Here is a 55,679-nt window from a genome sequence, read left to right on the forward strand (position 1 = left end):
CCAGCCTGATGAAGCTGTAAGGGGTCGCTGTGGAGAACCTGATTGCGCTGCTCGTCGCGGCGCCCCTGCTCGGAGCGGCGGTGCTGCTCTGCGGCGGCCGGCGCCTCGACCGGACCGGCCACTGGCTGGGCACCCTGCTGGCGGGCGTGTCCTTCGTCGTCGGCGCGGTGCTGTTCGCGGACATGCTGGGCCGGGAGGCGGACGACCGCACCCTGACCCAGTTCCTGTACCGCTGGATCCCCGTCGAGGGCTTCCAGGCGGACGTCGCCTTCCAGCTCGACCAGCTGTCGATGACCTTCGTCCTGCTGATCAGCGGGGTCGGCACGCTCATCCACGTCTACTCCATCGGCTACATGGAGCACGACGAGCGCCGCCGCCGCTTCTTCGGCTACCTCAACCTCTTCCTGGCGGCGATGCTCCTGCTGGTGCTCGCCGACAACTACCTGCTGCTGTACGTCGGGTGGGAGGGCGTCGGCCTCGCCTCGTACCTGCTCATCGGCTTCTGGCAGCACAAGCCCAGCGCGGCGACCGCCGCCAAGAAGGCCTTCCTGGTCAACCGGGTCGGCGACATGGGCCTGTCCATCGCCATCATGGTCATGTTCACCACCTTCGGCACCTTCGCCTTCAAGCCGGTGCTCGGCTCGGTGGGCGAGACGAGCGAGGGCACGCTGACGGCCATCGGCCTGATGCTGCTGCTGGCGGCCTGCGGCAAGTCCGCCCAGGTCCCGCTGCAGTCCTGGCTCGGCGACGCGATGGAGGGCCCGACCCCGGTCTCCGCCCTCATCCACGCCGCGACCATGGTGACCGCGGGCGTCTACCTCATCGTCCGCTCGGGCGCGATCTTCAACGGCGCGCCCGACGCGCAGCTGGTCACCGCCGTGGTCGGCGCGGTCACGCTGCTCTTCGGTGCGGTCGTCGGTTGCGCGAAGGACGACATCAAGAAGGCCCTGGCCGGCTCGACCATGTCGCAGATCGGCTACATGGTGCTGGCCGCGGGCCTGGGTCCCGTCGGCTACGCCTTCGCGATCATGCACCTGGTGACGCACGGCTTCTTCAAGGCCGGTCTCTTCCTCGGCGCCGGTTCCGTGATGCACGGGATGAACGACGAGGTCGACATGCGCAAGTACGGCGCCCTGCGGAAGTACATGCCGGTCACCTTCGTCACCTTCGGCCTCGGCTACCTCGCGATCATCGGCTTCCCCGGCCTGTCCGGCTTCTTCTCCAAGGACGGGATCATCGAGGCCGCCTTCGCCAAGGGCGGCACCGAGGGCTGGATCCTCGGCGGGGTCGCCCTGCTGGGCGCCGGAATCACCGCGTTCTACATGACCCGCGTGATGCTGCTGACCTTCTTCGGCGAGAAGCGCTGGCAGCCGGCGCCCGACGCGGACGCCGTGCCGAGCGCGGAGCCGGCCGCCGAGCACCACGCCGGCGAGCTGCCCCACCCGCACGAGTCGCCCAGGTCCATGACGCTCCCGATGATCGTGCTGGCCTTCGGGTCGGTCTTCGCCGGCGCCTTCTTCGCGGTCGGCGACCGGTTCGTGAACTGGCTGGAGCCCGTCACCGGGCACGAGCACGGACACCCGCCGGTCAGCGCCCTGACGGTGAGCCTGGCCGCGACGGCGATGCTCGTCGTCGGCGTGGCGATCGCCTGGGCCATGTACGGCCGCAAGCCCGTCCCGGTGACCGCCCCGCGCGGCTCGCTGCTGACCCGCGCCGCCCGCCGCGACCTCTTCCAGGACGACTTCAACCACGTGGTCCTGGTCCGCGGCGGCGAGCACCTCACCCGCTCGCTGGTGTACGTCGACCACAGCCTGGTCGACGGGGTCGTCAACGGTACGGCCGCCTCGGTCGGCGGTCTCTCGGGCCGGCTGCGCAGGCTCCAGAACGGCTACGCCCGCTCCTACGCGGTCTCGATGTTCGGGGGGACGGCGGTACTCATCGCCGCGACCCTGCTGATGAGGGCGGTGTGAAATGAGTTTCCCGCTTCTGACGGCGACGGCCGCGCTCCCCGCGGCCGGCGCGATCCTCACGGCGGCCGTACCGGCCGCCCGCAGGACCGCCGCCAAGTGGCTCGCGCTGCTCTTCTCGCTGGCGACGCTCGTCCTGGCCGCGCTGGTCGCGGTCCGCTTCGAGCCGGGCGGCGCGCGCTACCAGCTCACGGAGTCCCACGAGTGGATCCCGGACTTCGGGGTGAGCTACCAACTGGGCGTCGACGGCATCGGGGTGGCGCTGATCGCACTCACCGCGCTGCTGGTCCCGTTCGTGATCGCGGCCGGCTGGCACGACGCCGACCCCCTGGAGACCACGTCGAGCCGGTGGCGGCCGACCCAGGGCTTCTTCGCCCTGATCCTCATGGTCGAGGCGATGGTGATCATCTCCTTCGAGGCCACCGACGTCTTCCTCTTCTACATCTTCTTCGAAGCCATGCTGATCCCGATGTACTTCCTCATCGGCGGCTTCGGGGACCGGGCCCACAGCGGTACCGACGAGAACGCGGCCGCCCAGCGCTCGTACGCGGCGGTCAAGTTCCTGCTCTACAACCTGGTCGGCGGCCTGATCATGCTGGCCGCGGTGATCGGCCTGTACGTGGTCACCGGCACCTTCTCCCTCACGGAGATCGCCGACCTGCGCGCCGCGGGCAAGATCGACATGGCGACCAACACCGAGCGGCTGCTGTTCCTCGGCTTCTTCTTCGCCTTCGCGGTGAAGGCCCCGCTGTGGCCGCTGCACACCTGGCTGCCCAACGCGATGGGCGAGGCCACCGCCCCGGTCGCCGTGCTGATCACCGCGGTGGTCGACAAGGTCGGCACCTTCGCGATGCTCCGCTTCTGCCTCGGCCTCTTCCCCGAGGCCAGCAAGTGGGCCACCCCGGTGATCCTGGTGCTCGCCCTGATCAGCATCGTCTACGGCGCGCTGCTCGCGGTGGGCCAGCGGGACATCAAGCGGCTGGTCGCCTACGCGTCGATCTCGCACTTCGGCTTCATCATCCTGGGCATCTTCGCGATGACCTCCCAGGGCCAGTCCGGCGCCACCCTCTACATGGTCAACCACGGCCTGTCGACGGCGGCGCTGATGCTGGTGGCCGGCTTCCTGATCTCGCGCCGCGGCTCCCGCCTCATCGCCGACTACGGCGGTGTGCAGAAGGTGGCGCCGGTGCTCGCCGGCACCTTCCTGATCGGCGGCCTGGCCACCCTCTCGCTGCCCGGCCTCGCGCCGTTCGTCAGCGAGTTCCTGGTACTGGTCGGCACCTTCGCCCGGTACCCCGTGGTCGGTGTGATCGCCACGGTCGGCATCGTGCTGGCCGCGCTCTACACGCTGGTCCTCTACCAGCGGACCATGACCGGACCGGTCAAGGAGGAGGTCCGGTCCATGCCGGACCTGCGCGTGCGCGAACTGCTCGTCGTGGCCCCGCTGATCGCCCTGCTGATCTTCCTGGGCGTCTACCCGAAGCCGCTCACCGAGATCGTGAACCCGGCCGTCCGTCACACCATGTCCGACGTGCACGAGAAGGACCCCCAGCCCGAGGTGGAGGCGGCCAAGTGAGCGCACCCGTAATGGCCCTGGCGGCGCTCGCCGCCGACCCCGTCGAGCGGATCCCGGCCCCGCACATCGAGTACGCACAGCTCTCGCCGACCCTGATCGTGGTCGGCGCCGCGATCGTCGGCGTCCTGGTGGAGGCCTTCGTACCGCGCAGGTTCCGCCACTACACCCAGGTGTTCCTCGCGGTCGCCGCCCTGGCCTCTGCCTTCGCGGCCGTGGTCGGTCTGGCCGCCGCCGGGTACGGGACCACCAAGGCCCACATCGCGGCCATGGGCGCCATCGCGGTGGACGGTCCCGCCCTGTTCCTCCAGGGCACGATCCTGCTCGCCTCGATCGTGGCCGTGTTCACCTTCGCCGAGCGGCGGCTCGACCCCCGCGCCCACGGCAACAAGGTGGACTCCTTCGCCGCCCAGGCGGCGTCCGTCCCGGGCAGCGAGAGCGAGAAGGCCGCGGTCAAGGCCGGGTTCACCACCTCCGAGGTGTTCCCGCTGGCCCTCTTCGCCATCGCGGGCATGCTGGTCTTCCCCTCGGCGAACGACCTGCTGACCCTGTTCGTCGCGCTGGAGGTCTTCTCCCTGCCGCTGTACCTGCTCTGCGCCGTCGCCCGCCGCCAGCGGCTGATGTCGCAGGAGGCCGCGGTGAAGTACTTCCTGCTGGGCGCCTTCTCCTCGGCGTTCCTGCTGTTCGGCATCGCCCTGATGTACGGCTACGCCGGCACGGTCACGTACGCCGGGATCGCCGACGTCGTCGACGGCACCGCCGTCACCATCGACCCGGCGCTCGCGGACACCATGGGCAACGACGCGCTGCTGCTGATCGGCGGCGCCCTGATCCTGACGGGCCTGCTCTTCAAGGTCGGCGCGGTGCCGTTCCACATGTGGACCCCCGACGTGTACCAGGGCGCCCCGACCCCGGTGACCGGCTTCATGGCCGCCGCCACCAAGGTCGCCGCCTTCGGTGCGCTGCTGCGCCTGCTGTACGTGGTGCTGCCGGGCCTGCGCTGGGACTGGCGCCCGGTGATGTGGGGCGTCGCGATCGTCACGATGCTGGCCGGTGCGGTGATCGCGGTCACCCAGACCGACGTGAAGCGCCTGCTGGCGTACTCCTCGATCGCGCACGCGGGCTTCATCCTGGCCGGTGTCATCGCCACCACCCCGGCGGGCATCTCCTCGGTCCTCTTCTACCTGGGCGCGTACTCCTTCGTGACGATCGGCGCCTTCGCCGTGGTCACGCTGGTGCGCGACGCGGGCGGGGAGGCCACCCACCTGTCCAAGTGGGCCGGCCTCGGCCGTCGTTCGCCGCTGGCCGCCGCGGTCTTCGCGGTGTTCCTGCTGGCCTTCGCGGGCATCCCGCTGACCTCCGGCTTCGCCGGCAAGTTCGCCGTCTTCAAGGCGGCGGCCGAGGGCGGGGCCGGGGCGCTGGTCGTGGTCGGCGTAATCTCGTCCGCGATCGCGGCGTTCTTCTACATCCGGGTGATCGTCCTGATGTTCTTCAGCGAGCCGAAGGCGGACGGCCCGACCGTCGCCGTGCCGTCGCCGCTGACGATGTCGGCGATCGCGGTGGGCGTGGCGGTCACCCTGGTCCTGGGCCTGGCGCCGCAGTACTTCCTGAACCTGGCGAGCCAGGCGAGCGTGTTCGTGCGCTGATCCGACCGTACGGCCGAAGGGCCCGCTCCCCGTTCGGGGAGCGGGCCCTCGTGCGTGCTCGCGGCTATTCCGGGCGGCGCGCGGTGACCGTGGTGAGGTCCAGGTCGAGGGGGAAGGGGACCGAGACCTTGAGCCGATCGCGGAAGATGCCCGTGCAGACGTAGACGCCGGTGGCGGGTTCGAGCTCGTTCACGTAGACGACGGCGCGGCCCCCGTCGTTCTCCACCCGCCAGTAGTGGGGGATACCGGCGCGGGCGTACTTGAGGGGCTTGACCTCGCGGTCGCGCTCCACGGACTCGGGCGAGACGACCTCGACCGCCAGCCGGACCGACGCGGCGGGCAGCCGCGCCTGATCGAGGTCTTCGTCGTCATCGTCGGGAACGACGATGACGTCGGGCTCGGGCCGGTTGCGCCGGTCGATGTCGATGGTGAACTCGCGCAGAACCTCGAAGCCCTCCGGCGCGAGCGAGAGGAGCTGGTATTCGAAGAAGCGCACCGCGCGCAGGTGGAACCGGGTTTGCGGACTCACGAAGACGAGACTCCCGTCGATCAGCTCCGTGTGCGGAGGCAGGTTCGGAAGCCGGTCCAGGTCGTCGGCGGTCCAGCCACCCTCGGGAGGGATCGGCCAGTGGATCTCGGGATCGACGCTCATCAGTGGTGCTCCCATGCGACGCAGTCTCGCGAGTCCGACCAGCCTATCGCCGGGGAACGGAGGAGAGCCGCCCGCATGTGTGAATGGCATATGCGCGTTGACCCGGCCGGGGGAGTCCCCTTCCGGCCCGCGGGGCGGCGGGCCGGAAGGGGAGGCGTCAGCGGCCGGCCGGGGTGATGGTGCCGGTGACCTCGCCGAGGCCGATGCGGGTGCCGTCGGGGCCCGGGGCCCAGGCGGTGAGGGTGACGGTGTCGCCGTCCTCCAGGAAGGTGCGCTTGCCCTCGGCCAGCTCGATCGCGTCGCGGCCGTTCCAGGTCAGCTCCAGCAGCGAGCCGCGCTGGTTCACCTCGGGGCCGCTGACGGTGCCGGAGCCGTAGACGTCGCCGGTGCGCAGGGAGGCGCCGTTGACCGTCATGTGGGCCAGCTGCTGGGCGGCGGTCCAGTACATGGTGGCGAACGGCGGGTGGGCCACCTCCTGGCCGTTGATCGACACCGTGATGCGCAGGTCGTACCCGCCGGGCTCGACGGCCGCGTCGTCCAGGTACGGCAGGAGCGGGAAGTCGCGCGCCGGGGGCGTCACGCGGGCCGCGTCGAGGGCCTCCAGCGGGGTCACCCAGGCCGAGACGGAGGTGGCGAAGGACTTGCCGAGGAACGGGCCGAGCGGCACGTACTCCCAGGCCTGGATGTCGCGCGCGGACCAGTCGTTGAGCAGGAAGAGGCCGAAGACGTGCTCGCGGAAGTCCGCCAGCGCGACCGGCTCGCCCATCGTGGAGGGGGTGCCGACGACGAAGCCGACCTCGGCCTCGATGTCGAGCTTGACGCTCGGGCCGAAGACGGGCGCCGGGTCGGCGGGGGCCTTGCGCTGGCCGGAGGGGCGCACGACGTCGGTGCCGGAGACCACGAGGGTGCCCGAGCGGCCGTGGTAACCGATGGGCAGGTGCTTCCAGTTGGGCGTCAGCGCGTCGCCGTCGGGGCGGAACATCCGGCCGACGTTGGTGGCGTGGTGCTCGCTCGCGTAGAAGTCGACGTAGTCGGCGACCTCGTACGGCAGGTGCAGCGTGACGGCGTCCAGCGGGAACAGCAGGGGCTCGACCGCGGCGCGGTGCGCCGGGTCGGTGACCCACTCGGTGAGCGCGGCGCGCACGGCGGTCCAGGTGGCGCGCCCGGCCGCGAGGAGCGGGTTCAGCGTGGGGGCGCCGAGCAGGGCGGCGTGCGGGGAGCCGAGCGCGGCGGCGACGGCGCCCGCGTCGAGGACGTGCGCGCCGATGCGCACTCCAATGCGCCGGGTGGATTCGTCACCGGTCGAGAACACGCCGTACGGCAGATTGTGCGGACCGAAAGGGTCACCCTCGGGGAGGTCCAGGGGGCTCTGCTCGGGCATGGGGTGCTGCCTCGCTTTCACGCGGTCCGGGGGTGTCCCGGCGTACACAGTGCGGAGCACACGTTACGTGGGGGGCGGGCGGTTCGGGAGGCCGGGTTCGGGGGCTATTTATATGACTTGTCCATAAGGATCCCGGTGTTGATCCGTATCCTTGACGCCGTGACTTCGGCTCTTCCGTACGCCCTGATCGCCACCGACCTCGACGGCACGCTGCTGCGCGCCGGGGACACCATCTCACCCCGCTCGTACGCGGCGCTCGCGCGGGCGCGCGCCGCCGGCGCCCAGCACATCGTGGTCACCGGGCGCCCCGTCCCCCAGGTGCGGCACGTCCTGGACGGACTGGGGTACGGGGGGCTCGCGGTGTGCGGGCAGGGAGCACAGCTGTACGACGCCGGGGTGGGCCGGATGCTCAGCTCCGTGACGCTGGACCGGGAGCTGGCGGAGGTGGCCCTCGGCAAGATCGAGGCGGAAATCGGCGAGGTGTACGCGGCCGTCGACCGGGACGGCGTGGACGCGGAGATGGTGATGGCCCCCGGCTACCGGATGGGGCACCGCCCGCACCTCCCGGTGGTCCGGGTCCCGCAGCGGGCGGCGCTGTGGGCCTCGCCGATCACGAAGGTGCTGCTCCAGCACCCGCGGCTGGACGACGACGAACTGACGCGGGTGGCGCGGGGCGTGGTCGGGCACATGGTGAACGTGACGATGGCGGGGGAGCACACGGTGGAACTCCAGCCGCCGGGGGTGACGAAGGCGAGCGGGCTGGCGCTGGCGGCCGGTGCGCTGGGGCTGCCGGCGTCGTCGACGATCGCCTTCGGCGACATGCCGAACGACATCCCGATGTTCGCCTGGGCCGGGCACGGCGTGGCGATGTCCAACGCGCACCCCGAACTCCGCGCGGTGGCCGACGAGATCACCCTCTCGAACGAGGAGGACGGCATCGCGGTCGTCCTGGAACGCCTCTTCGCGTAGCGCTAGGCGGGGGCGGGGCCCGTGCCGGGCCCGTGCCGGGTGCCGTTGGTTGCCGGGGGCGCGGTGTGTGTGCCGGGTGCGGTTGCTTGCCGGGGGCGCGGTGCGTGTGCCGGGTGCGGGCCCGCACCCGGCATGGGACCCGCACCCGGCACAGGCGCGGCGCCCGGCGCGGCGCCCGGCACGGGACCGGCGCGGCGCCCGGCACGGGACCGGCGCGGCGCCCGGGGGCGGCCCGGCGGGGGCGGGGTCAGCCGGCGGTGCGCGGGATCCGGCGTTCCCACGTGCGGTGGAAGGCGACTTCGTCGGACTCGCGGCAGACGACCTCGTTCCGGACGACGAACGCCTCCGCATCGCACTCCGTCGACGACACCGTCGACACCCGCACGTCCCACCCGGCATCCGCCCGGTGCAGCCGGATCCGCCACTCGGAGCGCGCCCGGGCCGACAGCGGGTCCGCGTCCTGGATCTCGTACACCTCCAGCGCGTCCTCCTCGAACTCCAGGCCGTCCGGGTACACCCGCTTCCCCCCGTACCGCGGGTCCACCTCCAGGCGCCACGCGCCCGCGGCCACGTCCCGCACCACCACCCGCTCCGGCCGCGGCTCGTCCAACGTCTCCGGGAAGGTCACACCGAGCGGCGGCGCCTGCTCCGGCTCCTCGAAGGCCACGCCCTCCGACGGCGTCCGCGCCCGTACCGGCAGGTCCAGCGAGCTGCCCGCCGGGTCCAGCGTCCACCCGGCCTCCGACCCGGCCCGGGGCCAGATCCACGGCCAGTACGCCGACGACAGCGCGAGCCGGATCCGGTGGCCGGGCGGGAAGCTGTGGCCGATGCCGTTCAGCTCGAAGGCCACCGACTGCACCGAGCCCTTGGGCCAGTCCACGGACCGGTCGCGGCCCTCCCGCGCGCCCAGGTTCAGCGCGCCCCGCGTCACCAGCGTGGAGGAGCCGTCCGGGGCCACGTCGCAGAGCCGGGCGACGACCTGCCCGTGCGGTACGTCCATCCGCAGCCGGAGCCGGACCACCGGCCGCCCCAGCACGTCCACCGGCCCCCCGTCCACCGCGAACTCGAAGCAGGCCGACTTCGCGTCCTCCTCCCGCTGGTCGGGCGGCAGGTCCGAGACGTTGCCGAAGGGGAAGAAGCGCCCCGCGTCCAGCCCCGTGTGCTGCGGCGAGGCCACCTGCACCGGCTCGCCCTGCAGCTCGTACCGCACGGGCGCGACGTTCGGAGAGGGCCAGGCAGGGTCGCCCACCCAGCGGCCGTCGAGCCGCTCGTACGTGGTCGCGGGCGGGTGCGAGTCGCTGATCCAGGAGCGCAGCAGCGGCTCGGCGAGCACCCCGGTGTCCTCGCCCTTGAGCCAGTGGTCCCACCACCGCAGGGTCTCCTGGAGGAAGCCGATCGCCGGGCCGGGCGGCAGCCCCCGGTCCGGGTACTGGTGCGACCAGGGGCCGATGATCCCGCGCACCCGGTCGGCCGGCAGGGCCGAGACGAGCCGCAGCACCGTGTCGCGGTACGGGTCGTGCCAGCCGCCCACCGCCAGCACGGCGGCGCGCACCGCCCCGTAGTCCTCGCAGACGCTGCCGTGCCGCCAGTACGCGTCCCGCGTCTGGTGGGCCAGCCACGTGTGGACGAGCGGCTCCAGGGACTCCAGCCGGTCCAGCCACCGCTCCCGCCAGCCCTCGCCCGCGTACAGCGGGTCCGGCGGCCGGGCGGCGAAGGCCAGCATGGTCGCCGCCCAGGCGTGCATGTCCACGCCCAGCACCGAGCCGCCCATGTAGTGGACGTCGTTGTCGTAGCGGTCGTCGGTGGAGCAGACCGTCACCACGGCCTTCAGCGCCTCGGGCGCCAGCGCCGCGATCTGCAGGCTGTTGAAGCCGCCCCAGGAGATGCCGAACATGCCGACCGCGCCCGTGCACCACGGCTGGGCGGCCAGCCACTCCACCACCGCGACCCCGTCGGCCAGCTCGCGGGCGTCGTACTCGTCGCCCGGCCGGCCGTCGCTGTTGCCGTGCCCGCGCAGGTCCACCCGGACGGACGCGTAGCCGTGGCCGGCGTACCAGGGGTGGCGCTGCCAGTCGCGGGGCGCGGTCCAGTCGGTGAGCCGGTACGGCAGGTACTCCAGCAGCACCGGCACGGCCTCGTCCGTCACCGGGCGCCAGATCCGCGCGTACAGCCGCGTCCCGTCCGGCAGCGGGATCCAGACGTCCTCGCGGGTGGTCTCGTAGGGGAACTCCGTACGGATGGTGGTCACACGGTCCCTCCGGCGTCAGTGGACGGGGTGCATCGTGCGCCGCAGCCACGGCGCGAGGGCGAGCACGGCCAGGCCGGCGACGATCGCGACGGCGCCGTTGAGGCCGAAGTACACGGGGTCGGAGACGGTGCCGTAGAGCTTGACCACCTGGGCCTGGATGCCGTTGGCGAGGGCCAGCGACAGGAACCACAGGGCCATGGTCTGGCCGGCGAAGGCCTTGGGCGCCAGCTTGGTGGTGGCGGACATGCCCGAGGTCTCCAGCAGTACGTCGCCCAGGGCGAGCAGCAGGTACGAGCCGACGATCCACCAGGCGGCGATCTTGTACGCGTCGCCTCCGTGCCCGGAGGTCGGCACGACCATCAGCAGGAAGGACAGGCCGCCCAGCAGCACCCCGATGGCGATCTTGTTCGAGGCGTGCGGCTGGCGGTGGCCCATCCGGGCCCACACGGCGGCCACCACCGGGGCCAGCGCCACCTCGAACGCGCCGAGCGCGGAGGCGTACCAGCTCGCGGGGAAGTCGAAACCGAGGATGGTGGTCCTGGCGTTCGCCGAGGCCAGCAGCATCATCGTCGAGTACGCCTGGAAGAGGATGAAGTTGAAGGCCACCGAGGCGAGGAAGAGCACCACGTACGGGCGGAGCCGGCCGCGCTCCGCGGCGCTCACCCGCGGGCTGCGGAACATCACCGCGAAGTAGACGGCCGGGGCGACCACCGAGACCAGGGTGAGCAGGTCCACGAACCGGTCCATGGTCAGCCACCCCGCGGCCGCCGAAAGCCCGCACAGCACCGCGGCGGCGGCCGTCCCGCCGATGATCAGCCGGACCGTGCGCCGCATGGCGTCGGGGGCCAGGGTGAACTCGGCGGCGTGCCGGCGCCCGGCCAGGTGGCGGCGGCCCGCGACGTACTGGACCAGGCCGGCCGTCATGCCGACGGCGGCGGCCGAGAAGCCCCAGTGCCAGCCCTGGTGCTCGCCCAGCCAGCCGGTGATCAGCGGACCGGCGAAGGCGCCGATGTTGATGCCCGTGTAGTAGAGGGCGAAGCCGGCGTCGCGCCGGTCGTCGTCCGTCCGGTAGAGCCTGCCGACCATGCTGGCGACGTTCGGCTTCAGCAGGCCGGTGCCGGCGCTGATCAGGCCCAGGCCGGCCCAGGTCATCGCGGTGGTGGGGACGGCCATGGCGTAGTGGCCGCAGGCGATCAGGACGCCGCCCCACAGCACGGCCCGGTACGAGCCGAGGATCCGGTCGGCGAGCCAGCCGCCGGCGACCGACACGAGGTACACCATGGTCCCGTAGGCCGCCGAGACGGAGGCGGCCGTGCCCGGGTCCATGCCGAGGCCGCCGTTCGCCACGGAGTCGGCGAAGTACAGGACGAGGATCGCCTGCATGCCCAGGAACGAGAAGCGCTCCCAGACCTCCAGTCCGGACAGCGTGGCGAGCCCCCGCGGGTGGCCGAGGAAGGCGTGGTCGTCGCCCGGCGGGGGCTGGTCGGCGGCGGGGTTCCCGCCGCCGGGTTCGTGGGGCTCGGTATCGGTGACAGTGTTAGACAAAACGGATTCTCCGGGTCGTATCAGCTGCTCTAGAACATACCGGCGCTGATCGGGCGCTGCGCGGGGGCTGGAGCACGGCCGCTCTCCGAGATCGAAAACGGACCGGATACGCTGACTTGAGTGATGGCAGCGACACATCGACAAACCGTGTGAGTCAGCAGACAGGAGTACCCCTCGTGACCGTCGTCGGGCCGTTCGGACTGAGCGTGCGGGACCAGGCTCTTGAGACCGATGTCCAGGCCGGACTGGCGGCCGTCGAGGAGGGTCTGCTCGAAGCCACCAAGAGTGACGTCCCCTTCATCACCGAGGCCGCGCAGCACCTGGTGCGCGCCGGTGGCAAGCGTTTCCGCCCGCTGCTCGTGATGCTCGCCGCGCAGTTCGGGGACCCGCACACGCCGCGGATCGTGCCGTCCGCCGTGGTGGTGGAGCTCACGCACCTGGCCACGCTGTACCACGACGACGTCATGGACGAGGCGGACGTGCGCCGGGGCGTGCCCAGCGCGAACGCCCGCTGGGGCAACTCGGTGGCCGTCCTGACGGGTGACTTCCTCTTCGCCCGCGCCTCGCACATCCTGGCCGACCTCGGCCCGGAGGCCGTCCGCATCCAGGCCGAGGCCTTCGAGCGGCTGGTCACCGGCCAGATCCTGGAGACCGCGGGCCCGCGCGACGGCCGGGACCCGGTCGAGCACTACCTGGAGGTCATGGCCGGCAAGACGGGTTCGCTCGTCGCCGTGTCCTGCCGCTTCGGCGCGATGATGTCCGGCGCCGACGAGAGCGTCGTCGACATCCTCACCCAGTACGGCGAGCGCCTCGGCCTCGCCTTCCAGCTGGCCGACGACGTGCTGGACGTTGCCTCCGACTCCCACGAGTCCGGCAAGACCCCGGGTACGGACCTGCGCGAGGGCATCCCGACGCTGCCCGTGCTCCGGCTGCGCGAGCTGGCGGCCCGCGACGGCCGGCCGGAGGACCTGGACCTCGTGGCACTGCTGGACAGCGACCTCACCGACGACGCCCGGCACGCCGAGGCGCTGGCCCGGCTGCGGGTGCACCCGGCGCTGGAGCAGGCCCGCCGCGACACCATCCGGTACGCGGAGGAGGCGCGGTCCACGCTGGCGCCGCTGCCCGAGTGCTTCGCCAAGGCCGCGCTCCAGGAGCTGTGCGACGCGGTCGTCCACCGCGCGGGCTGAGCCCGACGCGGGTGCGACCTCCGGCCCCCCGTCCCCTACGGGATGGGGGAGGCGGCGCCCTTTCGTGTCATCCCTGCGTAGTACGCGGAGTTGAATCCGTGGGCTGACGCTCCGGCGGCTCCCGTTTGGTCAGATGGATGCACCATCCCCACCACATCGGGTGACACGGAGGCAGGACGAAGATGGCACCGAACGTAAGCGGAAACCCCGAGGGCGCTCAGGCCGAAGAGGCCGCGGACCTCCGGGCGGGCCGCCGCAAGGCCGCCCGGTACGTCGTACCGGTAGCGGTGGCGGGCGTGGCCGCCGCGACGATCGGGCTGGTCCCGGCGCTCGCGGCCAACGGCAGCCCCGATCTGCCGAAGATCTCGGCACAGGAGCTCATCGAGAAGATCGCCGCGTCGGACACGCAGCAGCTGTCCGGCACGGCCAAGGTCAGCACCGACCTCGGACTGCCGTCCTTCGCGGACGGCCTGCTCGGCGGCGCGCTGGGCGGCGGAGGCGGCGCCGGCGGCGGCTCGGCGAACCCGGAGGACCGGCTCGCCGAGCTGGTCACCGGCACCCACACCTTCAAGGTCGCGGCCGACGGCCCGGACCGCCAGAAGCTCACCTTCGTGGACGGCCCGGACGAGTACAGCCTCATCCACAACGGCAAGGACGTGTGGGGCTACGACAGCAAGTCCGGCCAGGTCTTCCACGACACCGAGGAGGCGCACGAGGGCGGCCCGCGCCACAAGACGGCCGACCGCGTGCCCGCCACCCCGAAGGAGATCGCCCAGGAGGCGCTGAAGGCGGCCGGTCCGACGACCGACGTCAGCGTGGGCGACACCGCGCAGGTCGCCGGCCGGGACGCGTACCAGCTGGTCCTCACGCCCAAGCAGAGCGGCTCCACGATCGGCTCGGTCAAGATCGCGGTGGACGGGAAGAACGGCACCCCGCTGCGCGTCCAGGTGATCTCCAGCGAGGGCGGCAAGCCGATCCTCGACGCGGGCTTCACCAAGGTCGACTTCTCGAAGCCGGCCGCGGACACCTTCTCCTTCGCCCCGCCCAAGGGCGCCAAGGTGACCGAGGGCAAGGACGCCGAGAAGGAGTTCGGCAAGGGCGGCAAGCACGGCAAGGGCGGCCACGAGGAGGCGCTCAGGCAGCTGGAGTCGCTGCCGGGTCTGGGCGGCCTGACGGGGGGTCTGGCCGGCGGCGCCGGTGCCGAGGGCGGCGAGACGAAGGTCATCGGCGAGGGCTGGGCCACGATCGCCGAGATCAGCGTCCCGGGCGGCAAGGGCCTGAACGCGGTCAAGGGCGAGAAGGACGTCCCGAAGCAGGCCCAGACCTTCCTCGACTCCATCGGCGACAAGGTCTCCGGGAAGTTCGGCGAGGGCCGGATCCTGTCGACCCGCGTGGTCAACGCGCTCGTGACCGACAACGGCAAGGTGTACGTCGGCGCGGTCACCAAGGACGCGCTGCTGAAGGCGGCCAACGCCGCCAAGTAGCCCGGCGCCGCCAAGTAGCCCGGCGCCGCCAAGTAGTCGGGCGCCGCCCGGAGTCCGGCGCCGCGAGCGGTGCGGCGCCGCCCGGTGGCGGGGCGGTCACGGAGACGGCAGGGGGTGGCCCGGGACGTGTGTCCCGGGCCACCCCCTGCCCGTTCCGGTGTCCCGTACAGCGCGGCCGCTGTACGGTTGACGGCATGTCGAGACACGTCACCATCCGCCTGGACGAGGAGTTCCACGACCGCCTCAAGGCGCGGGCGGCGGCCCTGGGGACGACCGTCACCGCGCTGATCACCGAGGTCACCGAGCGCGAACTGGACCAGGACCGGCGCGATTTCCTGGCCGGGATCGAGGAGTTCGCCGACCACTGGGGCTACTTCCAGAAGCGGTTCGGCACTTGAAGATCACCGAGGAGTGGGCCTGGACGGCACTGGCCCACCACCTGCCCTCCGACCCGGCGGTCTGGGACCCCTCGGGCGTGGTCGCCGCGGTGGCCCGCCACCAGAGCGACCTGGTGCTGCTGCCGGACGCGCCGCCCCCCGACATCGCCTGGCGGGCCGCCGCGTTCCTGCACACGCTGGCCGTGTGCCCGGCCCTGGAATCGCCGATGAACGAGTTCTACGCCGCCGCCGCGACCCGCTCGTACCTGCGCGTGGCCGGGGCGGACCGGCTCCCCTCCCCCGAACTCCTCGGCGACCTGGTCGAGGCGGCCAAGCTGGGGAAGGCCGACATCGCGGCCGTCGCGGACGAACTCCGCTCACGCATCGAACCCGCTCCCGTGGAACTCTGACCACGGGAGCGGGTTCGTTTCCTCAGCCTTGGCGAGCGCTCGTCGGCGGCCGGCTCAGAAGGTGATCTTCCAGCTGTTGATGTAGCCGATGTCCTGGGCGGCGGCGTCGCGCACCCGCAGGTTCCAGACGCCGTTCGCGACCTCGCTGGAGGCGTTGACGGTGTAGCTCTGGACGAGGTTGTCGGCGCTGCCGCCGCTGCGGTTGTGCAGGTTGTAGACCGAGCCGTCCGGGGCCACCAGGTCCACGATCAGGTCACCGCGGTAGGTGTGGACGATGTTCACGTCGACCTTGGTGGTGGCCGGCGCGTTGCCCGTGACTCCGGAGACCGTGATCGGCGAGTTCACCGCGGCCGCGGGGTAGTCCGGGATGTTCACGTCCGTGGTGCTCTCGAAGGACGGGCCGGGCGGGACCGGGGTCGAGGCGCCCAGGTTCCAGATCGCGTAGGCGACCGCGTCGCTGTTCCGGTCCAGCGCGGTGTCGTTGATGTTCGACGTCGTGTCGCAGGAGGAGTGGTAGCAGCGGTCGAAGGCCTGGCCGGCCGTGCCGCCCCACTTCTGCGCCTGGGCGCTGGTCTTGGTGTTGCTGGCGCCCGTGAAGAGGCCGCCCACGGCTATGCCGACGTTCTTGAACGACGCGTGGTCGGACCGGCCGTCGCCCTCGGTCTCTATCTCCGTCGGGACGCCGATGCCCGCGAAGTAGGTCTTGAAGGTCTGCTCGATCGTGGGGTCGTCGTCGTAGACGAAGTACCCCGGGTTCGGCGATCCGATCATGTCGAAGTTCAGGTAGCCCGAGATCTTCGCGCGCTCGGTGCTGGGCAGCTGGTTCACGTAGTACTTCGACCCGACCAGGCCCAGCTCCTCCGCGCCCCACCAGCCGAAGCGGAGGTGCTTGGTGGGCTGGAGCCCGGCCCGGGAGACGGCCAGCGCGGTCTCCAGGACGGCGGCGGAGCCCGAGCCGTTGTCGTTGATGCCGGGACCCGAGCTGACCGAGTCGAGGTGCGAGCCGGCCATCAGGACCGAGTTCGGGTCGCCGCCGGGCCAGTCGGCGATCAGGTTGTAGCCCGTGGCGCCGCTGGAGGTGAAGGTCTGCAGCGTGGTGGTGTAGCCGGCGGCGTCGAGCTTGGCCTTCACGTAGTCGATCGAGGCCTTGTAGCCGGTGCGCCCGTGCGCGCGGTTGCCGCCGTTGTTCGTCGCGATCGTCTGGAGCTGGGACAGGTGCGCCTTGACGTTCGCGAGGGGGATGTCCGGCGGGGTCGGCGCTTCGGCCACGGCCGCGGGGGCGGCGAGCGCGGCGGGGGCGGTGGAGGCGAACAGGCCCGCGACCGCGAGTGCGGTCACGGCGGCCAGCCGCCGGGGGACGGAGAGGCTCATGTGGGGGCTCCGGTATTCCGAACGGGGACAGAACGGAACGTGCGAGGTCAGTGCAGTGGAGCGGCTCGAGCGGCGAGAGCTGTCCTGGCGGCAGCAGCTGTCCGAGCTGGTGGAGCGACCGTGCGTGCCTGATGTTCAGTGAGAGCCTGACTCTCCGTCAAGAGCATTATTCGGTCAGGTGTGTTCGTCATACGGACAAGCGCCCGTACGGAAGTCCGTACGGGCGCCTGCGCGTGTGAGTCTGATGGGTTGGGCTGTTACGTGGGAGACGCGGCCTCCCGCACCGGTGCGGGAGGTGCCGCCTCCGCCGTACGCCGGGCCGGCGCGGCCCGCGTGCGGTGCGCGGTGCGCAGCGCGTCCCAGGTCAGCAGCACCAGCGCCGCCCACACCAGCGCGAAGCCGGCCCACCGCTCGGGCGGCATGGCCTCGTGGAAGTACAGGACGCCGAGCGCGAACTGGAAGAGCGGCGCGAGGTACTGCAGCATCCCCAGCGTGGAGAGCGGCACCCGGATCGCGGCGGCGCCGAAGCAGACCAGCGGTACGGCGGTCACGACCCCGGTCGCGGCGAGCAGGGCCGCGTGGCCCGTGCCCTCGGTGCCGAAGGTGGACTGCCCCGCGGAGCCGAGCGAGAGCAGGTAGCCGAGGGCGGGCAGGAACTGGATGGCGGTCTCGGCGGCGAGGGACTCCAGCCCGCCGAGGTTGACCTTCTTCTTGATCAGGCCGTACGTGCCGAAGGAGAAGGCCAGCGTCAGTGCGATCCAGGGCGGCCGCCCGTAGCCGATGGCGAGCACCAGCACCGCCGCGAAACCGATGCCGACCGCCACCCACTGCAGCGGCCGCAGCCGCTCGCCGAGCAGCAGCACGCCCATGGCGATCACGACGAGGGGGTTGGCGAAGTAGCCGAGCGAGGCCTCGACGACGTGGTCGTTGTTGACCGCCCAGATGTAGACGCCCCAGTTCACCGTGATCACGGCGGCCGCGGCGGCGGTCAGCGCCAGCCGGCGCGGCCGGCGCACCAGCTCGCGTATCCAGCCCCAGCGGCGCAGCGCCAGCAGGGCCACGCCCACCACGGCCAGGGACCACACCATCCGGTGCGCGAGGATCTCGACCGCGCCCGACGGCTTCAGCAGCGGCCAGAAGAGGGGGACCAGCCCCCACATGCCGTAGGCGCCGAACCCGTACAGCAGCCCCGTCCGCTGCTCACTGCGTACCTTCACGGACCCTCCAGAGCTGCCGTACGCCAACCTCTCGACGGTAGCTTTCGGACACCCCTCGTGTCATGCCCGTAAATACGTGACGCTCATGACCGCATTCCGGACGCAGCCCGGCCCGGACGGCCCGGACCGGGCTGATCCGGGACGGAGGGCCGGGCCGGATCAGGCCAGGGCCCGGGAGATGGCCTCGGCCACCGGCGTCGTCGGACGCCCGATCAGCCGGCGCAGGTCCCCGCCGGTTCCGGCCAGGGCGCCGCGCGAGATCGCGGCGTCGACGTCGACCAGGACCGCGGCGAAGCCCTCCGGCAGCCCGGCGCCCTTGAGGACCTCCAGGTGCGCGGCGGCCGGCAGGTCGGAGTGGACGACCGGCCGGCCCGACTGGGCCGCGACCTCGGCGGCGTACTCGGCCAGGCTCCAGGCGTGGTCGCCGCTCAGCTCGTACACGGCGTTCAGGTGCCCCTCGCCGGTCAGGACGGCGGCGGCCGCGGCGGCGTAGTCGGCCCGGGCGGCGGAGGCGATCCGGCCGTCCCCGGCGCTGCCCACGACCGCGCCGTGCTCCAGGACCGCGCCCAGGTTGGCGGTGTAGTTCTCGTGGTACCAGCCGTTGCGCAGGAAGGTGTAGGGCAGGCCGGAGGCGAGGATCGCCGTCTCGGTCTCCTTGTGCTCGGCGGCCAGCTCGAAGTCCGCCTCGGGCCCGCCGAGGATTCCGGTGTACGCGAGCTGCGCGACGCCCGCGGCCCGGGCGGCCTCGATCACCGCGGTGTGCTGCGCGACGCGGCGGCCGATCTCGTTGCCGGAGATCAGCAGGACGCGGTCGCCGGCGCGGAAGGCGCCGGCCAGGGTCTCGGGCCGGTCGTAGTCGGCCACCCGCAGCTCCACGCCGCGGGCGGCGAGAGCGGCGGCCTTGGCCTCGTCGCGGACGACGGCGGCGATCTCTCCGGCCGGGTCCCGGTCCAGCAGCTCGTCGATGACGAGGCGGCCCAGGGCTCCGGTGGCTCCGGTGACGACGATGCTCATGGTGGCGCTCCTTCGGTGCGGCGGGGACGTGCCGTTGCGATGGCACTACCTTACAGAAAGCGCTAACTTTTTGAAAGTGGTGGCTCCTCCGGGTCCGGACATGCGGAAGCCCGGGCCTCCCGCAGGGGGCCCGGGCTTCCGCAGGTACGGTCCGCCGCTGGACTGGCCCGGGACTAGCCCACGACCGTCCAGGTGTCGTTCCCGGTCAGCAGTGCGCCCAGGTCGCCCTTGCCGCGCTGCTCGATGGCGTCGTCGAGCTGGTCCGCCATCTGCGTGTCGTACACCGGCCGCGCCACGCTGCGGAACACGCCGATCGGCGTCTGGTGCAGGGTGTCGGGGTCGGCCAGCCGGGAGAGCGCGAAGGCCGTGGTCGGCGACGCGGAGTGCGCGTCGTGGACCAGCACCGAGCCCTCGTTCTCCGGGGTCACCTCGACCACCTTCAGGTCGCCGGTCGCCGGGTCGCGGACGACGCCCTTGTGGTTGCCGGCCCCGAAGCGGATCGGCTGCCCGTGCTCCAGCCGGATCACGGCCTCCTGCGCCTGGTCCTTGTCCTTCAGGACCTCGAAGGCGCCGTCGTTGAAGATGTTGCAGTTCTGGTAGATCTCCACCAGCGCAGTGCCGTCGTGGTCGGCCGCCGCGCGCAGCACCTCGGTGAGGTGCTTGCGGTCGGAGTCGACGGTCCGGGCCACGAAGGAGGCCTCGGCGCCGATCGCCAGCGACACCGGGTTGAAGGGCGCGTCCAGCGAGCCCATCGGCGTGGACTTGGTGATCTTGCCGATCTCGGAGGTGGGGCTGTACTGGCCCTTGGTCAGGCCGTAGATCCGGTTGTTGAACAGCAGGATCTTGAGGTTGACGTTCCGGCGCAGGGCGTGGATCAGGTGGTTGCCGCCGATCGACAGCGCGTCGCCGTCACCCGTGACCACCCACACGCTCAGGTCCCGGCGCGAGGACGCCAGGCCCGTCGCGATGGCCGGGGCGCGGCCGTGGATGGAGTGCATCCCGTAGGTGTTCATGTAGTACGGGAAGCGCGAGGAGCAGCCGATGCCGGAGACGAAGACGATGTTCTCCTTCGCCAGGCCGAGCTCGGGCATGAAGCCCTGTACGGCGGCGAGCACCGCGTAGTCACCGCAGCCGGGGCACCAGCGGACCTCCTGGTCCGACTTGAAGTCCTTCATGGACTGCCGGGCCTCGGCCTTGGGGACCAGGGAGAGCAGGGAGTGGGCCGTCGTCTCAGTCATTGATGGCCTCCTTGAGGACCTTCGCGAGCTGCTCCGCCTTGAAGGGCATGCCGTTGACCTGGTTGTACGACTGGGCGTCGACCAGGTACTTCGCCCTCAGCAGCATCGCGAGCTGGCCGAGGTTCATCTCGGGCACCACTACCTTGTCGTAACGCTTCAGGACCTCGCCCAGATTCCGGGGGAAGGGGTTCAGGTGGCGCAGGTGGGCCTGGGCGATCGGGACGCCGGCGATCCGCAGCCGCCGTACCGCGGCCGTGATCGGGCCGTACGTGGAGCCCCAGCCGATGACCAGGGTCCGCGCGCCGTCCGGATCGTCCACGTCGAGGTCGGGCACCTCGATGCCGTCGATCTTGGCCTGGCGGGTGCGGACCATGAAGTCGTGGTTGGCCGGGTCGTACGAGATGTTGCCCGTGCCGTCCTGCTTCTCGATGCCGCCGATCCGGTGCTCCAGCCCGGGGGTGCCGGGGACCGCCCACGGGCGGGCCAGCGTCTCGGGGTCGCGCTTGTACGGCCAGAAGACCTCGGTGCCGTCGGCCAGCGTGTGGTTCGGGCCGGTGGCGAACCGCGTCCGCAGGTCGGGCAGCTCCTCCACGTCCGGGACGCGCCAGGGCTCGGAGCCGTTGGCCAGGTAGCCGTCGGACAGGAGGAAGACCGGCGTGCGGTACGTGAGCGCGATCCGCGCCGCGTCGAGGGCGGCGTCGAAGCAGTCCGCGGGGGTCCGCGGGGCCACGACCGGGACCGGGGCCTCGCCGTTGCGCCCGTACATCGCCTGGAGCAGGTCGGCCTGCTCGGTCTTGGTCGGCAGGCCGGTGGACGGGCCGCCGCGCTGGATGTCGACGATCAGCAGCGGCAGCTCCAGCGAGACCGCCAGGCCGATCGTCTCCGACTTCAGCGCGACACCCGGGCCGGAGGTGGTGGTCACGGCCAGCGCGCCGCCGAAGGCCGCCCCCAGGGCGGCGCCGATGCCCGCGATCTCGTCCTCGGCCTGGAAGGTCCGCACGCCGAAGTTCTTGTGCTTGCTCAGCTCGTGCAGGATGTCCGAGGCCGGGGTGATCGGGTACGAGCCCAGGTAGAGCGGCAGGTCCGCCTGCTGCGAGGCGGCGACCAGGCCGTACGAGAGGGCCAGGTTCCCGGAGATGTTCCGGTAGGTGCCGGGCGGGAAGGCCCGGGTGGCCGGCGCCACCTCGTAGGAGACGGCGAAGTCCTCCGTGGTCTCGCCGAAGTTCCAGCCGGCCCGGAAGGCGGCCACGTTCGCCTCGGCGATGTCCGGCTTCTTGGCGAACTTCTGCCGCAGGAAGTTCTCCGTGCCCTCGGTGGGCCGGTGGTACATCCAGCTGAGCAGGCCCAGCGCGAACATGTTCTTGCTGCGCTCGGCCTCCTTGCGGGAGAGCCCGAAGTCCTTCAGGGCCTCGACCGTCAGGGTGGTCAGCGGTACCGGGTGGACGCTGTACGCGTCGAGCGAGCCGTCGTCCAGCGGCGAGGTCTCGTAGCCGACCTTGGCCATCGGGCGCTTGGTGAACTCATCGGTGTTGATGATGATCTCCGCGCCGCGCGGCACGTCGCCGATGTTCGCCTTGAGCGCCGCCGGGTTCATCGCCACCAGGACGTTCGGGGCGTCGCCCGGCGTCAGGATGTCGTGGTCGGCGAAATGCAGCTGGAAAGAGGAAACGCCCGGCAGGGTGCCTGCGGGCGCGCGGATTTCGGCGGGGAAGTTCGGAAGTGTCGAAAGATCGTTGCCGAAGGACGCCGTCTCGGAGGTGAAACGGTCACCCGTCAGCTGCATGCCGTCACCCGAGTCACCCGCGAAGCGGATGATCACGCGGTCGAGCTTGCGGACTTCCTTTTCGCCCTGTGCCGCCGTGCCGCCGGCGTCCGCGGGCGTGCGCTGCTCCCCGACGACGGCCTCATCGGCCCCGTCGGCCTGCTCGGCTGGGCTACTGACCTGGCTGGTCACTGAACTGGACCTCCTTCGAGGCGTGAGCGTCCCAAGGCCAACCCTACGTCGGTAAGGGTGCCCTTCCTGGGGCCTCTCATATGCTGGACGCAGAAATGAGACGGCCATCCGTGTGGGACGGCTTGCCATGGGCGGATATTCCGGCTTCCGGCTAGCTGACAGAGTGTCAGGCAGTCAGGAATTCAGGTAGGTGAGAACGGCGAGGACCCGCCGGTGATCCCCGTCACTCGGCGACAGGCCGAGCTTCATGAAGATGTTGCTGACGTGCTTCTCCACCGCGCCGTCGCTGACGACCAGCTGCCTGGCGATCGCGGAATTGGTCCGGCCCTCGGCCATCAGGCCCAGCACCTCGCGCTCCCGCGGGGTCAGCCCCGCCAGTACGTCCTGCTTGCGGCTGCGGCCGAGCAGCTGGGCGACGACCTCGGGGTCGAGGGCGGTACCACCCCGCGCCACGCGGACCACCGCGTCAACGAACTCTCGTACCTCGGCTACCCGGTCCTTGAGCAGGTAGCCGACCCCGGTGCTGGACCCGGCCAGCAGTTCCGTGGCGTACTGCTCCTCCACGTACTGCGACAGGACCAGCACGCCTATGCCGGGGTGGTCGCGGCGCAGCTTCACCGCGGCCCGCACGCCCTCGTCGGTATGGGTGGGCGGCATCCGCACGTCGGCCACCACCACGTCCGGCAGGCCGTCCTCGGCCGCGAGGTCCGCGACCGTCTTGAGCAGGGCTTCCGCGTCCCCGACGCCCGCCACGACGTCGTGCCCCCGATCGGTCAGCAGCCGGGTCAGGCCCTCACGGAGCAGCACTGAATCCTCGGCGATGACCACCCGCACCCTGTCCTGCTCCACGTCTCAACCGCTCCCGCGTTCGCTCGTGCCGAATCCGGCGTGCCGTGTCCGGCGGTACGAGCCAAGCATCGCAGTCTCGTGGGTGGGTTGAGGCCAGCCGGGGCACCCGGCGGGGTGCGGGTTTTCGCTTTTCATGGATCTGCAAGCGCGCCGCTGCGCGGCGGCCCGGGCGGAGGCCCTCCCTCCGCCCGGGCCGCCCCCGCAGCGGGTCAGCCCCGCCAGGGGAGCTCGGCCGTGACCGTCGTACCGACGCCCTCGGGGGAGTCGACGACCAGGACGCCGTCCACCGCGTCCAGCCGCTCCGCCAGCCCCGCGAGCCCGCCGCCCGCGCCGGCCCGCGCCCCTCCCGTGCCGTCGTCGGCCACCTGGAGCAGCAGCCGGTCGCCCGAGCGCCACACGTCCACGCTCGCCGTGCGGGCGCGGGCGTGCTTGCTGACGTTCTGCAGCAGCTCGGAGACCGTGAAGTACGCGATGCCCTCGATCGCCGGAGCCGGCCGGCCGGGCAGGTCCACCCGTACCCGGACCGGCACGGTGCAGCGGGCGGCCACCGACGAGAGCGCGGCGTCCAGGCCCCGGTCGGTGAGGACCGCCGGGTGGATCCCGCGGGCCAGGTCCCGCAGCTCCTGGAGGGCGATCTTCACCTCGCCGTGCGCCTCGTCGACCATCCGCGCCGCGGCATCCGGGTCCTCGGCCAGCTTCTCCTTGGCCAGGCCCAGGTCCATCGCCAGCGCGACCAGCCGGGCCTGGGCCCCGTCGTGCAGGTCCCGCTCGATGCGCCGCAGGTCGGCGGCGGCCGTGTCCACCACCACGCCCCGGTCCGACTCCAGCTCGGTCACCCGCGTGGCCAGCCGGGACGGCCCGAGCAGCCCGGCCACCAGCATCCGGTCGACCGTGGTCAGGCCCCGCACCACCCAGGGTGTGACCAGCACGAGCACGATGCCGATCAGGGACGCGCCGGCGATCCGGAGCGGGCCGTCCAGGTAGAGGCCGTCGCCGTGGCCGTCACCGTAGAGCTGGAGGCCGGGCTGGTCGGTGAAGGTGGGGAAGACCCAGTACCAGGCGGGGTACAGCGCCATCGACCAGCCGTAGGCCATCAGTGTCAGGGCCACGCAGAAGGAGGAGACCGCCCAGGGGAAGTGGATCACCATGTAGAGGGCGTGGCGCCAGTTCGCACCGCTCTTGAGCATCGCGCCCATCCAGGAGAGCGCCCCCGCCTTGCGCCGCGGCTCCGGCTCCGGGTCGGCGACGTCCCGGCCCAGCATGGTCCGCGCCCGGGCCCGCTCGACGGCCCCGAAGCCCCGGAAGACCCCGAGGGAGGCGGCCAGCAGCGGGACGCCGAGGAAGGTCACCAGCAGGCCGGCGCCCGCGGAGAGCAGCGTGATCGCCACGCAGAAGTACAGGGTGGCGAACGGAAAGCCGATCATGATGTACCCGAACTCGCGCCAGGTGCGCCCCTCGAAGGGGGCGCTCAGCAGGGTGGACCGCCCGGGCCGCCGCTGATCGATGTCCATGGGAACCATCCGTCCTGTCGTGTGTCCGGGCCCGTCCCGGTCTGCCGGGCCGCCGCTGCCGCCGCTTCCGTTCGTGCCCCCAGCCTCGTCGGCGGGGTCCCGCCGCGACCATGCGGCGCGTCGGTCTCCTCGACGGGGGGTTAACCCCACCCCGTACCGGCCCGGTCAGTGCACCCGGTCCCGCCACGGCAGCTCCGCCGTGACCGTCGTACCGACGCCCTCGGGGGAGTCCACGACGAAGACGCCGTCCACCGCGCCCAGCCGCTCCGCCAGCCCGGCGAGCCCGCTGCCCCGGTCCTGCCGCGCCCCGCCCGCGCCGTCGTCGGTGACCCGCAGCAGCAGCCGGTTGCCCGAGCGCCACACGTCCACGCCTGCCGTGCGGGCCCGGGCGTGCTTGCTGACGTTCTGCAGCAGCTCGGAGACGGTGAAGTAGGCGATGCCCTCGATCGCCTCGGCCGGGCGGGCCGGCAGGTCCACCGACACCTTCACCGGCACGGTGCAGCGGGCGGCCACCGAGGAGAGCGCGGCGTCGAGACCCCGGTCGGTGAGGACCGCCGGGTGGATCCCGCGGGCCAGGTCCCGCAGCTCCTGGAGGGCCAGCTTCACCTCGCCGTGCGCCTCGTCCACCATCGCCGCGGCCGCGTCCGGGTCCTCCAGCAGCTTTTCCTTGGCCAGGCCCAGCCCCATGGCCAGCGCGACCAGCCGGGCCTGGGCCCCGTCGTGCAGGTCCCGCTCGATGCGCCGCAGGTCGGCGGCGGCCGTGTCCACCACCACGCCCCGGTCCGACTCCAGCTCGGCGATGCGCCGTTCCAGCTCGTCGGAGGGCGAGAGCAGCCCCCGCACCATCGCGCGGTCCGCGTTCGTCAGCGCCCGGGCGACGTACGGGAGCACCGGCCACAGCACGAGCAGCCCGATCAGCGTGACGGAGAAGGTCAGCACGCCCCAGGGCAGCCGGATGGCGCCGTACAGCACGCTCCGCCAGCCGACCGGGTCCTTCAGGCTCGTCCACAGCCAGGGGAAGAAGCCGGGGCGGGTGGGGATGGGGGTCGGCTCGTCGACGTGCGTGCCCAGCAGCAGCCGGGCGCGTATCCGCTCCGCCTTGCCGAGCTGGCGGGAGCCGAGCAGGCCGGCCGCCATCAGGGGGAGACCGATGGCGGTGATGGCCAGGCCGCCCGATACGCCAATCATGAAAACCACGTAAACAAATCCGATGAGCGCCATCGGCAGGTTCCAGAGGAGGTAGCCGATCTCCCGCCAGGTCACCGCGTCGAAGGCGGGGCGTACGGGCGGGGGCCGGTCGTCGCCGGCGGAAGGGAAGGCGCTCGTGGTCATGGGGCACAGCCTGCCGTGTGCCCGGCAGCCGCTGCCATGGGGTGGCCGGGCCTCGTGAACGGGGGATAACCCCACCCCGCATTTGGCAGGCCCTAGACTCCCGTGCGTAACAGAACGTCGACAGTGGTCACAGAACGAGGAGCGGACGTGCCCGAACGGACGGTAACGACCGTGACCGTGCTCGCGGCCGACTATTTCGAGAGCTATTCGGTCGTCGGCCTGCTCGCCGTGATCGGCGTGCTCTTCGTCGCCGTGGCCTTCGGGGCGGGGCGGCTGCTGCGCCCGGTGGTCCCGACCCCCGAGAAGCTCCTGACGTACGAATGCGGCGTCGACCCGGTCGGCGAGGGCTGGGCCCACACCCAGGTCCGGTACTACGTCTACGCGTTCCTCTACGTCATCTTCGCCGTCGACTCGATCTTCCTCTTCCCGTGGGCGACGGTGTTCGCCGCGCCCGGCTACGGGGCCACGACCCTGGTCGAGATGTTCATCTTCCTGGGCTTCCTCGCCGTCGGTCTGCTCTACGCATACAAGAAGGGCGTCCTCGAATGGACGTGACGAGCCCCGCCCCCGACGCCGGGGGCGCCCGCACCCCTGAGCTGCTCCCGGAGCCCAAGAGGCTGGGAGCACTCGCCCGTCTGGCCCCCGAGCCGATGAAGGTGGTCCTCAACTGGGGACGCCGCTACAGCCTCTGGGTCTTCAACTTCGGGCTCGCCTGCTGCGCGATCGAGTTCATCGCCGCGTCCATGGCGCGGCACGACTTCATCCGGCTCGGCGTGATCCCCTTCGCGCCCGGGCCCCGCCAGGCCGACCTGATGATCGTCTCGGGCACGGTGACCGACAAGATGGCCCCGGCCGTCAAGCGGCTGTACGAGCAGATGCCGGAGCCGAAGTACGTCATCTCCTTCGGCGCGTGCTCCAACTGCGGCGGCCCGTACTGGGACTCGTACTCGGTCACCAAGGGAGTGGACCAGATCATCCCCGTCGACGTCTACGTGCCGGGCTGCCCGCCGCGGCCCGAGGCGCTGCTCCAGGGCATCCTCAAGCTCCAGGAGAAGATCGCCCGTGAGTCGCTCGACGAGCGGTACGGCGCCGGGTCCGCGCGCCCTTCGGTCGGCGCGCTGACCAGCGGGCTGGTCACGCCGCCGCCGGCGCCGGGCGCCGATGCGCCGGCCGGGCCGCCGGCCACGTCGCCCGCGGATGCGCCGGCCGCCGCTTCGCCGGCCGACGGCGCGCAGAACCCCGGAGGTGCCGCATGACGCACCCCTACGACCGGCTGCCGGACGGCGCCGCCGAGATCTTCGGCGCCGAGGCCACCGCGGAGGCGGCGTACGACCTGCTCACGGTCGACGTGCCCGCGGGGTCCTGGATCGCCTCGCTGGAGATCGCCCGCGACAAGCTGGGCTGCACCTACTTCGACTGGCTGAGCGCGGTCGACGAGCCGGGCACCGGCTTCCGCGTGTGCGCGCACGTCGTCGCCCTGGAGGGCGGCCGGGTGCGCCGCCTGCTGCTGCGCACCACCGTCCCGCACGCGGCCGCCACCCTGCCCTCGGCGGTCGACGTGTACGCGGGCGCGGCCTGGCACGAGCGCGAGACGTACGAGATGTTCGGCGTCACCTTCACCGACCACCCGAACCTCGTGCCGCTGCTGCTCCCGGAGAACTTCGAGGGCCACCCGCTGCGCAAGGACTTCGTCCTGGCCGCCCGGGTCGCCAAGGCCTGGCCCGGCGCCAAGGAGCCGGGCGAGGGTGCCGACCACGGCGGCCCGAAGCGGCGCACGATGCTGCCGCCGGGCGTCCCCGACCCCAACGACTGGGGCCCGCTCAAGGGCCAGCTGCCCCCGGCTCCGGCCCGGCCCGCCCGTACCCCGCGTGCGGCGGGCGACGCCCCGGCCCGCCGGGCGCGTACCGCCGCGGCCGGTTCCGCGAGCCAGGCCGGCGAGGCGGGGGAGGCCCCGGCGCGTCCGGTACGCCGTGCCCGCTCGGTGGCCGAGGGCTCGGCGAGCCAGGCCGCCGCCGGCCCGGAAGCCACCGCGGCCCCCGGTACCGAGGGCGCGCCCGCGGCTCCGGCCGAGCGCCCGGCCCGTCCGCCGCGCCGCACCCGCACCGCGGCCGACGGTTCCGCGAGCCAGGCGGCCGCCCCGGCCCCGGCCGGCACCGAGGCCGCCCCGGCCCCGGGGGAGCCCCCGGCCGCCCGCAGCTCGGACGCCCCCTGGCACAACCCCCGCCCGGCGTTCGACGATGCCCCCGCGGACCGCCCGGCCGAGCCCACCCCGGCAGCCGAACCCGCGGCGGCCCCCACCTCGGCCCCCGAGGCGTCACCCGCGCCGGCCCCCGAGGCGTCACCCGCGGCGGAACCCGCCGCGGAGGCCCGGCCCGAGGTCGCTCCCGAGGCGACGCCCGCCCCGGAGCAGGCCCCCGAGGCCGAGACCGCGGCGACGCCCGCCCCCGCCCCCGCCCCCGAGGCCGAGGCCGAGACCGGGCCACGGCAGAAGCCCGCCGCCGGGCCGGCCACCACCGAAACCGACCCCGACACCACCGGAGGCGACGCGTGAACGACGTCCTCGACGTCGCGCTGCGACTGATCGTCGTCTTCGCGGTCTTCCTCGTGCTGCCCCTCGTCATCGGGCAGACCGAGCACAAGGTGATGGCCCACATGCAGGGCCGCCTCGGCCCCATGTACGCCGGCGGTTTCCACGGCTGGGCCCAGCTCGTCGCCGACGGCGTGAAGTTCGCGCAGAAGGAGGACGTGGTCCCGGCCAACGCCGACCGCCGCATCTTCCAGCTCGCCCCCGCCGTCGCGCTGCTGCCCTACCTGCTCGTGCTGGTCGCCATCCCGATCGGCCCCGGCGAAGGCGCGGTCGGCCAGCTCATCGACGCCGGCCTGTTCTTCGTACTGGCCGTCATGGGCGTCGGAGTCCTCGGCAGCCTGATGGCCGGGTGGGCCTCCGCCAACAAGTTCTCCCTCCTCGGCGGCCTCCGCACCGCCGCCCAGCTCCTCGCCTACGAGCTGCCGATGCTGCTGGCCGCCGCCTCCGTGGCGATGGCCGCCGGCACCGTCTCGCTGCCCGGCATCGTGAGCGCCTTCGAGTGGTGGTGGCTGCCCTGGCAGATCGTCGGCGGCCTGGTGTTCTTCACCGCCGGCCTCGCCGAGCTCCAGCGCCCCCCGTTCGACATGCCCGTCGCCGACTCCGAGATCATCTTCGGCGCGTACACCGAGTACACGGGCCTGCGCTTCGCGCTGTTCCTGCTCGCCGAGTACGCCGGCATCGTCGTCCTGTGCGCCCTGACCACCGTCCTCTTCCTCGGCGGCTGGCACGGCCCGTTCGGCGGCGACGGCCTCGGCTGGTTCTGGACGCTGCTCAAGACCGCGGTCCTCGCCTTCGGCGTGATCTGGCTCCGGGTGACCTACCCCCGGCTGCGCGAGGACCAGCTCCAGAAGCTCGCCTGGACCACACTCATCCCGCTCGCGCTCGCCCAGATCGCGCTCACCGGCATCGTGAAGGTGGCGATCCAGTAATGCCCCCCATCCCCGGCTCCGGCCTCGCCAAGGGCCTCGCGGTCACGCTGAAGACGATGACCAGGCGGGCCCACACCGCGCAGTACCCCGACGTGCAGCCCGCCCTGCCCCCGCGCACCCGCGGGGTCATCGGCCTGTTCGAGGAGAACTGCACCGTGTGCATGCTCTGCGCGCGCGAGTGCCCCGACTGGTGCATCTACATCGACTCCCACAAGGAGACGATCCCGGCCGCCACGCCCGGCGGCCGCGAGCGCAGCCGCAACGTGCTGGACCGCTTCGCCATCGACTTCTCACTCTGCATGTACTGCGGCATCTGCATCGAGGTGTGCCCCTTCGACGCCCTCTTCTGGTCGCCGGAGTTCGAGTACGCGGAGACGGACATCCACGAGCTGACCCACGAGCGCGACAAGCTGCGCGAGTGGATGTGGACGGTCCCGGCCCCGCCGGCCCTCGACCCCCGGGCCGAGGAGCCCAAGGAGGTCGCCGCCGCCCGCAAGGCCGTCGAGAAGGCCGAGGCCCAGGCCGCCGCAGAGGCCGCCGCGGCCGCCCCCGAGGCCGGCACCCCGGCCGAGGACAGCCCCCGGCCCCCGGCCGCCCCGGAGGGAGACGCGTGAGCACCGCAGCCGCCGCCCTGGCCGCCAGCGGCCACCCCGGCTTCCTCTCGCCCACCGGCGTGGAGATCGCCTTCCTGCTCGTCGGCATCGCCACCCTCGGCGCCGCCGTCGTCACCGTCACCACCAGGCAGCTCGTGCACGCCGCCCTCTGGCTCGTCGTCGCGCTCGGCGGCATCGCCGTCGAGTACCTGCTGCTGACGGCGGAGTTCATCGCCTGGGTCCAGGTGCTGATCTACGTCGGCTCCGTGGTCGTCCTCCTGCTCTTCGGGCTGATGCTCACCAAGGCCCCCATCGGCCGCTCCCCGGACGCCGACTCGGGTAACCGGTGGGCCGCGCTCGCCGTGGCCGCGGCCGCCGCGGCGGCCCTGGTCTGGGTGGTCGTCGACGCCTTCCGCACCACCTGGATCGACCTCGACGGACCCGTCCAGGGCTCCACGAAGGTCTCCGGCGAGATCCTCTTCCAGCACTGGGTGCTGCCCTTCGAGGCGCTGTCGGTGCTGCTGCTGGCGGCCCTCGTCGGCGCCATCGTGCTGTCCCGCAAGAACGGCCCGGACAACGGCCCGAACGACGGTAAGGAGCAGCGCTGATGCACCTGGCCTATCCCGCCGTCCTCGCGGCACTCCTGTTCTGCACGGGCGTGTACGGCGTACTCGCCCGCCGCAACGCGATCCTGGTGCTGATGTCCGTCGAGCTGATGCTCAACGCCGTCAACCTGAACCTCGTCGCCTTCGACGTCTGGCTGCGCGACCGGCTCCACGCCGGCCAGGCGCTGACCCTCTTCACCATCGCCATCGCCGCCGCCGAGATCGGCATCGGTCTGGCCATCGTGCTGATGGTCTACCGCAACCGCGGCACGGCCGACGTCGACCGGCTGCGCGACACCGCCGAGGCCACCGCGCCCGCCGGGACCGACCCGACCACCGCCCAGCCCGCGGACAGCGTGACCGGAGCCGCCGCGTGACCACCACGACCCTCGCCGTCCTCGTCCCCGTACTGCCCTTCCTGGGCGCGGTGGCCGGACTGCTCCTCGGCCGCACGGCTCCCGGGTTCGTCCGGCCCCTGGCCGTCCTGCCCACCCTGGCCGCCGCGGCGCTGGCCGTCCTCGTCGCCGTCCGGCAGGGCGGCGGCAAGCCGATCGTGGCCGCCACGGAGCTGACGCCCACCGGATCGGTCCCGATCGACCTGGCCCTGTACCTGGACGGCTTCGCCGTACTGGCCGCCGTGCTGGTCGGACTGGTCGCCACCTGCGTGCAGCTCTACTCGACGGCGTACCTGCGCGAGGACCCGCGCTACCCGTCGTACGCGGCCCTGGTGTCCCTGTTCACCTCCGCCATGCTCCTCGTCGTCTACTCCGGCGACCTGATGGTGCTGCTGGTCGGCTGGGAGATCATGGGCATCTGCTCGTACTTCCTGGTCGGCCACTACTGGGAGACCGAAGCGGCCCGCTCCGCCTCCCTCAAGGCCTTCCTCGTCACCAAGCTCGGCGACGTGCCCTTCCTCTTCGGCCTGTTCGCGCTCGCCGTCGACGCCGGCTCCTTCCAGATCACCAGGATCCTGGGTGCCGTCGCCTCCGGCGGGCTCGACCACCCGACGCTGATCGCCCTGCTGCTCCTCGCGGGCGTCGCGGGCAAGTCGGCGCAGTTCCCGCTGCACACCTGGCTCCCGGACGCCATGGCGGGCCCGACCCCGGTCTCCGCCCTGATCCACGCCGCGACGATGGTCGCGGCCGGCGTCTACTTCATCGCCCGGCTCCTCCCGGTCTTCACGGCCTCCCAGGCCGCGCTGGTCGTGATGGCCGTCATGGCCGCGGTGACGATGATCGGGTCCGCCCTCGCCGCCCTGGCCCAGGACGACATCAAGCGCGTCCTCGCCTACTCGACGATCGGCCAGCTCGGCTACATGGTCGGCGCCCTGGCCGTCGCCGACCGCGGCGCAGCCGTCTTCCACCTCCTGTCCCACGGCGCCTTCAAGGCGCTCCTCTTCCTCGGCGCCGGCGTGATCATCCACGCCGCGGGGACCAACTCGCTGTCCGCCATGGCCCGCATGGACGGCCTGGCCAAGCGCATCCCCGACGCCTACTGGACGATGACCGTCGCGCTCCTCGCGCTCGCGGCCCTCCCGCCCTTCGCCGGCTTCTTCTCCAAGGAGGCCGTGCTGGTCGCCGCCGAGCACGCCGCCGTCGGCGAGACCGAGCTGGCGCCCACCGCGGCCGGCTGGACGGTCCTGGTCGCCGGACTGGTCACCGCCCTCATCACCGCCGCGTACGCCACCCGCCTCTGGCTGATGGCCTTCCGCGGCCGGGGCGCCGCCGCCCCGGACCACGGCAGGGAGCCGCTCGCCATGACCGGCGTGCTGTGGCTGCTGGCCGTCCCGTCGATCACCTTCGGCCTCGCCGGATACGTCCTCGACGACTGGTTCGACGGCCACCCGCTCACCCCCACGGCGGCCACCTCCGTGCTGGGCATCGGTGCCGCGCTCATCGGCGCCCTCGTCACGTACGGCCTCTGGCAGCGCGCCTCCGCGGCCCTGGCCCGCCAGGCCGCCGGAGCCCGCCCGGCCCCCGGCACCGAACCGGCGTCCGTCGCCGCCGCCGAGGAGGTCGCCTCCGCCGCCCAGGCCCCCGAGGTCGCCGAGGTCACCCACGAGCACCCCGGCGTGCCGACGGCCCCCGCCGCCGACCCCGGCCGCGCCCTGCTGGGTCCGCTGCACCGCCACGCCGAGGCGGGCTTCCACCTCGACGCCGTCTACGCCGCCCTCTTCGTACGACCGGTGCTGGCCGCCGCCGGACTGGTCCGCTTCCTCGACCGCGAGGTCGTGGACACGTACGTACGAGGCGCGGGCGCCGCACCCCGGCTGCTCGGCACCCTGGTCCGCCGCGCCCAGACCGGCAACGTGCAGACCTACCTCAGCGCGCTGCTGGGCGGTTCCGTGGTCCTGGCGGTCGCCGTCGCAGTCCTTGCCAACGTCAACGCCGGATCGTGAGCCGTGAGTCAGCCGTGATTGATATCAGCGCATCCGTGATGCAGTTCCTCCTGGCGTTCATCGTGGCCGTCCCCCTGATCGGCGCGGCCGCCGCCCTGCTCCCGGCCCCGCCCGGGCTCAAGGGCAAGAGCCCCGAACAGGCGGTCCTGCGCCACGGCGTCACCGTCACCGGCGCCGTCCTGGCCGCCGCCGTGGTCCTCGCCCTCGGCTTCGACCACGACGCCCCCTCGACCATGCAGGCCACGACCGACATCAGCTGGATCCAGGCGCTGAACGTCCGGATCCACCTCGGCGTCGACGGCATCTCGCTCCCCCTCCTGCTGATGACCGCGCTGCTGTTCTTCCTCTGCGCGCTCTACTCGTACTTCAAGCTCCCCGCGGGCCCCTCCCCGAAGGCCTTCACCGCGCTCCTGCTCGTGCTGGAGTGCGGCACCCTCGCGACCTTCGCCGTACTCGACCTGCTGCTGTTCTTCCTGGCGTTCGAGATGGTGCTCATCCCCATGTACTTCCTCATCGCCCGCTGGGGCGGTGACCAGCGGCAGCCCGCCGCCTGGAAGTTCATCCTCTACACGCTGCTCGGCTCCGTGGTCATGCTGCTGGGCCTGCTGCTCATCGGACTGAACAGCGGCACCTTCGACATGGTGGCACTCGCCGCCGACAACGGCCGCGGACTGACCCACACCACCCAGCTGCTGGCGGTCCTCGCCATCGGCACCGGCCTCGCCGTGAAGACCCCGATGTGGCCGCTGCACAGCTGGCTGCCCGCGGCCCACACCGCCGCCCCGACCGTGGGCTCGGTGCTCCTCGCCGGCGTCCTGCTCAAGATGGGCACCTACGGCTTCGTACGCATCCTCCTCCCGGTCACGCCGAGCGGCATGCGGACCTTCGCCCCCTACCTGGCGGGCTTCGCGGTCGTCGGCATCATCTACGGGTCCCTCGCCTGCCTCGCGCTCGCGAAGAAGGGCGCCAAGGGCGACCTCAAGCGCCTGATCGCCTACTCGTCCGTGGGCCACATGGGCTTCGTCCTGCTGGGCATCGCGACCATGACCCCCACCGGCGTCAACGGCGCGCTCTTCGCCAACATCGGCCACGGACTCATCACCGGCCTCCTCTTCTTCCTGGTCGGCGCCCTCAAGGACCGCTACGGCAGCACCGACCTCGACACCCTCGCCGGGGCCACCGGCGCCGCCCTCTACGGCCGCGCCCCCCGCCTCGGCGCACTGCTCGCCTTCGCCGCCGTGGCCTCCCTCGGCCTGCCGGGCCTCGCCGGGTTCTGGGGCGAGATGCTCGCCCTCTTCGGGGCGTTCGAGCCGGCCGAGGGTCTCAGCCGCCCCGCCTTCCTGACGTTCATGGCCATCGGCGGCGTGGGCACCCTGCTCACCGCCGCGTACCTGCTGCTCGTCGTGCGCCGCGTCTGCATGGGCGACCCGGCCGCCCAGCCGGCCCGCCCGGCCGCCCTCGCGGACGTCCAGACGTACGAGTTCGCCGCCTGGACCCCGCTCGTCGCCCTCACCGTCCTCGCCGGCCTCTGGCCCGCGGTCCTCCTCGGCCTCACCGACCCGGCCGTCCAGAAGCTCCTCGCAGGAGGCAATTGATGACGGCCACCCTCGCCGCCGACAGCGCCACCGTCACGACGGCCGCCCAGAACCTGGTGCAGAACGTCGACTGGCTCGCGATCGCGCCGCCCACCATCGCGGCCGTCGTCGGCCTCGCCGTGCTGGTCGCCGACCTCTTCGTGCCGGAGCGGAACAAGGCGCTCCTCGGCTGGGTCTCCGTCGCCGGCCTCGCCGCCGCGACCCTGGCCCTGCTGCCGCTGCGCGCGGGCGACCGCTCCACCTTCTGCGTGGTCGGCGACCCGAGTGCCTGCAGTTACACCGTGGACCGCTTCACCCTCGTGATCCAGTTCCTGGTCCTCGCGGGCGCCCTGCTCACCGCCCTGCTCTCGGTGACGGCCGTGAAGGAGACCAGGCTCCCCGCGGGCGAGTTCTGGTTCCTGCTGCTGTCGTCGGCCGCGGGCGCCGCCCTGCTGCCGGCCTCCCGGGACCTGGCCACCCTGATCGTCGCCCTGGAGGTCGCCTCGCTGCCGGCCTTCGCCCTGGTCGGCCTCCGCCGCGGCGACCGCCTCTCCTCCGAGGCGGCCCTGAAGTTCTTCCTCTCGTCGGTCGCCGCCACCGCCGTCTCCCTGATGGGCGTCAGCTTCGTCTACGCCGCCACGGGCACCGTGCACCTGACCCGGGTGGCCGAGGAGCTGGCACACGTGCCGGCCCAGTTCGACGGCCTCGCCACGGCGGGCGTCGCGCTGACCCTGGTCGGATTCGCCTTCAAGACGGCCGCGGTGCCCTTCCACTTCTGGGTGCCCGACACGTACATCGGCGCCCCGCTGCCCATCGCCGCCTACCTCTCGGTGATCGGCAAGGCCGTCGGCTTCACCGGCCTCGTCCTGGTCACGGTGATCGCCTTCCCGGCGTACTCCGACGTCTGGGGCCCCGCCCTGGCCGTGCTCGCCGCCCTGACGATGACCATCGGGAACGCCGCCGCGCTGCGCCAGTCCCCGGACCGCGACCACAGCGCCGTGCGCCTGCTGGCCTGGTCCTCCGTGGGCCAGGCCGGGTACCTGCTGGTGCCGATCGCCGCGGCCGCGTACTCCGACCGCGACCAGATCGGCTCGACCGTCGCGTACGCCCTGATGTACGCCGCGGTGAACCTGGGCGCCTTCGCGGTGGCCGCCCTGGTCGGCCGTACGACGCCCCGGCACCGCATCAGCGACTACCGCGGGCTGTACGCGCGCCGACCGCTCGCGGCGCTGTCGATGGCCTTCTTCCTGCTCTGCCTGGCAGGCCTGCCGCCGGGCGTCATCGGCCTCTTCGCGAAGGTCACCGTCTTCCAGTCCGCGGTCGACGCGGGCCTGGGCTGGCTCGCCGTGGTCATGGCCGTCAACGTGGTCATCGCCCTCTACTACTACCTCCAGTGGACGGCACTGCTGTTCCGCGCCCCGGAGGGCGAGGAGGCGGGCGAGGCCGTCGCCCGCGGCCGCGTCCCGGCCCCCGTCAGCGTCGCGATCGCCCTCACCGGCCTGGTCGCCGTGGTCACCTCGGGAGCCCCGCAGATCGTGCTGCGGTTCGCGTCCACCGGCCTGTTCCAGTAGGCCCGGCCTCGCCCGTACGGAGTAACGGCCCCGCCCGGCGCACCGGGCGGGGCCGCTGCGTTCCCGCGGGGGCCCGGCGGCCGACGGCCCGGGAACCCGCCGCCCCCGCGTGGCGTTGACCAGGAAGGGAGGGTCCACTGGACCGTAGACCCCCTCGCCGGGTCCCCCTGCCGCACCACTTGGAGGGCGTACCGTGCACCGCCGGCACAACGGGCTGAAGACCGCCGTACTTCTCGGCGGACTGTCCGCCCTGATCATCCTCATCGGCAGCTTCTTCGGGCGCACCGGCCTGATCGTGGCCCTGTTCGTGGCCCTGGCCACCAACGCGTACGCGTACTGGAACAGCGACAAGCTGGCTCTACGCGCGATGCGCGCGCGGCCGGTCAGCGAGTTCGAGGCGCCCGAGCTCTACCGCATGGTGCGCGAGCTCTCCACGTCCGCGCGCCAGCCGATGCCGCGGCTCTACATCTCTCCCACCGAGGCCCCCAACGCCTTCGCGACCGGCCGCAACCCGCGCAACGCCGCGGTCTGCTGCACCGAGGGCATCCTGCGGATCCTGGACGAGCGCGAGCTGCGGGGGGTCATCGGACACGAGCTGAGCCACGTCTACAACCGCGACATCCTCATCTCGTCGGTCGCCGGCGCCCTCGCCTCCGTGATCATGTTCCTGGTCAACTTCGCGTGGCTGATCCCCATCGGCCGCTCCAACGACGACGAGGGCCCGGGCCTGTTCGGCATGCTGCTGATCATGATCCTCGGCCCGTTGGCCGCCTCCGTGATCCAGCTGGCCATCAGCCGCTCGCGCGAGTACGAGGCCGACGCCTCCGGCGCCCAGCTGACCGGCGACCCGCTGGCCCTGGCCAGCGCCCTGCGCAAGCTCGACGCGGGCACCAGGCAGCTGCCGCTGCCGCCCGAGCCCCGCCTGGAGACCGCCAGCCACATGATGATCGCGAACCCCTTCCGGCCCGGCGAGGGCCTGTCGAAGATGTTCTCCACCCACCCGCCCATGGCCGAGCGCATCGCCCGGCTCGAACAGATGGCAGGACGTCACCAGTGAAGACCATCCTGAACGTCATATGGCTCGTCCTCAGCGGCTTCTGGCTGTTCCTCGGCTACTGCCTCGCGGGCCTGATCCTCTGCATCACGATCATCGGCATCCCGTTCGGGATCGCGGCCTTCCGGATCGCGACCTACGCCCTCTGGCCCTTCGGCAAGACCACGGTCGAACGCCACGACGCCGGCGCCGCCTCGGCCGTGGGAAACGTCCTGTGGCTGATCCTCGCCGGGTGGTGGCTGGCCCTCGGCCACATCGCCACCGGCATCGCCCTGTGCATCACGATCATCGGGATCCCGTTCGGCATCGCCAACTTCAAGATGATCCCCATCTCGCTCTTCCCGCTGGGCCGCGAAATCGTCCCCACGGACGCCCCCTTCGCCTCCCGCTGAGGCACCGCCACGGCGACGCCCACGGACGGCCGCGCCGCTCCGTGCGCAGGTCGGGTGGATTGTCAGTGGGGTGGTCCACCATGAACGCATGAGAGAGACCGAGCAGTTGCTGGAGCAAGTCGCCACCCACGCGCGCGCCTCCCGCGCGGCGCACGACGGGCCGCTCCCGGGGGTCCTGGGCCCCGGGGACCTGGACCGCGCGGAGGCCATACTCGGCTTCCCGCTGCCGCCCCTGCTCGCCGGTCTCCACACCCGTGTGGCGGACGGCGGCTTCGGCCCCGGGTACGGCCTGCTGCCGCTGCTCGACGGACCGTACGCCGCCGTGGCGGCGTACCGCGACATGCGGCGCTCCGGCTGGCGCTGGCCCGAGGGCGTGCTGCCGGTGCTCGACTGGGGCTGCGGGATGTACGCGTGCGTGGACTGCCGCAGCCCGGACGCCCAAGTCCTGCTGTTCGAGCCGAACCTGGGCGATCCGGAGGTGGCCTGGTTCGTCGACGCGCCCAGCCTCGCGCAGTGGCTGCGCGGCTGGCTGGACGGCACCGCGTGGTACTGCGAGGACGGCGACGCGGGCGAGGCGGAGGACCTCGACCCGCTGCCGTGGGAGCGGATCAGGACGAGGGCGTGAACCTCCGCCGGACGCCGTAGACGGCCGCGCCCAGAGCCAGCACAGCCGCCCCCGTCAGCACCGACGACGTGGGGAGCGCGAAGGCCAGCACCACACACCCGGACAGGCCGACGCCGGTCACGACCCGACCCTTGACACCTGAATCGAGAGTCCAGGCCGACGCGTTCGCGATCGCGTAGTAGACCAGCACGCCGAAGGACGAGAAACCGATCGCGCCCCGCACGTCCACGGTCGCGGCCAGCACGGCCACCACCGCGCCGACCGCCAGTTCCGCATGGTGCGGCACCTGGTTGCGCGGGTGTACGGCGGCCAGCTGGCGCGGCAGGTGGCCGTCGCGCGCCATCGCGAGCGTCGTCCGCGACACCCCCAGGATCAGGGCGAGCAGGGACCCCAGCGCGGCCAGCGCCGCCCCGGCCCGCACCACCGGCACCAGCCCCGGGTGCCCGGCCGCGCGCACCGCGTCGGCCAGCGGGGCCGTCGCGTCCGCCAGCCCCCCGGCGCCCAGGACCGACAGCACGGCCACCGCCACCGCCGCGTACACCACCAGCGCGATGCCCAGCGCCAGCGGCACGGCCCGCGGGATCGTCCGCTCCGGGTCCCGCACCTCCTCGCCCAGCGTGGCGATCCGCGCGTACCCGGCGAAGGCGAAGAACAGCAGGCCCGCCGCCTGGAGCAGCCCGCTGAGCCCGCCGGTGGCCCCGCCGCCCAGCCGCCCCCAGTCCGCCCCGCCGGAGCCCAGGCACACCGCCACGACCCCCGCCAGCACGGCCAGCACCGCCGCCACGATCACCCGCGTCACCCTGGCCGACTTCTGCATGCCGCCGTAGTTCACCGCGGTCAGGGCCACCACCGCGGCCACCGCCACCGCGTGCGCCTGCCCGGGCCACACGTACGCCCCGACGGTCAGCGCCATCGCCGCGCACGAGGCGGTCTTGCCGACCACGAACCCCCACCCGGCGAGGTACCCCCAGAAGGGCCCCAACCGCTCCCTGCCGTAGACGTAGGTGCCGCCGGAGGCGGGGTAGACCACGGCCAGCCGCGCCGACGCCGTCGCATTGCAGTACGCCACGACCGCCGCCAGCCCGAGGGCCGGCAGCAGCCCCGTGCCCGCGGCCTGCGCCGCGGGGCCCAGCGCGGCGAAGATGCCCGCGCCGACCATCGCACCCAGCCCGATCACGACCGCGTCGAACACACCAAGGGACCGTCTCAGCTCCGTCACGAAGCGGGACCCTATCCGCCGCTCGCGGCACTTCTCCCGTCGGCCATCAGGTCTTCACCCCCCGTTTGCGGGGGGCGTTCCCGCTGCCGTTCGCGCTGCCGCTCCCAGCCCTCCAGCGCGGTCAGGCACGCGTGGTCCAGGTGCCGCAGCCCCGTCAGGTCCAGCCGCACCTCCCGGCCGGCGGGCAGCCGCTCCAGGGCGTCCAGCAGCTTCGGCAGCCGCAGGAAGGTGGCGTTGCCCAGCACCCGTACCCGCAGCCCGGACCCCTCCGGCACCGTCTCGACGTGCACGTGCGAGGTCTCCCAGGCCGACTTGGCCACGGCGAGCCCCAGCCCGATCAGCACCCCCTCGAACAGGTTGGTCGCCACGATCGCGCCCGCCGTGACCACCAGCACCACCGCCTCGCCCCGGTGCCCCCGCCACAGCGCCAGCACCGCCCGGCCCGGCAGCAGCTTCCAGCCCGCGTACAGCAGCACGCCGGCCAGCGAGGCGAGCGGCACCACCGACAGCACCTGGGGCAGCAGCACGGCGAACAGCAGCAGCCAGCACCCGTGCAGCACCCGCGACGCCCGGGTCCTGGCCCCCGCCTCCACGTTCGCCGCGCTCCGCACGATCACGGCGGTCATCGGCAGGGCCCCGAGCAGCCCGCACACGGCGTTCCCCGCCCCCTGCGCCACCAGCTCCCGGTCGTACTCGGTCCGCGGCCCGTCGTGCAGCCGGTCCACCGCCGCCGCGCTGAACAGCGTCTCCGCCGAGGCGATCAGCGCCAGCGCCAGTACGGTCCCCAGCGCCCCCGGCGACCACAGCGCGGCCACCTCCCGGGCACCCGGCGGCGACACCGCCGCCAGCACCCCCGTGACCTCCACCTTCGCCACCGGCAGCGCCAGCAGCCAGGCCGCACCGGTCGCCAGCGCCACGCCGGCCAGCGCCCCCGGCACGGCCCGCGCCGCCGCCGGCATCCGCCGCCACAGCACCATCACCGCGACCGTCCCCGCGCCCAGCGCCACGGCCGCCACCTCGGCCTCGCCGGCCAGCAGCACCAGCCCGGCCAGCTTCTCCCCGGTCCCCCCGGGCGCCCGCACGTCGCCCACCGCGTACAGCTGCCCGGTGATCAGCACCAGGCCGATGCCGGCCAGCATTCCCTGCACCACGGCCACCGAGATGGCCCGGAACCAGCGCCCGAGCCCCAGCACCCCCATGGCCACCTGGACCACCCCCGCGGCGCATACCAGCACCCCGAGGACCCCGACGCCGAAGCGCTCCACCGCCTCGTACACCAGCACCGTCAGCCCCGCCGCGGGCCCGCTGACCTGCAGCGCGCTGCTCCGGAACCAGCCGGTGACCAGTCCGCCGACCACCCCGGTGATCAGCCCCAGCTCGGCCGGCACCCCCGAGGCCACGGCCACGCCCACACACAGCGGCAGCGCCACCAGCGCCACCACCACCGAGGCGGCGACATCGGCGCGCAGGGCGTCACGCCGGCCGGAGCGGCGGGGCGGTGCGCCCCCTGACGTGCCCGAAGGGCCGGAAGAGCCCCACGAAGAGCCGGGCCAAGGCATGCGAAAGCCCCCTGTCCACGAAGTGACGTACGTCACCCAGCGTGGTGGGCGCACGGGCCGGGACCCAAGTCGCCACAGGGGGCCGTCGTGGAGCGCACGCCGCACGCGCGCGGTGCACGGCCACCCCGCGCCGAGGGCGTACCCGGGGGGCGCGGGGCGGCCTGAAGAACTACCGGTAGTTCACGAACTGGATCGCGAAGTCCAGGTCCTTGCCCTTGAGGAGCTGCTGTACGGCCTGGAGGTCGTCACGGCTCTTGGAGCTGACGCGCAGCTCGTCGCCCTGCACCTGGGCCTTCACGCCCTTGGGGCCCTCGTCGCGGATCATCTTCGCGACCTTCTTGGCGTTCTCCTGGGAGATGCCCTCCTCGATGGTCGCGAAGATCTTGTACTCCTTGCCGGAGAGCTGCGGCTCACCGGCGTCGAGCGCCTTGAGCGAGATGCCTCGCTTGACCAGCTTGGTCTCGAAGACGTCGAGGACGGCCTTGACCCGGTCCTCGGAGTTCGCCTCCATCAGGATCTTCTCGCCCGACCAGGCGATGGAGGCGCCGGTGCCCTTGAAGTCGTAGCGCTGCGAGAGCTCCTTGGCGGCCTGGTTGAGGGCGTTGTCGACCTCCTGCCGCTCGACCTTCGAGACGATGTCGAAACTGGAGTCGGCCATGTCCTGTGGCTCCTTGAAGTCGCGGGGATTGCTCAAACGGTCGCGGAACCGGACACCTCCGGACCGCTCCGCAAAGCCTAGCCACCGCACCCGGCCGAGGTGCTGATCAATCCGGTGGCGAAGCACCCCCGAGCATCGGGTATCGTTTACGTCGTTGCCAGGGAGCACCGCGGAAAAGCGGGAATCCGAGGCGATATCCCATGGCGGTGTGCCCGAGTGGCCAATGGGAGCGGACTGTAAATCCGTCGGCTTAGCCTACCCAGGTTCGAATCCTGGCGCCGCCACGCGAAGCAAGACCCCCGTCCACCTGCGGAAGCGCAGGGGGCGGGGGTCTTCTCGTATGTGCCGGGCCCTTCTCGTACCGAGCGGTGCGGGTCCGCATCCCGCCGGGCGGTGCCGTCGTTGACCTCGCATGATGCGATTGACGAAGGGCCGGGCGCTCGCCGTGGGCGGGGCGCTGGCCGGGATGCTGGCGGGCGGACCCGCCGCGTACGCGACGCTGCAGGGCGCGGAGGCCGGCCGCGGGACCCCGTACGCCGAGACCCGGCTGTACTTCGGCACGGAGCGGCCGGACGGCGGCCCGGCCGTGACGGACGAGCAGTTCATGGACTTCATCGACCGGAAGGTCACGCCCGCCTTCCCCGAGGGGCTCACCCTCCACCAGGGCGTCGGCCAGTGGCGCGACAGCACCGGCACCATCGAGCGCGAGCGCTCGTACGAACTGACGCTGCTCTACCCGGCCGGACAGGCCGGCGACCGCGACGCGCGGATCGAGGCGATCAGGGACGCCTACGAGAAGGAGTTCGCCCAGGACTCGGTCGGCCGCGCCGACGACACGGCCCGCGTGGACTTCTGAGGGGCGGTCAGCGGGCCGTCAGTTGCCCGCGACCGCCTTCACCGCCACCTCCGCCGGGGTCGAGCCGGAGACCAGCTCCAGCGTCAGCCCCGCGGTGGCCGGCGTCTCGACGAGCTCCGCGAGCACGGCCGCCACGTCGTCGCGCGGCACCGGCCCGCGGCCCGTCGAGGCCTCCAGGCGGACCAGGCCCGTACCCGGCTCGTCGGTGAGCTGCCCCGGCCGCAGGATCGTCCACTCCAGGCCCAGCCGGGTCTGCACGTAGGTGTCGGCCTCGCCCTTGGCCCGCAGGTACGCGTCGAAGACCGAATCCCCCTCGTGGTGCGGGTCCGCGCCCATCGAGGAGACGACCACGAGCCGCCGCACACGGGCGCGTTCGGCCGCGTCGGCGAAGAGCATCGCCGCGCCCCGGTCCACCGTCTCCTTGCGCGCGATGCCGCTGCCCGGGCCCGCGCCGGCCGCGAAGACCGCCGCACCGGCACCCTGGAGCACCGCGGCGACCTGCTCCAGGGAGGCCGACTCCAGGTCGCACAGGACCGGTTCCGCCCCGACGGCCCGCAGGTCGTCCCCCTGCGCCGGGTTGCGGATGATGCCCGCCACCTCGTAGCCGCGCAGGGCGAGCAGCCGCTCCAGCCGCAGCGCGATCTGACCGTGTCCACCAGCGATGACGATGCGCATGCCCCGACCGTACGACGGCGGGCGCGCCTCCGCTCAGGGACCGGGCTCCATCCGGCCCTGCCGGGGCAGGTCGAGCGCCACCGCCACCGCCGAGTCGCAGTACTCGCGTACCGCGCTGGTCCGCGCCACCACCCGGCCCCGGTGGACGACGATCCGGCTGTAGGCCAGTGAGAGCACCCCGGCGATCCGGTCCCCGCGTACGGCGAGCAGCTCGGCCGGAAACCCCGCCTCCACCCGCACCTCCGGCAGCCCCATCGCCGCCCGCGCCGCGCCGCTGACCGCGTCGTACGCCTCGGGGGCCCGCAGCCCCGCCTGCGAGGCCAGCAGGTAGGCGGCCTCCAGCGGGTCGCCCCGGCCCACCGGGTTGCCCGCGTCGCGCAGCGCCCCGCTGCCGGCCGCCACCCGTACCCCCGCAGCCCGCAGCAGCCGTACCGGCGCCGTCCGCAGCCCCCGCCGCTCCAGCGCCGCGCAGTCGCCCTGCGGCAGGCACACCACCGTCACCCCGGCGGCGGCCAGCTGGTCGGCGGCGCGGGTCGCGACGTCGAGCGGCAGTCGGGAGAGCCCGCCGCACGGGCCGATGGAGACGCCCGGGCGCAGGCCGCCGATCATGGCCGTGAGCCGGGACAGCCGGGCCGGGTCGTCGGCGTCGGTGTGCAGGTCTACCGGGCAGCCGTGCTCGGCCGCCAGCTCCAGGACGGCCTCGGTGAAGCCGGTGGGGTCGGGGTCGAGGTCGGGGCAGCCCCCGATCACGGAGGCGCCCATCTTGACCGCGTCCCGCAGCATCGACAGCCCGTCCGCCCCCGCCACCCCCGTGAGCAGCCGCGGTACCGCCACGGCGGTCAGGTCGGCGAGACCGCGCAGGGAGCGTCTGGCCTGGAGCACCGCCTCGATGGGGCCCAGCCCGTGCACGTCGCCGATCCGCACGTGCGAGCGGACGGCGGTCGCGCCGTGGCCCAGCTGGAGGAGGGCGGCCTCGGTGGCGCGCCGCTGCACCTCGTCGACGGTGTACGAGACGGGGCCCTCGCCGTCGGCGGTGAGGGCGGTGTCGCCGTGTGCGTGCGGTTCGGCCGGGGCGGGCAGCAGGAGGTACCCGCTGAGGTCGACGCGGGAGGAGGCGTGGGCCGGGAGGCTGCCCGCGGTGCCGACGGCCTCGATGCGGCCGCCGCCGAGCCGGACGTCCACGGTCCGGCCGTCCGTGAGGCGGGCCCCGGACAGGAGCAGGGAGTTGATGTCGGCGGGGGCGCCGGAGCCACCGCCCGCGCCGCCGCTGCGGGGGGAGTGGGGTGGCTGCTGCGGCTGGCTGTCGGGCATCGCGCTCCTGCGGGGGGCTCGGGCGTTCCTGGACCGGCGGTGCCCGGGGGCGACGGCCCAAGATCACGCAGCGTGGTCCGAGCCTAGGGGCCCATGGGGGGAGCATCACGGAGGAGCCGAATAGTCATACCGGTGTGGTGCCCCGGTGTCCGCGGGACGGGCGGTGCGCGGGAGTCGCTCGGGTGGCGCCCGGGAGGGTCCGGCAGGGGGTGCGTGCGGGGCCGGCGAGCCGCCGGAGACGGCTGGGATTCGGGCCGGGAACGCCCTGGCGACGGCCGCCGGACAACGGATTTGGGCGATCGGCGGAAGGCCGTGTAATGTCTTCCCTGCTCGCCCCAATAGCTCAGTCGGTAGAGCGTCTCCATGGTAAGGAGAAGGTCTGCGGTTCGATTCCGCATTGGGGCTCTGGTGTGAAAGGTTCCCCCGCTTCCGGGCGGGGGATCTGATCGCATCAAAGCGGTGTAGCTCAGTCGGTAGAGCAAGCGGCTCATAATCGCTGTGTCACCGGTTCAAGTCCGGTCACCGCTACACACAGTAGCCGATTGTGGGGTCGGTCTCCCGATCGGCTACTCTTTTCTGCGTTCATCCGTCCATCCGTCCGTCAAGGAGCACTCACGTGGCTGCCACCGACGTCCGCCCGAAGATCACGCTGGCCTGCGTGGAGTGCAAGGAGCGGAACTACATCACCAAGAAGAACCGGCGCAACAACCCGGACCGTCTTGAGATGAAGAAGCACTGCCCGCGCTGCAACTCGCACACCGCGCACCGCGAGACCCGCTAACCAGCGAGTCTTCGGACAACAGGCACAGTCATGAGGTCGTCCCCTTCCGGGGGACGGCCTCATGTCGTTTCCGCTGTATCTACCAGGAGGTAGTGAGCCATGGCGCTCGACCAGTCCTTCGTGGGGCGCACCTATCCGCCCACCGAGCCCTACGAGGTCGGCCGGGAGAAGATCCGGGAATTCGCGGTCGCGGTGGGTGACGCCAATCCCGCGTACAGCGACCCGGAGGCCGCCAAGGCGCTCGGGCACCAGGACGTGATCGCGCCGCCCACCTTCGTGTTCGCCATCACCTTCAAGGCGGCCGGGCTCGTCATCGAGGACCCGCAGCTGGGCCTGGACTACAGCCGCGTGGTCCACGGCGACCAGAAGTTCTCGTACACCCGCCCGGTGCGCGCCGGCGACCGGCTCTCGGTCACCTCCACCATCGAGGCGATCAAGTCGCTGGCCGGGAACGACATCCTGGACATCCGCGGCGAGGTCCACGACGAGACCGGTGAGCACGTCGTGACGGCGTGGACGAAGCTGGTCGCGCGTGCGGCCGAGGAGGCCTGAGATGACTGCGAAGATCGCGTACGCCGACGTCGAGGTCGGCACCGAGCTGCCGGCCCAGAGCTTCCCCGTGACGCGCGCCACGCTCGTCCAGTACGCCGGCGCCTCGGGCGACTTCAACCCGATCCACTGGAACGAGAAGTTCGCCAAGGAGGTCGGGCTGCCGGACGTGATCGCGCACGGCATGTTCACCATGGCCGAGGCGATCCGCGTCGTCACCGACTGGGCCGGCGACCCGGCCGCGGTCGTGGAGTACGGCGTCCGCTTCACCAAGCCGGTGGTCGTCCCCAACGACGACCGGGGCGCGCTGATCGAGGTCAGCGCCAAGGTCGCCGCGCTGCTCGACGACAACCGGGTCCGCGTCGACCTCACCGCCACCAGTGCCGGCCAGAAGGTGCTGGGCATGTCCCGCGCGGTGGTCCGCCTCGCCTGAGCCTGCGGCCGGGTGACACGCCTCCGAAGGGGCCGGGGTTTCCCCGGCCCCTTCGTCGTGCCGCTCGCACCCCTTGACGTAATTAGTTATTGACCACTAACTTGGAGTCATGGTCAGGATGAGTGCGGAGGAGCGGCGCGAGAGCGTGATCCGGGCCGCCATGGGAGAGTTCGCCCGCGGCGGGTACCACGGCACGTCCACGGAGGCCATCGCCAAGCGCGTGGGCGTCTCGCAGCCCTACCTCTTCCGGCTCTTCCCCAACAAGCAGGCCATCTTCCTGGCGGCGGCCGCCCGCTGCCTGGAAGGGATGCAGCAGCTGTTCAACGAGGCGGCCGAGGGGCTGGAGGGCCACGAGGCCCTGGCCGCCATGGCCAATGCCTACGCGCGACTGATCACCGAGGACCCCGAGAAGCTCCAGCTCCAGCTCCAGGTCTACGTCACCGTCGCGGCCGCCGAGGCCGCGGGGGAGCACGAGTTCGGCGAGATGGTCCGCGCCGGCTGGATGGAGCTCTGGGACACGGTCGGCGTGCCGCTCGGCGGCGACATCGGCCAGACCACCAGCTTCATGGCGCACGGAATGCTCATCAACACCCTCGCCGCCATGGGCTTCCCGCCCGAGCACCGCGTCTGGGAAGCCCTCTACCCCTCCGCCCGCGCCAAGGGGCGGCTGGAGAAGTAACCCCCCGCGCCGTCGGCGCTCCGGAGTCGGTCCGGACGCCCCACGGTCCCGGGCCCACCTCTGTCCATGAAAGTTAGTCATCAATAACTAACTCACTCTCTGGGGAAGCCATGAGCGAGAGCACCCACAGCACCGAGAGCCTGAAAAGCACGAAGAGGGCGCAGAACGCGAGGGGCGCCGAGGGCGGTGCCACCCTCCGCGGCCCCGCCGTCTGGGCCCTCGTCATCACCAGCGTCGCCGGGTTCATGGCGGCCCTGGACAACCTGGTCGTCACCACCGCGCTCCCCGCCATCCGCACCGACCTCGGCGGAAAGCTGGAGGACCTGGAGTGGACGGTGAACGCCTACACGCTCACCTTCGCCGTCCTCCTCATGCTCGGCGCCGCGCTCGGCGACCGCTTCGGCCGCCGCCGGCTCTTCATCGCCGGCCTCGCCGTCTTCACCGGCGCCTCCGCCGCGGCCGCCCTCTCACCCGGCATCGACGCCCTGATCGCCGCCCGCGCCGTCCAGGGCGTCGGCGCCGCCGTGATGATGCCGATCACGCTCACCCTGCTCACCACCGCCGTCCCCGCCGCCCGCCGCGGCATGGCCCTCGGCATCTTCGGCGCCGTCACCGGCCTCGCCGTCGCCAGCGGCCCGCTCATCGGGGGCAGCCTGACCGAGCACTTCTCCTGGCAGTGGATCTTCTGGCTCAACGTGCCCGTCGGCCTCGCCCTGCTGGTCCTCGCCCGGCTCCGCCTCGCCGAGTCCCACGCCCCCACCGCACGCCTCGACGTCCCCGGCACCCTCCTGATCAGCGCCGGCCTCTTCGGCATCGTCTACGCCCTGGTCAACGCCAACGCCGAGGGCTGGACCAGCGTCCCCGTCCTCACCGGCCTGATCGCCGGCAGCGCGCTCACCCTCGCCTTCGTCGCCCACGGCATGCGCGCCAAGAACCCCATGCTCCCCATGCGGCTCTTCCGCGACCGAGGCTTCCTCGGCATCAACATCGCCAGCCTGCTGATGTTCCTCGGCATGTTCGGCTCGATCTTCCTGCTGAGCCAGTTCCTCCAGGGCGTGGCCGGCTACTCGCCCACCGAGGCCGGCCTGCGGATGCTCCCCTGGACCGGCATGCCCATGCTGGTCGCCCCCTTCGCCGGAGCCCTCTCGGACCGCATCGGCGGCCGCCCCGTCGTCGCCGCGGGCCTCGCGCTCCAGGCCGCCGGCCTCGCCTGGTTCGCCCTGATCCTCGAACCCGACGTGCCGTACGCCGCCCAGCTCCCGGCACTGGTCATCAGCGGCATCGGCATGGCCATGTACTTCGCCCCCGCCGCGAACGTCCTGATGTCCACCGTCTCCCACGCCGACCAGGGCAAGGCCTCCGGCGCCAACAACGCCCTCCGCGAGGTCGGCGGAGCCCTCGGCGTCGCGGTCCTGGCCTCGGTGTTCTCCGCCCAGGGCGGGTACGAGAGCCCCACCGCCTTCGTCGACGGCACCGTCCCCGCTCTGTGGATAGGCGCCGCGGCCGTCGCGGTCGCCGCCGCCTTCGCCCTGCTCATCCCCGGCCGCCGGCGCACCCCCGCCCCGGCCCCCGCGGAGGCCCCGGCCGAGCGGGCCGTCCCCGCCCGGGTGTGACGCGTACGACACCACGTGCCGCGATGCGGTCCGTGGCCACGCCGGTCAGGCGGGCCACGGACCGTACTCTTGTCCACGTGCAGGAACTCCACGACGCCCCGCTCGCCCCGCTGACCACCTTCCGCCTCGGCGGTCCGGCCACCCGGCTGGTCACCGCGACCACCGACGCCGAGGTGGTCTCCGCCGTCCGCGCCGCCGACGAGAGCGGCACTCCGCTGCTGGTCATCGGCGGGGGCAGCAACCTGGTCATCGGAGACGGGGGCTTCGCCGGAACCGCGCTGCGCATCGCCACCACCGGCTTCACGCTCGACGGCACCGCCCTCGAACTCGCCGCCGGCGAGAACTGGAGCGACGCCGTCGCCCGCACCGTGGAGGCCGGACTGGCCGGCATCGAGTGCCTCGCCGGCATCCCCGGCTCCGCCGGCGCCACCCCGATCCAGAACGTCGGCGCCTACGGCCAGGAAGTCTCCAGCACCATCACCGAGGTCGTCGCCTACGACCGCGTCCTCGGCGAAACGGTCACCCTGACCAACGCCGAGTGCGCCTTCTCGTACCGCCACAGCCTCTTCAAGGACCACCCCGACCGGTACGTCGTGCTCCGCGTCCGGTTCCTCCTGGAGGACGCCGACGGGCTGTCCGCGCCCATCAAGTACCCCGAGACCGCCCGCGCCCTCGGCGTCGAGGCCGGCGACCGCGTCCCGGCCGCCCAGGCCCGCGAAACCGTCCTGCGCCTGCGCGCCGGCAAGGGCATGGTCCTCGACCCCGCCGACCACGACACCTGGTCCGCCGGCTCCTTCTTCACCAACCCGATCCTCACGGACCAGGCGTACGCCGACTTCCTCGCCCGCGTGCAGGACCGCCTCGGCCCCGACACCGTGCCGCCCGCCTACCCCGCGGGCGAGGGCCGTACCAAGACCTCCGCGGCCTGGCTGATCGACAAGGCCGGCTTCACCAAGGGCTACGGCTCCGGCCCGGCCCGCATCTCCACCAAGCACACCCTCGCCCTGACCAACCGGGGCCAGGCCACCACCGAGGACCTCCTCGCCCTCGCCCGCGAGGTCGTCGCCGGCGTCCACGAGGCCTTCGGCGTGACCCTCGTCAACGAGCCGGTCACGGTCGGCGTCCGCATCTGACGGGTCCCCGCCACCGATGCGCTGTCCTCTGCACGGGTCCGGCGCGGACCCCACGCGCCTGGTCGGGCGTGCCGTCGAGAAGGTCGTCGCCTCCTGGCACGTCAGCGACGGCGAGCGCTCCGAGCTGCCCCTCGACGTCTGGCTGACCGACAGCGAGGGCGACATCACCCGGATCACCACCGGGTCCGACCACTGCCTCATCGTCGAGTGCGCCCCGCCCCACGAGCCGTACGACCTGGGGGAGTGGGGCCGCGTCGAGGTCGGCGAGGACCTCGGCGACCACCCGTTCCTGCGCCACCTCGGCGAGCCCGTCACCTCGGTGGCCGAGTTCGCCCTGCCCGACCACGGCCGCAGCCGTCTGGAGATCGTCTTCCCGACCGGCCGGGTGATCTGCGACTGCCACGAGGGCGACCTGCGGCTCACCCGCGCCCCCGCGCAGGGGGTGCCCGCCCAGGGCGTCGCCCACGGCCCCGCTCAGCCCGCGGTCAGCCAGTCGTCGATCCCGGCGAGCAGCTTCGCACGGACGTCCTCGGGCGCCGCGGAACCGCGCACCGACTGACGCGCCAGCTCGGCGAGCTCCGCGTCCGTGAAACCGTGGTGCCGGCGCGCGATCTCGTACTGCGCGGCCAGCCGGGAGCCGAACAGCAGCGGGTCGTCCGCGCCCAGCGCCAGCGGCACGCCCGCCTCGAAGAGCGTGCGCAGCGGGACGTCCTCGGGCTTCTCGTACACGCCCAGCGCCACGTTCGAGGCCGGACAGACCTCGCACGTCACCTGCCGGTCCGCCAGCCGCCGGAGCAGCCGCGGGTCCTCCGCCGCGCGCACGCCGTGCCCGATCCGGGCCGCGTGCAGGTCGTCCAGGCAGTCCCGGACGGACGACGGGCCGGTCAGCTCCCCGCCGTGCGGGGCCGCCAGCAGGCCGCCCTCCCGGGCGATCGCGAACGCCCGGTCGAAGTCGCGGGCCATGCCGCGCCGCTCGTCGTTGGAGAGGCCGAAGCCCACCACACCGCGGTCCGCGTAGCGCACGGCGAGCCGGGCCAGGGTCCGGGCGTCCAGCGGGTGCTTCATCCGGTTCGCCGCGATCAGCACCCGCATCCCGAGGCCGGTCTCGCGGGAAGCGGAATCCACCGCGTCCAGGATGACCTCCACGGCGGGGATCAGCCCGCCGAGGTGCGGGGCGTACGAGGTGGGGTCGACCTGGATCTCCAGCCAGCCGCCACCGTCGCGTACGTCCTCCTCGGCGGCCTCGCGGACCAGGCGCTGGATGTCCTCGGGCTCCCGCAGACAGGAGCGCGCCGCGTCGTACAGCCGCTGGAAGCGGAACCAGCCGCGCTCGTCGGTGGCGCGGAGCCGGGGCGGCTCGCCGGCGGTCAGGGCGTCGGGAAGCCGGACGCCGTACTTGTCGGCGAGGTCGAGCAGGGTCGAGGGCCGCATGGACCCCGTGAAGTGCAGGTGCAGGTGGGCCTTCGGCAGAAGCGTGAGATCGCGTGCGTGCTCCATTTGGTGATCCTGCCGTACGCACGCGCTGAGCGGGAGGGCGTTTTCCCGATCGGGCGCCGCTCCGAACGCAGAAGCGGGGCTCCGGTGGCCCCCTGGGGGCGCCGCCCCAGACCCCCGCTCCTCGAACGCCGACGGGGCCGGCGGGCGGGCGCGGAGGCCCGCAAACGCCTGAGCGGCGCCGTCCCGGGAAGGGAGGGCGCCGCTCAGGGTATGGCTGCGGGCCGCTTTAGGCCTTGGCCTCGGCGAGGAGCTTCTGGATGCGCGAGACGCCCTCGACGAGGTCCTCGTCGCCCAGTGCGTACGACAGGCGCAGGTAGCCCGGCGTACCGAAGGCCTCACCCGGGACGACCGCGACCTCGGCCTCGTCCAGGATCAGCGCGGCGAGCTCGACGGAGGTCTGCGGGCGCTTGCCGCGGATCTCCTTGCCCAGCAGGCCCTTCACCGACGGGTACGCGTAGAAGGCGCCCTCGGGCGTCGGGCAGACCACGCCGTCGATCTCGTTCAGCATCCGGACCATGGTCTGGCGGCGGCGGTCGAAGGACTTCCGCATCTCCGCGACGGCGTCGAGGTTGCCCGAGACGGCGGCCAGCGCGGCGATCTGCGCGACGTTGGAGACGTTGGACGTGGCGTGCGACTGCAGGTTGGTCGCGGCCTTGATGACGTCCTGGGGGCCGATGACCCACCCGACGCGCCAGCCCGTCATGGCGTACGTCTTGGCGACGCCGTTGACGATGATGCACTTGTCGCGCAGGGCGGGGACCAGCACCGGCAGCGAGGTGAACGTCGCGTCGCCGTAGACCAGGTGCTCGTAGATCTCGTCGGTGAGGACCCACAGGCCGTGCTCGGCGGCCCACTCACCGATCGCCTTCGCGTCCTCCTCGCTGTAGACCGCACCGGTCGGGTTCGAGGGGGAGACGAACAGGACGACCTTGGTGCGCTCGGTGCGCGCGGCCTCCAGCTGCTCGACGGAGACGCGGTAGCCGGTGGTCTCGTCGGCGACGACCTCGACCGGGACACCGCCGGCGAGCTGGATCGACTCCGGGTAGGTGGTCCAGTACGGGGCCGGGACGATGACCTCGTCACCCGGGTCCAGGATCGCGGCGAAGGCGTTGTAGATCGCCTGCTTGCCGCCGTTGGTCACCAGCACCTGGGAGGCGTCGACCTCGTAGCCGGAGTCGCGGAGCGTCTTCTCCGCGATGGCCTTCTTCAGCTCCGGCAGACCGCCGGCCGGCGTGTAGCGGTGGAACTTCGGGTCGCGGCAGGCCTCCACCGCGGCCTCGACGATGTAGTCGGGGGTCGGGAAGTCGGGCTCGCCGGCGCCGAAGCCGATGACCGGTCGCCCGGCGGCCTTGAGGGCCTTGGCCTTGGCGTCGACGGCGAGGGTGGCGGACTCGGAGATGGCGCCGATGCGGGCAGACACCCGGCGCTCGGTGGGAGGCGTTGCAGAGGTCATGCGGCCAATCGTCCCAGACCTCATACGACCCCGGCACACCGTTTCAGGGAGCGGACGGCACCCGTCCGGTCCTTTCTGTTCGACGCGGCGACCAAGACCACGTACACTCACCTGTCGTTGGTCCTCACCAGCCAGAGATCCGGGACGCGGGCACACCCCGCACCCGCTCGGATGCTGTAGGTTGGGGGGCGCAGCAAAGGGTCGTAGCTCAATTGGTAGAGCACTGGTCTCCAAAACCAGGGGTTGGGGGTTCGAGTCCCTCCGGCCCTGCTCCACACTCCTTACCGGATGTGTGCGCAGGTACGTACTTCGATGAACGCCGTGCGGCTCAACCGGGCGCGGCACGGCCATGACCCGGATTCAGGTGAGAGACGTGACGGACGCCCTTGGCTCCATCGACATGCCTGACGCCGAGGACGAGACCCGCGAGAAGAAGGCCCGCAAGGGCGGCAAGCGCGGCAAGAAGGGCCCTCTGGGCCGCCTCGCGCTCTTCTACCGCCAGATCGTTGCGGAACTCCGCAAGGTCGTCTGGCCGACTCGCAGCCAGCTGACGACGTACACCACTGTGGTGATTGTCTTCGTTGTCATCATGATTGCCCTGGTTACCGTGATTGACTATGGGTTCCAGGAAGCCATCAAGTACGTCTTCGGCTGATCCCCGCGGAGGGCGGCGCCTTGATGAGGCGACCGCCCGTTTTCGCATGTTCCACCCCTCTTTGCATCCAGGAAGAAGCAGCCACCGTGTCTGACCCGAACCTGAACGTGAGCCACGACTCCGTCGAGTCCGTCGAGGACGAGCTCGACATCGTCGAGGGCGCGGACGCTGTGGACCCTGACGAGGCCGAGTTCGCGGACACCGAGGCCGGCGACGCCGCCGAGGAGGCCGCGCTGCACGTCGAGGACGACGAGGACGAGGACGCCGACGAGGCTGCCGACGCCTTCGAGGCCGGCGACGCCGACGAGACCGCCGAGGTCGAGGACGAGGCCGTCGAGGCCGAGGTCGAGGAGGAGGCCGCTCCGGCCGAGCCCGTCGACCCGATCGAGGCCCTCCGCGACGAGCTCCGCCTGCTCCCGGGCGAGTGGTACGTGATCCACACCTACGCGGGCTACGAGAAGCGCGTGAAGGCCAACCTGGAGCAGCGCGCCGTCTCGCTGAACGTCGAGGAGTTCATCTACCAGGCCGAGGTGCCCGAGGAAGAGATCGTCCAGATCAAGAACGGCGAGCGCAAGAACGTCCGGCAGAACAAGCTGCCCGGCTACGTGCTCGTCCGGATGGACCTGACGAACGAGTCCTGGGGCGTCGTCCGCAACACCCCCGGTGTCACCGGCTTCGTGGGCAACGCGTACGACCCGTACCCGCTGACCCTGGACGAGATCGTCAAGATGCTCGCCCCGGAGGCCAAGGAGAAGGCCGACAAGGCCGCAGCCGAGGCCGCCGGCCTGCCGGCGCCCGCCGTGAAGCGCACCATCGAGGTCCTGGACTTCGAGGTCGGCGACTCGGTCACCGTCACCGACGGCCCGTTCGCCACGCTCCAGGCGACGATCAACGAGATCAACCCGGACTCGAAGAAGGTCAAGGGCCTCGTCGAGATCTTCGGCCGCGAGACCCCGGTCGAGCTGAGCTTCGACCAGATCCAGAAGAACTGATCACAGCTTCTGGGCGAAAGCTTCGGACAGGTCAGGCCGGCCCTTGAAGGGCGGTCTGACCTGCTCGGTTTTAAGCCCCGCACCGATACCCGTTATCGTGGTGCGGTATGCCTCCATCCGGATGACCGGGTGGCGGCTGGAAAACTCTCACTAGGACCCGGAGAGAGCAATGCCTCCCAAGAAGAAGAAGGTCACGGGGCTTATCAAGCTCCAGATCCAGGCCGGTGCGGCCAACCCGGCTCCGCCGGTCGGTCCCGCGCTGGGTCAGCACGGCGTCAACATCATGGAGTTCTGCAAGGCCTACAACGCCGCGACCGAGTCGCAGCGTGGCATGGTCGTGCCGGTGGAGATCACGGTCTACGAGGACCGTTCCTTCACCTTCGTCACCAAGACTCCGCCGGCCGCCCGTCTGATCCTCAAGGCCGCGGGTGTGGACAAGGGCTCCGGCGAGCCGCACAAGACCAAGGTCGCCAAGCTGACGCGCGACCAGGTCCGCGAGATCGCCACCACCAAGATGCCCGACCTGAACGCCAACGACCTGGACGCCGCCGAGAAGATCATCGCCGGCACCGCCCGTTCCATGGGCATCACGGTCGAGGGCTGATCAGCCTCTCGCACGGCGGAGCCGCATCTGCGGCGCCGTGTCCCCAGTGGTAGGGCCCGCGCTGGCCCGCACCACGACTCCACACCTGAAGCAAAAAAACAGGAGCAGAAGTGAAGCGCAGCAAGACTCTCCGCGCTGCGGACGCCAAGGTCGACCGGGAGAAGCTGTACGCCCCGCTCGAGGCCGTCCGTCTCGCCAAGGAGACCTCGTCCGTCAAGTTCGACGCGACCGTCGAGGTGGCCTTCCGCCTGGGTGTCGACCCGCGCAAGGCCGACCAGATGGTCCGTGGCACCGTGAACCTCCCGCACGGCACCGGTAAGACCGCCCGGGTCCTGGTCTTCGCGACCGGTGACCGTGCTGCGGCCGCGGAGGCCGCTGGCGCCGACATCGTCGGCTCCGACGAGCTGATCGACGAGATCGCCAAGGGCAACCGCCTGAACGAGTTCGACGCGGTCGTCGCGACCCCGGACCTCATGGGCAAGGTCGGCCGCCTCGGCCGCGTGCTCGGTCCGCGTGGTCTGATGCCGAACCCGAAGACGGGCACCGTCACCATGGACGTGGCCAAGGCCGTCACGGACATCAAGGGCGGCAAGATCGAGTTCCGCGTCGACAAGCACTCGAACCTCCACTTCATCATCGGCAAGGTCTCCTTCTCCGATGACAAGCTGGTCGAGAACTACGGCGCGGCCCTGGAGGAGATCCTCCGTCTGAAGCCGTCCGCCGCGAAGGGCCGCTACATCAAGAAGGCCGCCCTGAGCA

53 protein-coding genes and 4 tRNA genes (2 of these 57 running past the window's edge) are annotated in these 55,679 nt (G+C 72.2%); 38 read left to right on the forward strand and 19 right to left on the reverse strand.

Features of this window, described 5'->3' with window-relative positions:
- The 4 genes in view from nuoK (ACIF6F_RS14180) to nuoN are tightly spaced (at most 11 nt apart) and all read left to right on the forward strand, a layout consistent with a single transcriptional unit that may run on beyond the window.
- On the forward strand, window positions 1-20 hold the end of the coding sequence (gene nuoK / locus ACIF6F_RS14180; RefSeq protein ID WP_045946785.1) for an NADH-quinone oxidoreductase subunit NuoK. Its footprint begins 280 nt before the window's first position; the window shows 20 of its 300 coding nt (coding positions 281-300); its start codon lies beyond the left edge, outside the window; the stop codon is at window positions 18-20.
- Window positions 21-29: 9 nt separating this feature from the next.
- Window positions 30-1,970 carry an NADH-quinone oxidoreductase subunit L gene (gene nuoL / locus ACIF6F_RS14185; RefSeq protein WP_399945869.1) on the forward strand — a complete coding sequence of 647 codons (1,941 nt, stop codon included), beginning with the start codon at window positions 30-32 and terminating at the stop codon, window positions 1,968-1,970.
- A gap of 1 nt (window position 1,971) precedes the next feature.
- The gene (locus ACIF6F_RS14190; RefSeq protein ID WP_399945872.1) at window positions 1,972-3,543 is read left to right on the forward strand and encodes an NADH-quinone oxidoreductase subunit M; all 1,572 of its coding nucleotides are present in this window, start codon (window positions 1,972-1,974) and stop codon (window positions 3,541-3,543) included.
- Between the two features lie 11 nt (window positions 3,544-3,554).
- Entirely contained in the window at window positions 3,555-5,186 is a 1,632-nt protein-coding gene (nuoN, locus tag ACIF6F_RS14195; RefSeq protein WP_399946515.1) for an NADH-quinone oxidoreductase subunit NuoN, read from the forward strand.
- A gap of 64 nt (window positions 5,187-5,250) precedes the next feature.
- Here the strand turns inward: nuoN and ACIF6F_RS14200 are convergent, their stop codons facing one another.
- Together ACIF6F_RS14200 and fahA are read right to left on the reverse strand one after the other, a co-directional pair.
- A complete protein-coding gene (locus tag ACIF6F_RS14200; protein WP_399945874.1) occupies window positions 5,251-5,838 on the reverse strand; it encodes a Uma2 family endonuclease in 588 nt (195 codons plus the stop codon).
- A 157-nt stretch (window positions 5,839-5,995) separates the two neighbouring features.
- The gene (gene fahA, locus ACIF6F_RS14205) at window positions 5,996-7,219 is read right to left on the reverse strand and encodes a fumarylacetoacetase (RefSeq protein ID WP_399945876.1); all 1,224 of its coding nucleotides are present in this window, start codon (window positions 7,217-7,219) and stop codon (window positions 5,996-5,998) included.
- A 159-nt stretch (window positions 7,220-7,378) separates the two neighbouring features.
- On the opposite strand from fahA, the gene ACIF6F_RS14210 reads away from it, so the two are divergent.
- Window positions 7,379-8,188 (forward strand): HAD-IIB family hydrolase, encoded by an 810-nt coding sequence (locus tag ACIF6F_RS14210; protein ID WP_399945878.1) that lies wholly within the window; start codon window positions 7,379-7,381, stop codon window positions 8,186-8,188.
- Between the two features lie 247 nt (window positions 8,189-8,435).
- Here ACIF6F_RS14210 and ACIF6F_RS14215 read toward each other — a convergent pair whose 3' ends face one another.
- Together ACIF6F_RS14215 and ACIF6F_RS14220 are read right to left on the reverse strand one after the other, a co-directional pair.
- On the reverse strand, window positions 8,436-10,436 hold the full coding sequence (locus tag ACIF6F_RS14215; protein ID WP_399945881.1) for a CocE/NonD family hydrolase: 2,001 nt from the start codon (window positions 10,434-10,436) through the stop codon (window positions 8,436-8,438).
- Between the two features lie 15 nt (window positions 10,437-10,451).
- Window positions 10,452-11,981, reverse strand: a complete 1,530-nt coding sequence (locus ACIF6F_RS14220) for a peptide MFS transporter (protein WP_399945883.1) — start codon at window positions 11,979-11,981, stop codon at window positions 10,452-10,454.
- Window positions 11,982-12,157: 176 nt separating this feature from the next.
- On the opposite strand from ACIF6F_RS14220, the gene ACIF6F_RS14225 reads away from it, so the two are divergent.
- The 4 genes from ACIF6F_RS14225 to ACIF6F_RS14240 all read left to right on the forward strand — a co-directional run bounded on the left by ACIF6F_RS14225 (window position 12,158) and on the right by ACIF6F_RS14240 (window position 15,439).
- The gene (locus ACIF6F_RS14225; RefSeq protein WP_399945886.1) at window positions 12,158-13,168 is read left to right on the forward strand and encodes a polyprenyl synthetase family protein; all 1,011 of its coding nucleotides are present in this window, start codon (window positions 12,158-12,160) and stop codon (window positions 13,166-13,168) included.
- 182 nt (window positions 13,169-13,350) lie between these two features.
- Window positions 13,351-14,652: an outer membrane lipoprotein carrier protein LolA gene (locus ACIF6F_RS14230; protein ID WP_399945888.1), complete on the forward strand. Its 1,302-nt coding sequence runs from the start codon at window positions 13,351-13,353 to the stop codon at window positions 14,650-14,652.
- A 194-nt stretch (window positions 14,653-14,846) separates the two neighbouring features.
- Window positions 14,847-15,050, forward strand: a complete 204-nt coding sequence (locus tag ACIF6F_RS14235) for a hypothetical protein (RefSeq protein ID WP_399945891.1) — start codon at window positions 14,847-14,849, stop codon at window positions 15,048-15,050.
- Complete coding sequence (locus tag ACIF6F_RS14240; protein WP_399945893.1) at window positions 15,047-15,439, forward strand: hypothetical protein; 393 nt, start codon at window positions 15,047-15,049, stop codon at window positions 15,437-15,439. The genes ACIF6F_RS14235 and ACIF6F_RS14240 overlap by 4 nt, the downstream gene beginning before the upstream one ends.
- 54 nt (window positions 15,440-15,493) lie before the next feature.
- On the opposite strand, the gene ACIF6F_RS14245 is transcribed toward ACIF6F_RS14240, so the two are convergent.
- From ACIF6F_RS14245 to ACIF6F_RS14280, 8 genes are all read right to left on the reverse strand, one after another.
- Window positions 15,494-16,810, reverse strand: coding sequence for a M28 family metallopeptidase (locus ACIF6F_RS14245; protein WP_399945895.1), 1,317 nt, complete (start codon window positions 16,808-16,810; stop codon window positions 15,494-15,496).
- A gap of 257 nt (window positions 16,811-17,067) precedes the next feature.
- Window positions 17,068-18,027 carry an EamA family transporter RarD gene (gene rarD / locus ACIF6F_RS14250; protein ID WP_399945897.1) on the reverse strand — a complete coding sequence of 320 codons (960 nt, stop codon included), beginning with the start codon at window positions 18,025-18,027 and terminating at the stop codon, window positions 17,068-17,070.
- A 159-nt stretch (window positions 18,028-18,186) separates the two neighbouring features.
- Window positions 18,187-19,041, reverse strand: coding sequence for an SDR family oxidoreductase (locus tag ACIF6F_RS14255; RefSeq protein WP_399945900.1), 855 nt, complete (start codon window positions 19,039-19,041; stop codon window positions 18,187-18,189).
- 173 nt (window positions 19,042-19,214) lie between these two features.
- Entirely contained in the window at window positions 19,215-20,279 is a 1,065-nt protein-coding gene (locus ACIF6F_RS14260) for a 2-oxoacid:ferredoxin oxidoreductase subunit beta (RefSeq protein ID WP_399945903.1), read from the reverse strand.
- Window positions 20,272-22,233, reverse strand: a complete 1,962-nt coding sequence (locus ACIF6F_RS14265) for a 2-oxoacid:acceptor oxidoreductase subunit alpha (protein ID WP_399945906.1) — start codon at window positions 22,231-22,233, stop codon at window positions 20,272-20,274. Before ACIF6F_RS14265 ends, ACIF6F_RS14260 begins: the two co-directional genes overlap by 8 nt.
- A gap of 174 nt (window positions 22,234-22,407) precedes the next feature.
- A complete protein-coding gene (locus ACIF6F_RS14270; RefSeq protein ID WP_399946517.1) occupies window positions 22,408-23,067 on the reverse strand; it encodes a LuxR C-terminal-related transcriptional regulator in 660 nt (219 codons plus the stop codon).
- Window positions 23,068-23,291: 224 nt separating this feature from the next.
- Complete coding sequence (locus ACIF6F_RS14275) at window positions 23,292-24,602, reverse strand: sensor histidine kinase (RefSeq protein WP_399945909.1); 1,311 nt, start codon at window positions 24,600-24,602, stop codon at window positions 23,292-23,294.
- Window positions 24,603-24,758: 156 nt separating this feature from the next.
- Entirely contained in the window at window positions 24,759-25,925 is a 1,167-nt protein-coding gene (locus ACIF6F_RS14280) for a sensor histidine kinase (RefSeq protein WP_399945911.1), read from the reverse strand.
- A 147-nt stretch (window positions 25,926-26,072) separates the two neighbouring features.
- Here ACIF6F_RS14280 and ACIF6F_RS14285 point away from each other — a divergent pair, with 147 nt between their 5' ends.
- The 13 genes from ACIF6F_RS14285 to ACIF6F_RS14345 all read left to right on the forward strand — a co-directional run bounded on the left by ACIF6F_RS14285 (window position 26,073) and on the right by ACIF6F_RS14345 (window position 38,253).
- Entirely contained in the window at window positions 26,073-26,480 is a 408-nt protein-coding gene (locus ACIF6F_RS14285; protein WP_399945914.1) for an NADH-quinone oxidoreductase subunit A, read from the forward strand.
- The gene (locus ACIF6F_RS14290; protein WP_399945917.1) at window positions 26,471-27,181 is read left to right on the forward strand and encodes an NADH-quinone oxidoreductase subunit B; all 711 of its coding nucleotides are present in this window, start codon (window positions 26,471-26,473) and stop codon (window positions 27,179-27,181) included. The genes ACIF6F_RS14285 and ACIF6F_RS14290 overlap by 10 nt, the downstream gene beginning before the upstream one ends.
- Window positions 27,178-28,476 carry an NADH-quinone oxidoreductase subunit C gene (locus ACIF6F_RS14295; RefSeq protein ID WP_399945919.1) on the forward strand — a complete coding sequence of 433 codons (1,299 nt, stop codon included), beginning with the start codon at window positions 27,178-27,180 and terminating at the stop codon, window positions 28,474-28,476. The genes ACIF6F_RS14290 and ACIF6F_RS14295 overlap by 4 nt, the downstream gene beginning before the upstream one ends.
- The gene (locus tag ACIF6F_RS14300; RefSeq protein WP_399945922.1) at window positions 28,473-29,441 is read left to right on the forward strand and encodes an NADH-quinone oxidoreductase subunit H; all 969 of its coding nucleotides are present in this window, start codon (window positions 28,473-28,475) and stop codon (window positions 29,439-29,441) included. The genes ACIF6F_RS14295 and ACIF6F_RS14300 overlap by 4 nt, the downstream gene beginning before the upstream one ends.
- Window positions 29,441-30,055 carry a NuoI/complex I 23 kDa subunit family protein gene (locus ACIF6F_RS14305; protein ID WP_399945925.1) on the forward strand — a complete coding sequence of 205 codons (615 nt, stop codon included), beginning with the start codon at window positions 29,441-29,443 and terminating at the stop codon, window positions 30,053-30,055. The genes ACIF6F_RS14300 and ACIF6F_RS14305 overlap by 1 nt, the downstream gene beginning before the upstream one ends.
- Complete coding sequence (locus ACIF6F_RS14310) at window positions 30,052-30,642, forward strand: NADH-quinone oxidoreductase subunit J (RefSeq protein ID WP_399945928.1); 591 nt, start codon at window positions 30,052-30,054, stop codon at window positions 30,640-30,642. Before ACIF6F_RS14305 ends, ACIF6F_RS14310 begins: the two co-directional genes overlap by 4 nt.
- Entirely contained in the window at window positions 30,642-31,016 is a 375-nt protein-coding gene (gene nuoK / locus ACIF6F_RS14315; RefSeq protein ID WP_399945931.1) for an NADH-quinone oxidoreductase subunit NuoK, read from the forward strand. Before ACIF6F_RS14310 ends, nuoK (ACIF6F_RS14315) begins: the two co-directional genes overlap by 1 nt.
- Window positions 31,013-33,037: an NADH-quinone oxidoreductase subunit L gene (locus ACIF6F_RS14320; protein ID WP_399945933.1), complete on the forward strand. Its 2,025-nt coding sequence runs from the start codon at window positions 31,013-31,015 to the stop codon at window positions 33,035-33,037. Before nuoK (ACIF6F_RS14315) ends, ACIF6F_RS14320 begins: the two co-directional genes overlap by 4 nt.
- Before the next feature lie 14 nt (window positions 33,038-33,051).
- Window positions 33,052-34,632, forward strand: coding sequence for a NuoM family protein (locus ACIF6F_RS14325; RefSeq protein WP_399945936.1), 1,581 nt, complete (start codon window positions 33,052-33,054; stop codon window positions 34,630-34,632).
- Window positions 34,632-36,182 (forward strand): NADH-quinone oxidoreductase subunit N, encoded by a 1,551-nt coding sequence (locus ACIF6F_RS14330; protein WP_399945939.1) that lies wholly within the window; start codon window positions 34,632-34,634, stop codon window positions 36,180-36,182. The genes ACIF6F_RS14325 and ACIF6F_RS14330 overlap by 1 nt, the downstream gene beginning before the upstream one ends.
- Before the next feature lie 193 nt (window positions 36,183-36,375).
- A complete protein-coding gene (htpX, locus tag ACIF6F_RS14335; RefSeq protein WP_399945941.1) occupies window positions 36,376-37,239 on the forward strand; it encodes a zinc metalloprotease HtpX in 864 nt (287 codons plus the stop codon).
- Window positions 37,236-37,628, forward strand: coding sequence for a YccF domain-containing protein (locus ACIF6F_RS14340; protein WP_399945944.1), 393 nt, complete (start codon window positions 37,236-37,238; stop codon window positions 37,626-37,628). Before htpX ends, ACIF6F_RS14340 begins: the two co-directional genes overlap by 4 nt.
- An 88-nt stretch (window positions 37,629-37,716) precedes the next feature.
- On the forward strand, window positions 37,717-38,253 hold the full coding sequence (locus ACIF6F_RS14345) for an SMI1/KNR4 family protein (RefSeq protein WP_399945947.1): 537 nt from the start codon (window positions 37,717-37,719) through the stop codon (window positions 38,251-38,253).
- Here ACIF6F_RS14345 and ACIF6F_RS14350 read toward each other — a convergent pair.
- From ACIF6F_RS14350 to ACIF6F_RS14360, 3 genes are all read right to left on the reverse strand, one after another.
- Window positions 38,237-39,472, reverse strand: coding sequence for an APC family permease (locus ACIF6F_RS14350; protein ID WP_399945949.1), 1,236 nt, complete (start codon window positions 39,470-39,472; stop codon window positions 38,237-38,239). The genes ACIF6F_RS14345 and ACIF6F_RS14350 overlap by 17 nt on opposite strands.
- An 11-nt stretch (window positions 39,473-39,483) precedes the next feature.
- Window positions 39,484-41,031: a SulP family inorganic anion transporter gene (locus tag ACIF6F_RS14355; RefSeq protein ID WP_399945952.1), complete on the reverse strand. Its 1,548-nt coding sequence runs from the start codon at window positions 41,029-41,031 to the stop codon at window positions 39,484-39,486.
- A gap of 169 nt (window positions 41,032-41,200) precedes the next feature.
- Window positions 41,201-41,689: a YajQ family cyclic di-GMP-binding protein gene (locus ACIF6F_RS14360; RefSeq protein WP_399945955.1), complete on the reverse strand. Its 489-nt coding sequence runs from the start codon at window positions 41,687-41,689 to the stop codon at window positions 41,201-41,203.
- Window positions 41,690-41,891: 202 nt separating this feature from the next.
- Between ACIF6F_RS14360 and ACIF6F_RS14365 the strand changes: the two genes are divergently transcribed.
- Together ACIF6F_RS14365 and ACIF6F_RS14370 are read left to right on the forward strand one after the other, a co-directional pair.
- Window positions 41,892-41,973 (forward strand) — tRNA-Tyr (locus ACIF6F_RS14365).
- A 131-nt stretch (window positions 41,974-42,104) separates the two neighbouring features.
- Window positions 42,105-42,545, forward strand: coding sequence for a DUF3574 domain-containing protein (locus tag ACIF6F_RS14370; protein WP_399946520.1), 441 nt, complete (start codon window positions 42,105-42,107; stop codon window positions 42,543-42,545).
- 18 nt (window positions 42,546-42,563) lie between these two features.
- Here ACIF6F_RS14370 and ACIF6F_RS14375 read toward each other — a convergent pair whose 3' ends face one another.
- A complete protein-coding gene (locus tag ACIF6F_RS14375) occupies window positions 42,564-43,220 on the reverse strand; it encodes an NAD(P)H-binding protein (protein ID WP_399945958.1) in 657 nt (218 codons plus the stop codon).
- 33 nt (window positions 43,221-43,253) lie between these two features.
- Window positions 43,254-44,531 carry an amidohydrolase family protein gene (locus tag ACIF6F_RS14380; protein ID WP_399945960.1) on the reverse strand — a complete coding sequence of 426 codons (1,278 nt, stop codon included), beginning with the start codon at window positions 44,529-44,531 and terminating at the stop codon, window positions 43,254-43,256.
- 332 nt (window positions 44,532-44,863) lie between these two features.
- Between ACIF6F_RS14380 and ACIF6F_RS14385 the strand changes: the two genes are divergently transcribed.
- From ACIF6F_RS14385 to ACIF6F_RS14425, 9 genes are all read left to right on the forward strand, one after another.
- A tRNA-Thr gene (locus ACIF6F_RS14385) sits at window positions 44,864-44,936 on the forward strand.
- Window positions 44,937-44,986: 50 nt separating this feature from the next.
- Window positions 44,987-45,059 (forward strand) — tRNA-Met (locus ACIF6F_RS14390).
- Window positions 45,060-45,147: 88 nt separating this feature from the next.
- A complete protein-coding gene (rpmG, locus tag ACIF6F_RS14395) occupies window positions 45,148-45,312 on the forward strand; it encodes a 50S ribosomal protein L33 (RefSeq protein WP_003956487.1) in 165 nt (54 codons plus the stop codon).
- 99 nt (window positions 45,313-45,411) lie between these two features.
- The gene (locus tag ACIF6F_RS14400) at window positions 45,412-45,864 is read left to right on the forward strand and encodes a MaoC family dehydratase N-terminal domain-containing protein (RefSeq protein WP_399945963.1); all 453 of its coding nucleotides are present in this window, start codon (window positions 45,412-45,414) and stop codon (window positions 45,862-45,864) included.
- Between the two features lies 1 nt (window position 45,865).
- Complete coding sequence (locus ACIF6F_RS14405) at window positions 45,866-46,294, forward strand: MaoC family dehydratase (protein WP_399945964.1); 429 nt, start codon at window positions 45,866-45,868, stop codon at window positions 46,292-46,294.
- A gap of 109 nt (window positions 46,295-46,403) precedes the next feature.
- The gene (locus ACIF6F_RS14410) at window positions 46,404-46,973 is read left to right on the forward strand and encodes a TetR/AcrR family transcriptional regulator (RefSeq protein WP_399945967.1); all 570 of its coding nucleotides are present in this window, start codon (window positions 46,404-46,406) and stop codon (window positions 46,971-46,973) included.
- Between the two features lie 110 nt (window positions 46,974-47,083).
- Entirely contained in the window at window positions 47,084-48,586 is a 1,503-nt protein-coding gene (locus ACIF6F_RS14415; protein WP_399945970.1) for a DHA2 family efflux MFS transporter permease subunit, read from the forward strand.
- 77 nt (window positions 48,587-48,663) lie between these two features.
- A complete protein-coding gene (locus tag ACIF6F_RS14420) occupies window positions 48,664-49,719 on the forward strand; it encodes a UDP-N-acetylmuramate dehydrogenase (RefSeq protein WP_399945973.1) in 1,056 nt (351 codons plus the stop codon).
- A gap of 16 nt (window positions 49,720-49,735) precedes the next feature.
- Window positions 49,736-50,278, forward strand: coding sequence for a hypothetical protein (locus tag ACIF6F_RS14425; protein WP_399945976.1), 543 nt, complete (start codon window positions 49,736-49,738; stop codon window positions 50,276-50,278).
- Here ACIF6F_RS14425 and ACIF6F_RS14430 read toward each other — a convergent pair.
- Both ACIF6F_RS14430 and ACIF6F_RS14435 read right to left on the reverse strand, forming a co-directional pair.
- Window positions 50,194-51,216 carry an adenosine deaminase gene (locus tag ACIF6F_RS14430; RefSeq protein ID WP_399945979.1) on the reverse strand — a complete coding sequence of 341 codons (1,023 nt, stop codon included), beginning with the start codon at window positions 51,214-51,216 and terminating at the stop codon, window positions 50,194-50,196. The two genes, ACIF6F_RS14425 and ACIF6F_RS14430, sit on opposite strands and share 85 nt — an antisense overlap.
- Window positions 51,217-51,442: 226 nt before the next feature.
- Window positions 51,443-52,669: a pyridoxal phosphate-dependent aminotransferase gene (locus ACIF6F_RS14435; RefSeq protein ID WP_399945982.1), complete on the reverse strand. Its 1,227-nt coding sequence runs from the start codon at window positions 52,667-52,669 to the stop codon at window positions 51,443-51,445.
- Between the two features lie 197 nt (window positions 52,670-52,866).
- On the opposite strand from ACIF6F_RS14435, the gene ACIF6F_RS14440 reads away from it, so the two are divergent.
- The 5 genes from ACIF6F_RS14440 to rplA form a co-directional block, all read left to right on the forward strand.
- Window positions 52,867-52,939: transfer RNA gene (locus ACIF6F_RS14440), tRNA-Trp, on the forward strand.
- 103 nt (window positions 52,940-53,042) lie between these two features.
- Entirely contained in the window at window positions 53,043-53,324 is a 282-nt protein-coding gene (secE, locus tag ACIF6F_RS14445) for a preprotein translocase subunit SecE (RefSeq protein WP_399945985.1), read from the forward strand.
- A gap of 86 nt (window positions 53,325-53,410) precedes the next feature.
- A complete protein-coding gene (nusG, locus tag ACIF6F_RS14450; RefSeq protein ID WP_399945987.1) occupies window positions 53,411-54,316 on the forward strand; it encodes a transcription termination/antitermination protein NusG in 906 nt (301 codons plus the stop codon).
- 169 nt (window positions 54,317-54,485) lie between these two features.
- Entirely contained in the window at window positions 54,486-54,920 is a 435-nt protein-coding gene (rplK, locus tag ACIF6F_RS14455) for a 50S ribosomal protein L11 (protein ID WP_399945990.1), read from the forward strand.
- Window positions 54,921-55,030: 110 nt separating this feature from the next.
- Window positions 55,031-55,679 carry the 5' portion of a 50S ribosomal protein L1 gene (gene rplA / locus ACIF6F_RS14460; RefSeq protein WP_399945992.1) on the forward strand. 80 nt of this gene lie beyond the right edge of the window, so 649 of the gene's 729 nt are visible here — the first part of the coding sequence; its start codon is at window positions 55,031-55,033; its stop codon lies off the right edge, out of view.

This window comes from Streptomyces sp. NPDC086023 (assembly GCF_044540325.1).
GTDB lineage: Bacteria > Actinomycetota > Actinomycetes > Streptomycetales > Streptomycetaceae > Streptomyces.

What these genes read in the sequence shown, in the direction of transcription:
- ACIF6F_RS14190 (WP_399945872.1), top strand. Translation starts at nt 1,972, where the DNA reads ATGAGTTTCCCGCTTCTGACGGCGACGGCCGCGCTCCCCGCGGCCGGC.
- nuoN (WP_399946515.1), top strand. Translation starts at nt 3,555, where the DNA reads ATGGCCCTGGCGGCGCTCGCCGCCGACCCCGTCGAGCGGATCCCGGCC.
- ACIF6F_RS14200 (WP_399945874.1), bottom strand. Translation starts at nt 5,838, where the DNA reads ATGAGCGTCGATCCCGAGATCCACTGGCCGATCCCTCCCGAGGGTGGC.
- fahA (WP_399945876.1), bottom strand. Translation starts at nt 7,219, where the DNA reads ATGCCCGAGCAGAGCCCCCTGGACCTCCCCGAGGGTGACCCTTTCGGT.
- ACIF6F_RS14230 (WP_399945888.1), top strand. Translation starts at nt 13,351, where the DNA reads ATGGCACCGAACGTAAGCGGAAACCCCGAGGGCGCTCAGGCCGAAGAG.
- ACIF6F_RS14235 (WP_399945891.1), top strand. Translation starts at nt 14,847, where the DNA reads ATGTCGAGACACGTCACCATCCGCCTGGACGAGGAGTTCCACGACCGC.
- ACIF6F_RS14245 (WP_399945895.1), bottom strand. Translation starts at nt 16,810, where the DNA reads ATGAGCCTCTCCGTCCCCCGGCGGCTGGCCGCCGTGACCGCACTCGCG.
- ACIF6F_RS14255 (WP_399945900.1), bottom strand. Translation starts at nt 19,041, where the DNA reads ATGAGCATCGTCGTCACCGGAGCCACCGGAGCCCTGGGCCGCCTCGTC.
- ACIF6F_RS14260 (WP_399945903.1), bottom strand. Translation starts at nt 20,279, where the DNA reads ATGACTGAGACGACGGCCCACTCCCTGCTCTCCCTGGTCCCCAAGGCC.
- ACIF6F_RS14275 (WP_399945909.1), bottom strand. Translation starts at nt 24,602, where the DNA reads ATGGTTCCCATGGACATCGATCAGCGGCGGCCCGGGCGGTCCACCCTG.
- ACIF6F_RS14280 (WP_399945911.1), bottom strand. Translation starts at nt 25,925, where the DNA reads ATGACCACGAGCGCCTTCCCTTCCGCCGGCGACGACCGGCCCCCGCCC.
- ACIF6F_RS14290 (WP_399945917.1), top strand. Translation starts at nt 26,471, where the DNA reads ATGGACGTGACGAGCCCCGCCCCCGACGCCGGGGGCGCCCGCACCCCT.
- ACIF6F_RS14295 (WP_399945919.1), top strand. Translation starts at nt 27,178, where the DNA reads ATGACGCACCCCTACGACCGGCTGCCGGACGGCGCCGCCGAGATCTTC.
- ACIF6F_RS14305 (WP_399945925.1), top strand. Translation starts at nt 29,441, where the DNA reads ATGCCCCCCATCCCCGGCTCCGGCCTCGCCAAGGGCCTCGCGGTCACG.
- nuoK (WP_399945931.1), top strand. Translation starts at nt 30,642, where the DNA reads ATGCACCTGGCCTATCCCGCCGTCCTCGCGGCACTCCTGTTCTGCACG.
- ACIF6F_RS14330 (WP_399945939.1), top strand. Translation starts at nt 34,632, where the DNA reads ATGACGGCCACCCTCGCCGCCGACAGCGCCACCGTCACGACGGCCGCC.
- ACIF6F_RS14345 (WP_399945947.1), top strand. Translation starts at nt 37,717, where the DNA reads ATGAGAGAGACCGAGCAGTTGCTGGAGCAAGTCGCCACCCACGCGCGC.
- ACIF6F_RS14355 (WP_399945952.1), bottom strand. Translation starts at nt 41,031, where the DNA reads ATGCCTTGGCCCGGCTCTTCGTGGGGCTCTTCCGGCCCTTCGGGCACG.
- ACIF6F_RS14360 (WP_399945955.1), bottom strand. Translation starts at nt 41,689, where the DNA reads ATGGCCGACTCCAGTTTCGACATCGTCTCGAAGGTCGAGCGGCAGGAG.
- ACIF6F_RS14370 (WP_399946520.1), top strand. Translation starts at nt 42,105, where the DNA reads ATGCGATTGACGAAGGGCCGGGCGCTCGCCGTGGGCGGGGCGCTGGCC.
- ACIF6F_RS14375 (WP_399945958.1), bottom strand. Translation starts at nt 43,220, where the DNA reads ATGCGCATCGTCATCGCTGGTGGACACGGTCAGATCGCGCTGCGGCTG.
- ACIF6F_RS14380 (WP_399945960.1), bottom strand. Translation starts at nt 44,531, where the DNA reads ATGCCCGACAGCCAGCCGCAGCAGCCACCCCACTCCCCCCGCAGCGGC.
- ACIF6F_RS14400 (WP_399945963.1), top strand. Translation starts at nt 45,412, where the DNA reads ATGGCGCTCGACCAGTCCTTCGTGGGGCGCACCTATCCGCCCACCGAG.
- ACIF6F_RS14405 (WP_399945964.1), top strand. Translation starts at nt 45,866, where the DNA reads ATGACTGCGAAGATCGCGTACGCCGACGTCGAGGTCGGCACCGAGCTG.
- ACIF6F_RS14410 (WP_399945967.1), top strand. Translation starts at nt 46,404, where the DNA reads ATGGTCAGGATGAGTGCGGAGGAGCGGCGCGAGAGCGTGATCCGGGCC.
- ACIF6F_RS14415 (WP_399945970.1), top strand. Translation starts at nt 47,084, where the DNA reads ATGAGCGAGAGCACCCACAGCACCGAGAGCCTGAAAAGCACGAAGAGG.
- ACIF6F_RS14425 (WP_399945976.1), top strand. Translation starts at nt 49,736, where the DNA reads ATGCGCTGTCCTCTGCACGGGTCCGGCGCGGACCCCACGCGCCTGGTC.
- ACIF6F_RS14430 (WP_399945979.1), bottom strand. Translation starts at nt 51,216, where the DNA reads ATGGAGCACGCACGCGATCTCACGCTTCTGCCGAAGGCCCACCTGCAC.
- ACIF6F_RS14435 (WP_399945982.1), bottom strand. Translation starts at nt 52,669, where the DNA reads ATGACCTCTGCAACGCCTCCCACCGAGCGCCGGGTGTCTGCCCGCATC.
- rplK (WP_399945990.1), top strand. Translation starts at nt 54,486, where the DNA reads ATGCCTCCCAAGAAGAAGAAGGTCACGGGGCTTATCAAGCTCCAGATC.